General features: G+C 73.8%; 51 protein-coding genes and 2 pseudogenes (1 of these 53 cut by a window edge). 30 read left to right on the forward strand and 23 right to left on the reverse strand.

The window, feature by feature from the left end:
* From VT52_RS28445 to VT52_RS28455, 3 genes and pseudogenes are all read right to left on the reverse strand, one after another.
* A pseudogene (locus VT52_RS28445) lies at positions 1-205 on the reverse strand (crotonyl-CoA carboxylase/reductase); the annotation flags it as partial.
* A 433-nt stretch (positions 206-638) separates the two neighbouring features.
* Positions 639-1457 (reverse strand): TetR family transcriptional regulator, encoded by an 819-nt coding sequence (locus VT52_RS28450; protein ID WP_240509912.1) that lies wholly within the window; start codon positions 1455-1457, stop codon positions 639-641.
* Between the two features lie 157 nt (positions 1458-1614).
* Positions 1615-3417: a 3-hydroxyacyl-CoA dehydrogenase family protein gene (locus VT52_RS28455; protein WP_046418253.1), complete on the reverse strand. Its 1803-nt coding sequence runs from the start codon at positions 3415-3417 to the stop codon at positions 1615-1617.
* A gap of 401 nt (positions 3418-3818) precedes the next feature.
* Here VT52_RS28455 and VT52_RS28460 point away from each other — a divergent pair, with 401 nt between their 5' ends.
* A complete protein-coding gene (locus VT52_RS28460) occupies positions 3819-4403 on the forward strand; it encodes an adenylosuccinate lyase (RefSeq protein ID WP_046418250.1) in 585 nt (194 codons plus the stop codon).
* Positions 4404-4446: 43 nt separating this feature from the next.
* Here VT52_RS28460 and VT52_RS28465 read toward each other — a convergent pair whose 3' ends face one another.
* From VT52_RS28465 to VT52_RS28485, 5 genes are all read right to left on the reverse strand, one after another.
* Positions 4447-4923: a hypothetical protein gene (locus VT52_RS28465; protein ID WP_046418249.1), complete on the reverse strand. Its 477-nt coding sequence runs from the start codon at positions 4921-4923 to the stop codon at positions 4447-4449.
* Between the two features lie 161 nt (positions 4924-5084).
* The gene (locus VT52_RS28470) at positions 5085-6146 is read right to left on the reverse strand and encodes a YihY/virulence factor BrkB family protein (RefSeq protein WP_046418247.1); all 1062 of its coding nucleotides are present in this window, start codon (positions 6144-6146) and stop codon (positions 5085-5087) included.
* A gap of 93 nt (positions 6147-6239) precedes the next feature.
* Entirely contained in the window at positions 6240-6656 is a 417-nt protein-coding gene (locus VT52_RS28475) for a RidA family protein (protein WP_046418246.1), read from the reverse strand.
* Between the two features lie 89 nt (positions 6657-6745).
* Positions 6746-8299: an alpha/beta hydrolase gene (locus VT52_RS28480; RefSeq protein ID WP_046418243.1), complete on the reverse strand. Its 1554-nt coding sequence runs from the start codon at positions 8297-8299 to the stop codon at positions 6746-6748.
* A gap of 146 nt (positions 8300-8445) precedes the next feature.
* Complete coding sequence (locus VT52_RS28485; protein ID WP_046418241.1) at positions 8446-9492, reverse strand: Rv2578c family radical SAM protein; 1047 nt, start codon at positions 9490-9492, stop codon at positions 8446-8448.
* A 191-nt stretch (positions 9493-9683) separates the two neighbouring features.
* Between VT52_RS28485 and VT52_RS28490 the strand changes: the two genes are divergently transcribed.
* From VT52_RS28490 to VT52_RS28535, 10 genes are all read left to right on the forward strand, one after another.
* Positions 9684-10127 carry an SRPBCC family protein gene (locus VT52_RS28490; RefSeq protein ID WP_046418238.1) on the forward strand — a complete coding sequence of 148 codons (444 nt, stop codon included), beginning with the start codon at positions 9684-9686 and terminating at the stop codon, positions 10125-10127.
* A gap of 184 nt (positions 10128-10311) precedes the next feature.
* The gene (locus VT52_RS28495; protein ID WP_107481469.1) at positions 10312-12753 is read left to right on the forward strand and encodes an MFS transporter; all 2442 of its coding nucleotides are present in this window, start codon (positions 10312-10314) and stop codon (positions 12751-12753) included.
* A gap of 153 nt (positions 12754-12906) precedes the next feature.
* Positions 12907-15435 (forward strand): ATP-binding SpoIIE family protein phosphatase, encoded by a 2529-nt coding sequence (locus VT52_RS28500; RefSeq protein ID WP_046418236.1) that lies wholly within the window; start codon positions 12907-12909, stop codon positions 15433-15435.
* A 105-nt stretch (positions 15436-15540) separates the two neighbouring features.
* The gene (locus VT52_RS28505; protein ID WP_046418234.1) at positions 15541-16260 is read left to right on the forward strand and encodes a class I SAM-dependent methyltransferase; all 720 of its coding nucleotides are present in this window, start codon (positions 15541-15543) and stop codon (positions 16258-16260) included.
* Positions 16261-16435: 175 nt separating this feature from the next.
* On the forward strand, positions 16436-17269 hold the full coding sequence (locus VT52_RS28510; protein WP_046418232.1) for a M55 family metallopeptidase: 834 nt from the start codon (positions 16436-16438) through the stop codon (positions 17267-17269).
* The gene (locus tag VT52_RS28515; protein WP_046418229.1) at positions 17262-18566 is read left to right on the forward strand and encodes a M20/M25/M40 family metallo-hydrolase; all 1305 of its coding nucleotides are present in this window, start codon (positions 17262-17264) and stop codon (positions 18564-18566) included. Before VT52_RS28510 ends, VT52_RS28515 begins: the two co-directional genes overlap by 8 nt.
* Before the next feature lie 20 nt (positions 18567-18586).
* The gene (locus VT52_RS28520) at positions 18587-20539 is read left to right on the forward strand and encodes a prolyl oligopeptidase family serine peptidase (protein ID WP_046418226.1); all 1953 of its coding nucleotides are present in this window, start codon (positions 18587-18589) and stop codon (positions 20537-20539) included.
* Positions 20536-21459: a S66 peptidase family protein gene (locus VT52_RS28525; protein ID WP_046418224.1), complete on the forward strand. Its 924-nt coding sequence runs from the start codon at positions 20536-20538 to the stop codon at positions 21457-21459. The genes VT52_RS28520 and VT52_RS28525 overlap by 4 nt, the downstream gene beginning before the upstream one ends.
* Positions 21460-21501: 42 nt before the next feature.
* Positions 21502-22047, forward strand: a complete 546-nt coding sequence (locus tag VT52_RS28530) for a GNAT family N-acetyltransferase (RefSeq protein WP_046418222.1) — start codon at positions 21502-21504, stop codon at positions 22045-22047.
* Between the two features lie 86 nt (positions 22048-22133).
* A complete protein-coding gene (locus VT52_RS28535; protein WP_046418220.1) occupies positions 22134-24107 on the forward strand; it encodes a DUF5107 domain-containing protein in 1974 nt (657 codons plus the stop codon).
* A gap of 4 nt (positions 24108-24111) precedes the next feature.
* Here the strand turns inward: VT52_RS28535 and VT52_RS28540 are convergent, their stop codons facing one another.
* Entirely contained in the window at positions 24112-24459 is a 348-nt protein-coding gene (locus VT52_RS28540) for a VOC family protein (protein ID WP_046418218.1), read from the reverse strand.
* Between the two features lie 82 nt (positions 24460-24541).
* On the opposite strand from VT52_RS28540, the gene VT52_RS28545 reads away from it, so the two are divergent.
* The 4 genes from VT52_RS28545 (at position 24542) to VT52_RS28560 (ending at position 28294) form a co-directional block, all read left to right on the forward strand.
* Complete coding sequence (locus VT52_RS28545) at positions 24542-24982, forward strand: phage holin family protein (RefSeq protein ID WP_046418216.1); 441 nt, start codon at positions 24542-24544, stop codon at positions 24980-24982.
* 485 nt (positions 24983-25467) lie between these two features.
* Positions 25468-27315, forward strand: coding sequence for a transketolase (locus VT52_RS28550; RefSeq protein ID WP_046418214.1), 1848 nt, complete (start codon positions 25468-25470; stop codon positions 27313-27315).
* On the forward strand, positions 27312-27587 hold the full coding sequence (locus VT52_RS28555) for a hypothetical protein (RefSeq protein ID WP_079175336.1): 276 nt from the start codon (positions 27312-27314) through the stop codon (positions 27585-27587). The genes VT52_RS28550 and VT52_RS28555 overlap by 4 nt, the downstream gene beginning before the upstream one ends.
* Positions 27584-28294 (forward strand): GvpL/GvpF family gas vesicle protein, encoded by a 711-nt coding sequence (locus VT52_RS28560; protein ID WP_046418212.1) that lies wholly within the window; start codon positions 27584-27586, stop codon positions 28292-28294. The genes VT52_RS28555 and VT52_RS28560 overlap by 4 nt, the downstream gene beginning before the upstream one ends.
* A gap of 39 nt (positions 28295-28333) precedes the next feature.
* Here VT52_RS28560 and VT52_RS28565 read toward each other — a convergent pair whose 3' ends face one another.
* Together VT52_RS28565 and VT52_RS28570 are read right to left on the reverse strand one after the other, a co-directional pair.
* Positions 28334-29155: a class I SAM-dependent methyltransferase gene (locus tag VT52_RS28565; protein WP_046418210.1), complete on the reverse strand. Its 822-nt coding sequence runs from the start codon at positions 29153-29155 to the stop codon at positions 28334-28336.
* Between the two features lie 133 nt (positions 29156-29288).
* Positions 29289-30797 carry a bifunctional phosphatase PAP2/diacylglycerol kinase family protein gene (locus tag VT52_RS28570; protein WP_079175337.1) on the reverse strand — a complete coding sequence of 503 codons (1509 nt, stop codon included), beginning with the start codon at positions 30795-30797 and terminating at the stop codon, positions 29289-29291.
* Positions 30798-30878: 81 nt separating this feature from the next.
* Between VT52_RS28570 and VT52_RS28575 the strand changes: the two genes are divergently transcribed.
* From VT52_RS28575 to VT52_RS28585, 3 genes are all read left to right on the forward strand, one after another.
* Positions 30879-31535 (forward strand): histidine phosphatase family protein, encoded by a 657-nt coding sequence (locus VT52_RS28575; protein ID WP_046418206.1) that lies wholly within the window; start codon positions 30879-30881, stop codon positions 31533-31535.
* A gap of 84 nt (positions 31536-31619) precedes the next feature.
* Entirely contained in the window at positions 31620-33239 is a 1620-nt protein-coding gene (locus VT52_RS28580; RefSeq protein WP_046418204.1) for an ABC-F family ATP-binding cassette domain-containing protein, read from the forward strand.
* 86 nt (positions 33240-33325) lie between these two features.
* The gene (locus VT52_RS28585; RefSeq protein ID WP_046418276.1) at positions 33326-33613 is read left to right on the forward strand and encodes a DUF6158 family protein; all 288 of its coding nucleotides are present in this window, start codon (positions 33326-33328) and stop codon (positions 33611-33613) included.
* A gap of 144 nt (positions 33614-33757) precedes the next feature.
* Here the strand turns inward: VT52_RS28585 and VT52_RS28590 are convergent, their stop codons facing one another.
* Positions 33758-34300 (reverse strand): type 1 glutamine amidotransferase domain-containing protein, encoded by a 543-nt coding sequence (locus VT52_RS28590; RefSeq protein WP_046418202.1) that lies wholly within the window; start codon positions 34298-34300, stop codon positions 33758-33760.
* A gap of 110 nt (positions 34301-34410) precedes the next feature.
* Positions 34411-34788: a DUF2795 domain-containing protein gene (locus VT52_RS28595; protein ID WP_046418199.1), complete on the reverse strand. Its 378-nt coding sequence runs from the start codon at positions 34786-34788 to the stop codon at positions 34411-34413.
* Positions 34789-35162: 374 nt separating this feature from the next.
* On the opposite strand from VT52_RS28595, the gene VT52_RS38215 reads away from it, so the two are divergent.
* The 3 genes from VT52_RS38215 to VT52_RS28610 all read left to right on the forward strand — a co-directional run bounded on the left by VT52_RS38215 (position 35163) and on the right by VT52_RS28610 (position 38472).
* On the forward strand, positions 35163-35939 hold the full coding sequence (locus VT52_RS38215) for a hypothetical protein (protein WP_046418198.1): 777 nt from the start codon (positions 35163-35165) through the stop codon (positions 35937-35939).
* A gap of 201 nt (positions 35940-36140) precedes the next feature.
* Positions 36141-37379, forward strand: a complete 1239-nt coding sequence (locus VT52_RS28605; protein WP_046418273.1) for an aminotransferase class I/II-fold pyridoxal phosphate-dependent enzyme — start codon at positions 36141-36143, stop codon at positions 37377-37379.
* 13 nt (positions 37380-37392) lie between these two features.
* The gene (locus VT52_RS28610) at positions 37393-38472 is read left to right on the forward strand and encodes an MBL fold metallo-hydrolase (RefSeq protein ID WP_046418196.1); all 1080 of its coding nucleotides are present in this window, start codon (positions 37393-37395) and stop codon (positions 38470-38472) included.
* Between the two features lie 110 nt (positions 38473-38582).
* Here VT52_RS28610 and VT52_RS28615 read toward each other — a convergent pair whose 3' ends face one another.
* Both VT52_RS28615 and VT52_RS28620 read right to left on the reverse strand, forming a co-directional pair.
* Entirely contained in the window at positions 38583-39215 is a 633-nt protein-coding gene (locus VT52_RS28615) for a DedA family protein (RefSeq protein WP_240509913.1), read from the reverse strand.
* Positions 39212-39985 (reverse strand): MBL fold metallo-hydrolase, encoded by a 774-nt coding sequence (locus VT52_RS28620; RefSeq protein ID WP_046418270.1) that lies wholly within the window; start codon positions 39983-39985, stop codon positions 39212-39214. The genes VT52_RS28615 and VT52_RS28620 overlap by 4 nt, the downstream gene beginning before the upstream one ends.
* An 84-nt stretch (positions 39986-40069) precedes the next feature.
* Between VT52_RS28620 and VT52_RS28625 the strand changes: the two genes are divergently transcribed.
* From VT52_RS28625 to VT52_RS28635, 3 genes are all read left to right on the forward strand, one after another.
* Positions 40070-40501 carry a hypothetical protein gene (locus tag VT52_RS28625; protein ID WP_046418194.1) on the forward strand — a complete coding sequence of 144 codons (432 nt, stop codon included), beginning with the start codon at positions 40070-40072 and terminating at the stop codon, positions 40499-40501.
* Positions 40502-40654: 153 nt separating this feature from the next.
* Positions 40655-42736 (forward strand): alkaline phosphatase family protein, encoded by a 2082-nt coding sequence (locus VT52_RS28630; protein ID WP_046418192.1) that lies wholly within the window; start codon positions 40655-40657, stop codon positions 42734-42736.
* A 110-nt stretch (positions 42737-42846) separates the two neighbouring features.
* Positions 42847-43272 carry an OsmC family protein gene (locus VT52_RS28635; RefSeq protein WP_046418190.1) on the forward strand — a complete coding sequence of 142 codons (426 nt, stop codon included), beginning with the start codon at positions 42847-42849 and terminating at the stop codon, positions 43270-43272.
* 104 nt (positions 43273-43376) lie between these two features.
* Here VT52_RS28635 and VT52_RS28640 read toward each other — a convergent pair whose 3' ends face one another.
* Complete coding sequence (locus VT52_RS28640; protein ID WP_046418188.1) at positions 43377-44240, reverse strand: helix-turn-helix domain-containing protein; 864 nt, start codon at positions 44238-44240, stop codon at positions 43377-43379.
* Positions 44241-44359: 119 nt separating this feature from the next.
* Entirely contained in the window at positions 44360-45187 is an 828-nt protein-coding gene (locus VT52_RS28645; RefSeq protein WP_046418186.1) for a helix-turn-helix domain-containing protein, read from the reverse strand.
* Positions 45188-45380: 193 nt separating this feature from the next.
* Between VT52_RS28645 and VT52_RS28650 the strand changes: the two genes are divergently transcribed.
* Both VT52_RS28650 and VT52_RS28655 read left to right on the forward strand, forming a co-directional pair.
* Positions 45381-45686, forward strand: a complete 306-nt coding sequence (locus tag VT52_RS28650) for a 4a-hydroxytetrahydrobiopterin dehydratase (protein WP_046418183.1) — start codon at positions 45381-45383, stop codon at positions 45684-45686.
* 5 nt (positions 45687-45691) lie between these two features.
* A complete protein-coding gene (locus VT52_RS28655; RefSeq protein ID WP_046418181.1) occupies positions 45692-46432 on the forward strand; it encodes a class I SAM-dependent methyltransferase in 741 nt (246 codons plus the stop codon).
* Between the two features lie 32 nt (positions 46433-46464).
* Here the strand turns inward: VT52_RS28655 and VT52_RS28660 are convergent, their stop codons facing one another.
* Positions 46465-47250 (reverse strand): phytanoyl-CoA dioxygenase family protein, encoded by a 786-nt coding sequence (locus VT52_RS28660; protein ID WP_046418267.1) that lies wholly within the window; start codon positions 47248-47250, stop codon positions 46465-46467.
* Positions 47251-47395: 145 nt separating this feature from the next.
* Here VT52_RS28660 and VT52_RS28665 point away from each other — a divergent pair, with 145 nt between their 5' ends.
* From VT52_RS28665 to VT52_RS28675, 3 genes are all read left to right on the forward strand, one after another.
* Positions 47396-48328, forward strand: coding sequence for a class I SAM-dependent methyltransferase (locus VT52_RS28665; RefSeq protein WP_046418178.1), 933 nt, complete (start codon positions 47396-47398; stop codon positions 48326-48328).
* Between the two features lie 94 nt (positions 48329-48422).
* Positions 48423-49124, forward strand: a complete 702-nt coding sequence (locus tag VT52_RS28670) for an SDR family oxidoreductase (RefSeq protein ID WP_046418173.1) — start codon at positions 48423-48425, stop codon at positions 49122-49124.
* A 217-nt stretch (positions 49125-49341) separates the two neighbouring features.
* Complete coding sequence (locus VT52_RS28675; RefSeq protein WP_046418171.1) at positions 49342-49953, forward strand: antibiotic biosynthesis monooxygenase family protein; 612 nt, start codon at positions 49342-49344, stop codon at positions 49951-49953.
* 151 nt (positions 49954-50104) lie between these two features.
* Here VT52_RS28675 and VT52_RS28680 read toward each other — a convergent pair whose 3' ends face one another.
* From VT52_RS28680 to VT52_RS28690, 3 genes are all read right to left on the reverse strand, one after another.
* Complete coding sequence (locus VT52_RS28680; RefSeq protein ID WP_046418265.1) at positions 50105-50941, reverse strand: aldo/keto reductase; 837 nt, start codon at positions 50939-50941, stop codon at positions 50105-50107.
* 108 nt (positions 50942-51049) lie between these two features.
* Positions 51050-52876 carry an AMP-dependent synthetase/ligase gene (locus tag VT52_RS28685; RefSeq protein ID WP_046418170.1) on the reverse strand — a complete coding sequence of 609 codons (1827 nt, stop codon included), beginning with the start codon at positions 52874-52876 and terminating at the stop codon, positions 51050-51052.
* Between the two features lie 365 nt (positions 52877-53241).
* A complete protein-coding gene (locus VT52_RS28690; protein ID WP_046418167.1) occupies positions 53242-54111 on the reverse strand; it encodes a LysR substrate-binding domain-containing protein in 870 nt (289 codons plus the stop codon).
* Between the two features lie 143 nt (positions 54112-54254).
* On the opposite strand from VT52_RS28690, the gene VT52_RS28695 reads away from it, so the two are divergent.
* On the forward strand, positions 54255-55376 hold the full coding sequence (locus VT52_RS28695) for a bile acid:sodium symporter family protein (RefSeq protein ID WP_079175338.1): 1122 nt from the start codon (positions 54255-54257) through the stop codon (positions 55374-55376).
* Here VT52_RS28695 and VT52_RS36205 read toward each other — a convergent pair.
* Together VT52_RS36205 and VT52_RS28705 are read right to left on the reverse strand one after the other, a co-directional pair.
* Positions 55329-55841: pseudogene (locus VT52_RS36205) on the reverse strand (LamG-like jellyroll fold domain-containing protein); the annotation flags it as partial. The gene VT52_RS28695 and the pseudogene VT52_RS36205 sit on opposite strands and share 48 nt — an antisense overlap.
* Before the next feature lie 32 nt (positions 55842-55873).
* Positions 55874-56101, reverse strand: the final stretch of a protein-coding gene (locus VT52_RS28705) for a quinone oxidoreductase family protein (RefSeq protein WP_046418165.1). 690 nt of this gene lie beyond the right edge of the window; the window shows 228 of its 918 coding nt (coding positions 691-918); its start codon lies off the right edge, out of view; it ends in the stop codon at positions 55874-55876.

Raw genomic sequence — 56101 nt, forward strand, 5'->3', positions numbered from 1 at the left:
CCTCACCCGGCCCGAGCTCGGGCACGGGGACGTCGTCCAGGTGGATCGACTTGCGCGGGTCCTTGTCGCGGGTCTTCATGCCCGCGAACATCTCCGTCTCGTCCTTGTGCACGGTGATCGCCCGGTACGACTCGGGCAGCGGCAGGGCGGCGAAATCGGCGGACGTGGCGTCCTTCGACTGGATCGCGGCGAGGATGTCCTTCACGGTCACGGTAGTGCCTCCGGCGGTGAGCGTCCCCGGGGGAGGGGCGCTTGAGGGTTCGTCGGTGCTGTGCGGTGCGTGCTGCTGAGGGTTTTTTGAAAGTGCCGTCGGTTCGGCTCGGTGGTGCTTCGGCAGCGCTTTGTGGCGCGGGAGGTTGCCTGTGACGCAGGCGTCCGGGCGCGCAGGCCATGGGCTTGCGGGGACAGCCGGCGAACGAATGGTCGCTGCTCGCCGGCCGCCCGGACCTCTTCAACGTATGACACCGCGTGTCAGGTGACAAGGCACTGAGTGCCAGAAGTTCCTCTCAGATGAAATCTTTACGTAACAAATGAGCGATGATCGATCGAACGGTTCTCGAAATCCGCATGAAAAGGGCCCCTGACATGGCAAAACGGCCACCCCGAAGGGTGGCCGTCATCACAGCGGTGGGGCAGGTTCAGCGCTCCTTCAGCGCCTCCTCGATGGTGCGCATGACCTCTTCGAGGGGGGCGTCGGTGCGGGCGACGGTGACGAGCACCTCGCCGTGCGGGGACACCGTCGCCGGGGCGGTGGCCGCCGGCCGGGCGGTCGTGCTCCGTCCGGCGCCGATGCCCGTCCCGAAGGTCCTGCGGACGATCGCGAACGCGTGGTCGAGCTGCGCCTCCACATCGCCCTGGCCGTCCGCGCGAAGCCAGCGCCGGAGCACATGGTTGTGGGCGGTGACGACCGCGGAGGCGGCGACCTCGGCCAGCAACGGGTCGTCATTGGCGTCGTCCGCGTGCGCGCGCTCGTCGAAGTGGCCGAGCAGATAGCGGGTGAACAGGCGCTCGTAGCGGGCGACGGAGGCGATCTCGGCCTCCCGCAGGGTGGGCACCTCACGGGTGAGCCGGTAGCGGGCCACGGAGATGTCCGGGTGTGCCGCGTACATCCTCATGACCTCTTTGATGCCCCGGCACACCGTGTCGAGCGGGTGCTCGTGCGCCGGAGCGGCGTTGAGGACCGCCTCGGCGCGGACCAGGGTGTCGTCGTGGTCCGGGAAGATCGCCTCCTCCTTGGAGCGGAAGTGGCGGAAGAAGGTGCGGCGGGCGACGCCGGCGGCCGCCGCGATCTCGTCGACGGTGGTGGCCTCGTACCCCTTGGTCGCGAACAGCTCCATGGCTGCGGCCGCCAGTTCCCGGCGCATCTTGAGCCGCTGGGCGGCGGCTCGACTGCCTGCGGCACTTTCCGGCGCGTCGGGCGTAGCTGGTGTACGTGAGGACTTGGCGGGCTGGGACATGCCCCGAACGTACTGCATGTACGCCGTGCCGTGTGCGGGAGCCCGGTTTGCCCCGCCCGGCCCCGAAGGGCCTGGCGGGGGAGCCGTGGCGGGGTCGAGCAGCCCGCCCCAGTCCGCCTCCGCGTCCGTCTCCGCGGGGGACCAGTCGCCGACGCCGTCAGCGGCGGGCATACTCGCGGAAGCCGCGGCCGGTCTTGCGGCCGAGGCAGCCCGCGGCCACCAGGTGCTCCAGGAGCGGGGCCGGGGCGAGACCAGGGTCGCGGAACTCGCGGTGCAGCACCTTCTCGATGGCCAGCGAGACGTCCAGACCGACCACGTCCAGCAGCTCGAACGGGCCCATCGGGTAGCCGCCGCCGAGCCGCATCGCCGCGTCGATGTCGTCCAGCGTCGCGTAGTGCTCCTCGACCATCTTCACCGCGTTGTTCAGGTAAGGGAACAGCAGCGCGTTCACGATGAAGCCGGCCCGGTCGCCGCAGTCCACGGCGTGCTTGCGGACCTTCCGGCAGACCTCGTGGACGGTGGCGTGCACATCGTCGGCGGTCAGCACCGTGCGCACGACCTCGACCAGCTTCATGGCCGGGGCCGGGTTGAAGAAGTGCATGCCGATCACGTCCTGCGGGCGCGAGGTGGCGCGGGCGCAGGCGACGACGGGCAGGGAGGAGGTCGTGGTGGCGAGCACCGCGCCGGGCTTGCAGACCTTGTCCAGCGACTGGAAGAGCTGCCGCTTGACCTCCAGGTCCTCGGCGACCGCCTCGACGGCCAGGTCGACGTCCGCGAAGGCGTCGTAGGAACCGGCCGGGGTGATCCGCTCCAGGGTCTGGGCGGCCGCCTCGGCGGTCAGCCGGCCCTTGTCCACGGAGCGCGCCAGCGACTTGCCGATCCTGGCCTTGGCCGCCCCGGCCTTCTCCTCGCTGCGCGCGGCCAGGACGACGTCGTAACCCGCCTTGGCGAACACCTCGGCGATGCCGGAGGCCATGGTGCCGGAGCCGGCGACGCCCACCGAGCGGACCTCGCGGCCCGGGACGCCGGCGCCGTCCGCCGCCGGGGTCAGCGGGTCCGGCACCACGGTGGCGCTGCCCGGAGCCTCGTAGGTGTAGAAGCCGCGCCCGGACTTGCGGCCGGTCAGGCCCGCCTCGCTGAGCTGCTTGAGGATCGGGGCGGGGGCGTGCAGCCGGTCGCGGGACTCGGCGTACATGGCGTCGAGGACGGTGCGCGCCGTGTCGATGCCGATCAGGTCGAGCAGCGCGAGCGGGCCCATCGGCAGACCGCAGCCGAGCCGCATCGCCGCGTCGATGTCCTCACGGGAGGCGTAGCGGGACTCGTACATCGCGGCCGCCTGGTTGAGGTAGCCGAACAGCAGGCCGTCCGCGACGAAGCCGGGACGGTCGCCCACCGCGACGGGCTCCTTGCCCAGTGCGAGCGCGAGGTCCGTGACGGCGGCGACGACCTGCGGCGCGGTCAGCACCGAGGAGACGACCTCCACCAGCTTCATCGCCGGTGCCGGGTTGAAGAAGTGCAGCCCGAGCACGCGCTCGGGGCGGGCCGAGTCGGCGGCGAGGCGGGTCACCGACAGGGCGTTGGTGCCGGTGGCGAGGATGGCCTCCGGGCGGACGACGCCGTCCAGTTCGCGGAAGATCTGGTGCTTGGTCTCGTACGACTCCGGGACCACCTCGATCACGAGGTCGGCGTCGGCCGCCGCGGCCAGGTCGGTGGAGGTGCGCAGCCGGGCGAGGGCTTCCGTGCGCTCGGTCCCGGTCAGCCGGCCGCGCTCCACGGAGCGGGCGGTGGAGGACTCCAGGGCGGCCAGCGCGCGGGCGACCTGGGCCTCGCCGATGTCGATGCCGACGACCTCGCGGCCGGCCTGCACGAGGACCTCGGCGATGCCGGTGCCCATCGTGCCGAGGCCGACGACAGCGATCTTCATGAGGGACAGAGGGGTGTCGGACAGGGGAGTGGCCATCGCGGGACTCCAGGGATGAGGGTGACGACGAGGAAGCGCCGGGTGCGCCGAAGGCGCACCACGGAACGCGAAGGAGTGCGGGTGTTGCCGGGCTGACGAGCGCACACGCCCGGTGCCGGTGCCGAAGGGCGTGCACACGCCCGGCGGCGGCGATGTCTTCCGACCGGCTCTGTCCCGAAGCCGGGTCGTACTCGCGGTACTTGGCGCGCGAGGCGCACCCGATGTACCGAACCGATCCTTGCCCGCGACGGCCGCGTCACCAGACCGTCGCCAGCGGAGTGCGAGAGGGTTGCTCGCTCGTCTGAGCTTAACCGGTGGGTAACGAGCGCGCCAGCCCCCTGAAGGGTTCTTTGTGTGCCAGGTGTCTCCCGTTGCCCCGGCAACATGCTTAACCTGATGCCGTGGACGAAGAGTTGCGATCGGTCACGGAACGCTTACGGCAGGAGTCGGGAGGCTCGGCGGCGTTCGACGCCCTGCTGGCCACCGGGGACCTGGACGAACTGGCGGAGGTCCTCAGCGCGCCCGGACAGCCGCTGTGGGCGAGGGAGTTGGCCGCCTTCCGGCTCGGCCGCGCGGGCGACCGGCGTGCCTTCGAGTCCCTGGTGCTCCTGCTCAACCACCGCGACCCCCCGCGCTGCGCCGGTGCCGCGCACGCGCTGGCCCGGCTCGGCGACCCCCGCACCGCCCGCGCGGCCGCCGCCCTCGCCACCAACGAACTCCGTGTCGCCTACGCCCTGCACCCGGTGCGGCTCCTCGTCGTGCTGCGCGCCCCCGAGTCCGTGCCCGCGCTGATCACCACCCTGGAGCGCCGGCTGCGCCCGCACGACCCGTACCGGCGGGTCGCCCTCGCCTGCGTGGAGGGCCTCGGCGCCCTCGGCGACGACCGCGCCCGGCGCGTCCTCACGGAGGCTCTCGCCCATCCGGCGCTCGCGGAGGCGGCGGTGTACGCGCTGGCCCGGCTCCCCGAGGGGAAGCGGACCGGCTGACGGCGGGCCGGGCGGTTCGGCGCCCGGCCCGCGGCTCGTGCGATCAGGGCCAGTACGCGGTGCACACCCGGTGCCCCGCGTGCCACGCGCAGGCCCGCGCCGCCAGGTGCCAGCCCTTGCCGTGCAGGTACCCGACCGCGCGGGTGTGCCGCGTGCCGTCCGGGCGCACGGTTGCCGAGCAGGCACCGAGGTCCGCCCATGAGCCGTAGTCGACGTCCCACTCCAGCGTGACCGTGTCGCCCTCGGCCGCACCGGAGGCGGCCGCCCAGACCCGGTACGGCGCGCCCGGCCTCGCGTTGCCGTAGCGCACCTCGACCGTGGCGCCGCCGATCCGCAGGGCGGGACCGTCGTGCCGGCGGTGGCCCGGGATCCGTGTGCCGGGATCGACGCTCGTACCGCACGTGGTCCCGGCGCGGGCCGGCCGCGCCGACTGGGCGGCCGTCGCGGTCGCGGCCGACGCGGCGGCCAGCACCGCAACGCCGGCCATCGCGGCCACCACGCCCCTGGAGTTGATCACCATGCGGCTGCCCCCCTCGCCGGCTGTGCGACGTCACCGATCACTGACACGCCGTGCGCACAGTGGCCCGAGGCCGAGGTTGACAGCAGTGCGGGGGAGTGGACAAGGAGCGGCGGGGGCACGTCCCGCGCGCCGCCCCCGCGCACCCGGCGCGCGGACGGCGATCAGCTGTCTTTCATACGGCGGACATCGTCCCGGTCCCACGTCGCGGTGTCCCGGGGTTCGGTGTACGAAGTGTCGGACCCGGGCGGACGGCCGCCCGCGACGGCCCGCTGCCGGGCGGTCTCGGCGTCGAACTCCAGGCCCAGCAGGATCGCCAGATTGGTGATCCAGAGCCAGATCAGGAAGATGATGGCACCGGCCATGGCGCCGTAGGTCTTGTTGTACGACGAGAAGTTCGCCACGTAGATCGCGAAGCCGGCGGAGGCGGCCATCCAGATGAGCAGCGCCAGGAGACTGCCCGGAGTGATCCAGCGGAATCCCCTGACCTTCGCGTTCGGGCAGGCCCAGTACAGGATGGCGATCATCAGGACGACGAGGAGGACCAGCACCGGCCACTTGGCGATCGACCAGGCCGTCAGTGCCGCGTCCCCCATGCCGAGGGCCTGTCCGGTGTGCCGGGCCAGGCCACCGCTGAAGACCACGATCACGGCGCAGACCAGCGCGATCAGCACCAGCGCCACGGTGACCCCGAGGCGCACCGGCAGCACCTTCCACATCGGGCGGCCCTCCGGCACGTCGTAGACGGCGTTCGCGCCGCGGATGAAGGCGGCGACGTACCCGGACGCCGACCACAGGGCCAGCACGATGCCCACGACCGCCAGGACCGACCCTGTGCCGGCGCTGTTCTGCAACTGCTCCACGGTCCGCGTGAGGACGTCCCGCGCGGAGCCGGGGGCGAGCTGCCGGATGCTGTGCAGCAGCCGGTCGGTGGTCGATCGCCCGGTGACACCGAGCAGCGCCACCAGTACCAGCAGCGCGGGGAACACGGCCAGCACCGAGTAGTAGGTCAGCGCGGCGGCCCGGTCGGTCAGCTCGTCCTTCTTGAACTCCTTGAGACTCCCTTTGAGGACGGCCGCCCACGCGCCCTTCGGCAACCGCGCCGGCGACCGCGGAGCCCTCTCCTCCACCTCCCGCCCCGGCCCGGCCTCCTCGGGCGACGGCACCCGGGAATCCGGCTCGCCGTCGTCGCGGTCCCTGCGTCCTGGAAGGTGCGGCTTCTCCATGAGGCCCGGGTACCCCGAAGTTCCGGGAACCCGTGGCGGACCGGGGGCGCCGGCCCGGCCCGCGGGGCCGGGGCGGGGCGGGCGGCGCCGGGGTCAGACCGTGGCGGACCCGGCGTCCGGGACCACCGCCAGCGCCTCGATCTCCATCAGGAAGTCCGGGGAGACCAGGCCGGCCACCTGGACCGCGGAGGAGGCCGGGAGGCGGTCGTCGGGTATGCGGGTGACGCGGGCGGCGCGGACGGCCGGCATGTGGGCCATGTCGGTGACGAAGTACGTCAGCTTCACCACGTGCTCGAAGCCCGCGCCCGCCGCGGCCAGGCAGCGGCCCAGGTTCTCGAAGACCTGGCGGGCCTGGGCCGCGGGGTCGCCCACGCCGACGAGTTCGCCGTCCTCGTCCAGGGCCAACTGGCCGGAGACGGCGACGAGACGGCCCGTCGCCGCGACCACATGGCTGTACTGCGCCGCGGGCGCCACACCGGCGGGGGCGGTGATCCTGATCGGTTCGGTCATGCGCCCAATCATGGACCACGCCCCCGGCAACGCCTGCGCTCGGGAGACCACTTGGCGACGGCTCCCCGGCCGCCCCCCGTGCGCCGCCCTCAGCTCCGGAACCCCAGCAGGCCGTGCAGGATCGACCCGCGCGAGGCCGTGGACGCCGCCTTCGAGGCGAGCGGCACCGGGTCCGGGGACTTGGCGCAGACGGCGTCCGCCGGGCCGGAGGAGCGGGGTACCGCGCCGTCGGCGAGGTAGGCGGCGAGGTAGCCGTCCAGGCACGCGTTGCCGCTCAGGGTGATGCCGTGGTTGCCGCCGCCCTGTTCGACCACCAGGCTGGAGCCGGCCAGCAGACGGTGGGCCGCGACGCCGCCGGCGTACGGGGTGGCCGCGTCGTCCGTGGCCTGGAACAGCAGCGCCGGCGGCAGTTCGCCGTTGGCCACGTCCGGCTGCCGGGCGCGGTTCGCCGGCCAGAACAGGCACGGCGCGTTGTACCAGGCGTTGTTCCAGGCCATGAACGGCGACTTCTCGTGCACCGCCCACGCGTCCCGCCGCCAGCGCGCCCAGTCGCGCGGCCAGGCGGTGTCCCCGCACTGCACGGCCGTGTACACGCTGTAGCCGTTGTCGCCGGAGGAGTCCACGCCGGCGAACTCGTCGTACGCCCTCACCAGCGGCTCGGTCCTGCCGTCGTGGACGTAGGCGGCGAACGCCTCGGCGAGGTACGGCCAGTAGCCGTTGTAGTAGCCGCCCGGGATGAACGTGTCCTCCAGCTCGGCCGCGCCCACCTTCCCCCCGGCCGGTTTCTTCGCCAGGGCAGCCCGCATCGCGTACCACTCGGCCTCGACCTTCGCGGGGTCCTTGCCGAGCCCGTACGTCGCGTCGTACTTGGCGATCCAGGCCATCAGCGCGCGGTGCCGGTCGTCGAAGGCCCGCTCCTGGCCGATGTTGTCCGCGTACCAGACCCCGGTCGGATCGACGATCGAGTCCAGCACCAGCCTGCGGACCCGGTCGGGATGCAGCTTGGCGTAGACCGCGCCGAGGTAGGTGCCGTACGAGTAGCCGAAGTAGCTGATCCGCGACGCGCCGAGGGCCTCGCGGATGCTGTCCATGTCCTGCGCGCTGCTGACGGTGTCCATGTACGGCAGCACGTCGCCGTACCGCTTGCCGCACTCCGCGGCGAAGGACCGGGCGCGCTCCAGGTTCGCCTGTTCGAGCGCGGACGTGTCCGGCACGGTGTCCGGGCGCACCGGCGCGAAGTGGCCGGGCGCGCAGTCGAGGGCCGGGCTGCTGTGGCCGACCCCGCGCGGGTCGAAGCCGATGACGTCGTACCGCGCCGCCACGTCCTTCGGCAGCGCCGAGGCCACGAACCCGGCGAGCGTGCGCCCGCTGCCGCCGGGGCCGCCGGGGTTGACCAGCAGCGGGCCCTGGGAGGCCGCCGCGGTGTGCGGGACGCGGGACAGGGCGAGCGTGATGTGTTGGCCCGACGGTCTCGCGTGGTCCAGCGGCACATCGAGCGAGGCGCACTCGAGTGTCGGGTAGTCGTCGGTGGCGCACTTCTTCCAGGTGAGCGGCGCGGGCGCGGCGGCCCGCGCCGGCACCGTGGTGACCGAGCCCGCCAGGACGGCGGCGGCCGCGCACAGCACGGCTGCGCGTCTTCTCATGGGTCCTCCCGGGACGGAGAGGTCGAGCGGACCGCGCGATCGCGGTCCTCGCCGCATCGTCCCGATGCGGGGCCCCCGGAGAACGTGTTGTGCCGATAGTTGACCCTATTGCCCGCGCGAAGCCCTCGAACGCTCCCGAACGGGCGTCACATCAGGGTGAGCTGCGTCGGCTCGGCCGTCTCGGGGAGCGGCGCGGGCTGCGCCGTGCGGACCAGGCGGGCCGCGCCCGCCCGCGTGGGCCCGATGCCGTACTCCCGAGCCAGCTCGTGCACCTGACGGGTGATCCGGCGCTGGTACCAGGTCGGCGCGTAGGACCCCCCGGCGTACATCCGCTCGTAACGGCGCACCAGATCCGGGTGGTGCTCGGCCAGCCAGGCCATGAACCACTCCCGCGCGCCGGGCCGCAGATGCAGCACCAGCGGGGTCACCGAGGCCGCCCCGGCCGCCGCGACGGCCTCGACGGTCGCCCGCAGCTGCTCCGGACGGTCGCCGAGGAACGGGATCACCGGCGCCATCAGGACGCCGCAGCCGATGCCGTGCTCGCCGAGGGCGCGTACGACGTCCAGCCGGCGTTCGGGCGCGGGCGTGCCCGGTTCCACGGTGCGCCACAGGCCGGTGTCCAGGAAGCCGACGGAGACCGAGATGCCGACGTCCGTCACCTCCGCCGCGCGCACCAGCAGGCCCAGGTCGCGCAGGATGAGCGTGCCCTTGGTCAGGATCGAGAACGGGTTCGCGTGCTCGGTGAGGGCGGAGATGATGCCCGGCATCAGCCGGTAGCGGCCCTCGGCGCGCTGGTAGCAGTCGACGTTGGTGCCCATCGCCACGTGGTCGCCGCGCCAGCGGCCGGAGCCCAGCTGGCGGCGCAGCACCTCCGGTGCGTTCACCTTGACCACGATCTGGGTGTCGAAACCGATGCCGGTGTCCAGATCCAGATAGCCGTGCGTCTTGCGCGCGAAGCAGTAGACACACGCGTGCGAACAGCCCCGGTACGGGTTCACCGTCCATTCGAACGGCATCCGGGAGGCGCCCGGCACCCGGTTGAGCACCGAGCGTGCCCGGACCTCGTGGAAGGTGGTCCCGCGGAATTCGGGCGTGTCGAACGTACGGGTGGTCACGGCGTCCGCGCCGAACAGCGCGGCGTCGGGGACGCGGCCGTGTCCGGCGGGCTCGTCGGTGAGGTTGTCCCAGCGCATGACCCCTCCTCGGTGGCGCTCGTCCGACACAATAGAACATCTGTTCCCATGATCGTGCGTACCCCGTCGCGCCCCGTCGCGCCCCGCCGGTCACCCCGTCGCGCCCCCGACACGCACCCCGATTTGGGCGGCCGGGACCCGGGATGGTTGGCTTTTCCCAATCCCGAGCAATCAGGTCCTGGAGGAACGCAATGGCGCAGGTCGAGGCCACTACGGAGCGGGTCGTCGCGGCGGACGCGGAGAAGGTGCTCGACGCCCTCGCCGACTACCGCGGCACCCGGCGGAAGCTGCTGCCCGAGCAGTTCAGCGAGTACGAGGTGCGCGAGGGCGGCGACGGCGAGGGCACCCTCGTCCACTGGAAGCTCCAGGCCACCAGCAAGCGGGTGCGCGACTGCCTGCTGGAGGTGAGCGAGCCCACCGACGGCGAGCTGGTCGAGAAGGACCGCAACTCCTCCATGGTCACCACCTGGCGCGTCACCCCCGCCGGTGAGGGCAAGGCCCGCGTCGTCGTCACCAGCACCTGGAAGGGCGCCGGCGGCATCGGCGGCTTCTTCGAGCGGACCTTCGCGCCCAAGGGCCTCGGCCGCATCTACGACGCCGTGCTCGCCCGGCTCGCCACCGAGGTCGAGAAGTAGCCCCAACCCCCGCACGGTGAAGGGGCGTTGAGCCCTTCCAGGGGCGTCCCTTCACCGGTTCGAGTGGAAGTCCCGCCCACCGGGAACCGCCCCGTAACTCACCGCTGTTGTTCGTAGTTGTCGCCTCGCGCGAGAAATTGCACGGGTACGACAGCCGCGATGACGGCGACGAGGGGAGCGGTACGTGGGCGGGACGACTCTGGTGGATCACGACACGCTCGTGCTGCTGCCCGCGGCCCGCAGGGCACCCGCCGAGGGTGCCCCGCAGGAGCCCCCGACGGACGGCGCGGCGGGCGGCCCCGAAGCGCCGGTGCCCGGTCACTCGCTGAGCCCGCGCCGGGTGCGGCTGGTCTTCCTCGGGCTGATGCTGGCGATGCTGTCGGCCGCCCTCGACCAGATGATCGTCGCCACCGCCCTGCCCAAGGTGGTCGGCGAACTCCACGGCCTGGACCGGATGTCCTGGGCGATCACCGCCTATCTGCTGACCTCCACCATCGGCCTGCCGCTGTACGGCAAGCTCGGCGACCTCTTCGGCCGCAAGGGCGTCTTCCTGTTCGCCATCGCGGTCTTCGTCGCCGGCTCCGCGCTCGCCGGACACGCGGGCGGCATGAACCAGCTGATCGCCTACCGCGCCCTGCAGGGCGCCGGCGCGGGCGGGCTCATGATCGGGGTACAGGCGATCATCGCCGACATCGTGCCGCCCCGGCGGCGCGGCCGCTACATGGGCCTGATCGGGGCCGCCTTCGGAGTCGCCTCCGTCGCCGGCCCGCTGCTCGGCGGCTACTTCACCGATCATCTCTCCTGGCGCTGGTGCTTCTACGTCAACGTCCCCTTCGGGCTGGTCACGTTCGTCGTGGTCGCCGCCGTCCTCCGGCTGCCCAGGCCCGAAGCGCGCGGCCGCCTGGACGTGCTCGGCTTTTTGCTGCTCGCCGCCGCGTCGACGTGCCTGGTGCTGCTGACCAGTTGGGGCGGCACCGAGTACGCGTGGGGCTCCCGGCAGATTCTCGGCCTCGGCGCGGGCGCCCTCGCCGCCACCGCGCTCTTCCTGGTCGCCGAGCGCTTCGCGGCCGAACCCCTCATCCCGCTGCGGCTGTTCCGCGACCCCGTCTTCAACGTCACCGCTCTGGTCGGCCTCGTCATCGGTGTCGCCCTGTTCGGCGCCGCCGGCTACCTGCCGACCTTCCTCCAGATGGTCGACGGGGCCAGCGCCACCGGCTCCGGGCTGCTGATGCTGCCCATGACGGCCGGCATCGTCGTGGCCTCGCTGCTGTCCGGCCAGCTCATCAGCCACACCGGGCGCTACCGGATCTATCCCGTGCTCGGCGGCGCCGTCTCCGCCGTCGGCATGTGGCTGCTGTCCCGCCTCGACGCGGAAACCTCCCGGCTCCAGTACAGCGTCTGGATGGCCGTGCTCGGCGCGGGTATCGGCCTGGTGATGCCCGTGCTCGTCCTCGCCGTGCAGAACTCGGCGCGCCCCGCCGACCTCGGCACCGCCACCAGCGCCAGCAACTACTTCCGGCAGATCGGCGGCAGCGTGGGCGCCGCCGTCTTCGGCACCCTCTTCGCGAACCGGCTCGGACACGCCCTGCGCCGGGAGTTGCCCCCGCGCGCCGGGACCCGGCTGCCCGACCCCGAGTCCCTCACCCCGCAACTGGTCCACGCCCTGCCCCCGGCCCTGCGCGACGCCTACGTCCGCGCGTACGCCGACGCCATGCCCCGGATCTTCCTGTACCTGGTCCCGGTGCTCGTCCTCGGCCTCCTCGTCGCCTTCTTCCTCAAGGAGAAACCCCTGGTGTCCCACCACGCCACCGAATCCGACCCCGACAGCGCGCACACCTCCGTCCCCCATGCCCGTTCGCCCTACGCCGCCGGAATCCCGGTGTGCGGCACCGTGCAGCACCCCGACGGCACCGTGGTGCCCCGCGCCGCGCTCACTCTCGTCGACGTCACCGGCCGGCAGATCGGCCGGGGCGCGAGCGGCGAGGACGGGCGGTACGCGCTGAGCACGCCCGGCTCCGGGTCGTACGTCCTGATCGCCGCCGCCGGCGGGCATCAGCCGCAGGCCGTCTCCGTCACCGTCGGCGAGCGGCCGGTGGAACTCGACGTCGTCCTCGGCGGCGCGGGACGACTCGCGGGCGGCGTGCTCACCGCCGACGGCAGCCCCGTACGGGACGCCACCGTCACGCTGACCAATGTGCACGGCGAGGTCGTCGCCACCACCCGCAGCGGCCGCGAGGGCGGTTACGTCATCACCGAGCTGGTCGCGGGCGAGTACACCCTCGCCGCCAGCGCCCCCGCGTTCCGCCCGGCCGCCCTCCCGGTCAGCGTGCAGGCGTCCCGGGAGACCCGGCAGGACGTCGAACTCGCGGGCGGCGCCGTGCTGCGGGGTGTCGTACGGGCGAGTGGCGGACGGGTCGTGGAGGACGCGCGGGTCACCCTTCTGGATGCCGCGGGCAACGTCGTGGACACCCTCACCACCGGAGCGGACGGGGCCTTCCGGTTCGTGGACCTGTCCTCCGGCGAGTACACGGTCATCGCCGCGGGTTACCCGCCGGTCGCCACGGTGCTCCAGGTCGCGGGCGGGGGCCGGACGGAGCGGGATCTCCAGCTGGGGCACGAGGACTGAGCCGGCGCCCGCGCGGGTGCCGGGCCGCCGGCTGGTGCGATCATGTGAGAGCAATTCCCGGATTGCCACACATCGCCACCGGCCGTCGCCGTACCGTAGTGGCCAGCGGCACAGATCGTTTGCGAGCAGCCGTGGGGAGAAGGGGCCTGGGCCATGGATCGTGCCAGCGAGCGGGACACGGCTCCCGGGCGCGGCGCCGCCGGCACCGAAGCGGGCCGGCTTCCGCTTGCCGTGATCGTCGTGGACCGTGACGGCCGGGTGTCCCACTGGAGCAGCGGGGCGCGGCGGTTGTTCGGCGTGGCCCGCGAGGAGGCCGTCGGACGCCCTGCGGGCGATCTGCTGCCGGTCACCGGCGCCCTCCCCGACCGACTCCGGGGCGACCCCGTGCCGGACGCCCGCGAGGCGTACGACGCGGAGCCGGACCACGGCGCCGCGGGGTACGCCGACGACCTGGGGCCGGGCCCCGACCTGGAGGCGTCCCTCGGCGGACAGTCCTCCTTCGCCACGGCCGGCCGCGCCCGCCTCTTCGCACCCCGGCGACGGGAGACGGACGACGAGCCGGAGCCCGGCCCTGAGCGGCTCGACGTGCTGTGGTGGGCCTACCCGTTGGTCGGCCCCGGACCCGCCCGGCTGCTGGTGCTCGCCGCCGACGCCGTCCGGCTGCGCGCGGAGCGCGGCTACGACGACGAGGCCGCCGAACGCATCGCGCCCGGCTTCGCCCGCCACACCGAGCTGCCGGCCTTCGACGAACTGGAGCGCCGGCTGCCGGAGATCCTGCCCAACATGGGCCCTGGGCTCAGCGGCCGCATCGTCTCCCAGATCCTCGAACTGGGCTATCCCGTACTGGAGTTCAGCCAGTTCGAACGGGTCCCGGTGACCCCGTACTGGGGCGTGCCCCGCCGCCTGGGCCGCGCTCCAGCGGTAGCCGCCGAGAGCGTCGAAACGCGCCCGCGCCCGCCCGCGGTGACAGCCGTACCCCTCGGCGCCGAACGGGACCTGGAGTACGCCGCCGTCCGCGAGCGCCTCGAATTCCTCAACGAGGTCAGCTCCGGCATCGGCTCCTCGCTCGACCTCGGCGAGACCATCCGCGAGGTCACCAGCGCCGCCGTGCCCCGCTTCGCCGACTTCGCGGGCACCCATCTGCGCGCGGCCGTCCTCGCCGGCGAGGGCTTCCCGGACGGGCCGCCCGACGCCAGCACCGTCATGTTCCGGGTGTGGGTCGAGCACAACGACGAACCGGGCCGCTGGGACGACACGGTGCCGGTGGGCGAGGCCTTCGCCTTCCCCGAGCACACCCCGTTCCACCAGTGCATGGTCACCGGCGACCCGGTGCTCGTCCCGAAGGTCACCGACGAACTGTCCGAGCGCATCTCCGGCGAGTTCGAGAAGCGCGACCTCAGGCCGCTGATCGGCGGCCGCTCGCTGCTGATCGTGCCGCTCAAGGCGCGTGATGTCGTCCTCGGATTCATGGTGCTGATGCGCCGCCCCGACCGGCCCGAGTTCGACGACATGGACCGCACCACCGGCGCCGAACTCGCCGCCCGCGCGGGCCTCGTGCTCGACAACGCGCGCATGTACACGTACCAGGAGAACGTCGCCGACACCCTCCAGGACGACATGCTCCCGCAGGTCACCCCGCGGATGGCCGGCTGCGACGTCGCCACCCGCTACCTTCCGGGCACCCGGCTCGGACGGATCGGCGGCGACTGGTTCGACACCATCAAACTGCCCGGCTCCCGTACCGCCCTGGTCGTCGGCGACGTCATGGGCCACGGCCTCCACTCGGCCGCGATGATGGGCCAGTTGCGCACCGCCGTGCAGACCATGGCCGCGATGGAGACCCCGCCGGTCCAGCTCCTGCGCAACCTGGACGACCTGGCCCGCCGGCTGGGCGACAACTACCTCGCCACCTGCCTGTACGCGGTCTACGATCCGATCCGCGGCGAGGTCACCCTCGCCAACGCCGGACACATCCCGCCGGTGGTGGTGCGCGCCGAGGACGGCAGCAGTGAGCTGCTCGACCTGCCGACGGGTGCGCCCATAGGCGTCGGCGGCGTCCCGTTCGAGGCGGTCCGGATCAGGGTCGCGCCCGGGGACCGGCTGGTGCTGTGCACCGACGGCCTGGTCGAGGTGCGCGGCTCGGACATCGGCGAGGGCCTCGCCGCGCTCTGCGAGTCCGCCGCGCATCCCGCCGCCTCCATGGACGACGCCTGCGACACCATCATCCGCGCCCTCAACACCCACGGCGGCCGCAAGGACGACGTCGCCCTGCTGATGGCCCGGCTCAACGGCATCCCCGCCGAACACGTCGCCGAGTGGCGGCTCGACAACGAGCCCCGCGAGGTGGGCCGGGCCCGCCGCCTGGTTCGCGAGCAACTCCTCGCCTGGGGCCTGCCGGAGCCGGTGGAGACCGCCGAGCTGCTGGTGAGCGAGGTCGTCGGCAACGCCGTACGGCACGCCGAGGGAGACCGGATCGGGCTGCGGGTGGTACGCACCGACGCGTTGCTGTTCGAGGTCACCGACGAGGAGCCCACCCTGCCCGCGATGATCGCCGCCGGCCCCCGTGACGAGTACGGGCGCGGGCTGCGCGTGGTCAGCAGGCTCGCCCGCGAATGGGGCGCGAGCGCCACCGGCCACCGCAAGACGGTCTGGTTCGAACAGTCGGTCACGGGCAGCCGCTGAGCCGGCGAGAGGCATCGGTACGTCCCGTGAAGGCGGCCGCCCCGCCCTTGCCCGCGCCCCGGTCCCCGCGATATCCCGATCACGGCAACCGATCTGGGAGAGCGCATGAATGTTTCGGACAACTACCGTGGCAACTGGGAGAGTTACTGGAGCGAGACCTCCGAGGCTCCGGGTGAGGCGATCTGGGACTCGGACCCCTCGCTGACCGCGGAGCCGCACTCCGCGCTGCTCCTGCCGCACGCGGACCGGTCCCGCACCATAGTCGACCTCGGCTGCGGCAACGGCACCCAGACCCGCTATCTGGCCACCCGGTTCGCCCGCGCCGTCGGCGTGGACCTCTCGCACGCGGCCGTCGAACACGCCCGGCGCGCCGCCGGGGACGCGCCCGTGGAGTTCGAACAGCTGGACCTGACCGACAGCGACGCGGTGAAGGCCCTGCACGGCAGGCTCGGCGACTGCAACGTCTACATGCGGGCCGTCATCCACCAGAGCGAGCCCGCCGCGCGCTCCGCGGTCGCCGCCGCCGTCGCCATGCTCGTCGGCGAGGCGGGCCGCGCCTTCGTCGTGGAGCTCACCCCCGCCTCCCGCGAGGTCCTGGAGCGCGCCGCCTCCGAGCCGTCCGGCCCGCCGCCCAAGCTCATGCGGGTCTTCCGGCACCACCTCAAGCCCGCCGACGCCGACGAGGGCGAGGTCCCGCGCCTGCTCGGCGAGGCCGGCCTGACCGTCCTCGCCGAGGGCGACACCGTCCTCCCGCAGACCGAACACCTCACCGACGGAACCCGCATCGACCTGCCCGCACGCTGGTTCGTGCTCGCGGGACGCTAGGGGCTCCCCTCAAGGATCCCGCCGGGGTCGCGGGATCGCGGGGTCCGGGGAAAAGCCCTGGGCCGAGCCTCGCCCGCGTGGCCGAGCCGCCCCCTGACCGGCGGCAGGACGCCGCGGGGGCGAGGTTCGTGGCTTTTGTAGCCGGGGAACCCCGCAGCGCGTAACGTGACGCTCCATGAAGATCCTCATCAGTGCCGACATGGAGGGGGCCACCGGTGTCACCTGGCCGGCGGACGTACTGCCGGGGACGCCGCAGTGGGAGCGCTGCCGGGGGATGTTCACCTCGGACGTGAACGCCGCCGTGCGGGGTTTCTTCGACGGCGGCGCCGACGAGGTGCTCGTCAACGAGGCCCACTGGACGATGCGCAATCTGCTGCTCGAACAGATGGATGAGCGGACGGAGATGCTCACCGGGCGGCACAAGGCGCTGTCCATGGTCGAGGGCGTCCAGCACGGGGACGTCGACGGGGTCGCCTTCGTCGGCTACCACGCGGGCGCCGGGATGGAGGGCGTGCTCGCCCACACCTACCTCGCCAACCAGATCACCGGTGTCTGGCTGAACGACGTACGCGCCAGCGAGGGCTTGCTCAACGCGCATGTCGTCGCCGAGTACGGCGTCCCCGTCGTCCTCGTCACGGGCGACGACGTGGCCTGCGAGGACGCCCTCGGCTACGCGCCCGAGGCGCTGAAGGTCGCCGTCAAGGACCATGTGTCCCGATACGCGGCCGTCTGCCGCGCCCCGGCCCGCACCGCGGCCGACATCCGTGCCGCCGCCAAGGAGGCCGCCCGGCTCGCGGTGCGCCACGCGCCCGTGGAGGCGGGCCCGTTCACCGTGGCCGTGGAGTTCGACGCCGAGCACCTGGCGCTGGCCGCGACCGTGGTCCCGGGCGTGGCGCGCGTCGGCGAGCGGAAGGTGGCGTACACCAGCGCCACCATGTACGAGGGGATCCGGACGTTCAAGGCGGTCACCACGATCGTCTCCAGCGCCGTGGAGGAGCAGTATGGCTGACCCGCAGGCCCTCGACGAGGTGGTGGAGTTCACCTCGGGGCTGATCCGGATCGACACCACGAACCGGGGCGGCGGCGACTGCCGGGAGCGGCCTGCCGCCGAGTATGCGGCCGAGTGGCTGGCCGGCGCCGGCCTCGAACCGCTGATGCTGGAGCGCACCCCCGGCCGTACCAATGTGGTCGCCCGGATCCCGGGCACCGACCCGGCTGCCGACGCCCTGCTGGTCCACGGTCATCTCGACGTGGTGCCCGCCGAGGCCGCCGAGTGGAGCGTGCCCCCCTTCTCCGGGGAGGTCCGGGACGGGGTGGTGTGGGGGCGGGGCGCCGTCGACATGAAGAACATGGACGCGATGATCCTCGCCGTGGTCCGCTCCTGGGCCCGCACGGGGGTGCGGCCCCGCCGTGATCTGGTCATCGCGTTCACCGCCGACGAGGAGGCCAGCGCCGAGGACGGCTCCGGCTTTCTCGCCGACGAGCACGCCGGGTTGTTCGAGGGCTGCACCGAGGGCATCTCCGAGTCCGGCGCCTTCACCTTCCACGACGGCGCCGGGCGGCAGATCTACCCGATCGCGGCCGGCGAACGCGGCACCGGATGGCTCAAGCTGACCGCGCGCGGCCGCGCCGGGCACGGCTCCAAGGTGAACAGGGAGAACGCGGTGACCCGGCTCGCCGCCGCCGTCACCCGCGTCGGCGAGCACGAGTGGCCGCTGCGGCTCACCCCGACCGTGCGCGCCGCGCTCACCGAACTCGCCGCGCTGTACGGCATCGACGCCGACTTCGGCGATGTCGACCGGCTGCTGGAGAAGCTGGGCCCGGCCGCCAGGCTGGTCGAGGCGACCGTCCGCAACAGCGCCAACCCGACCATGCTGGAAGCCGGTTACAAGCTGAACGTGATCCCCGGCGAGGCCGTCGCCCATGTGGACGGACGTTATCTGCCCGGCGGCGAGGAGGAGTTCACCGCCACCCTCGACCGGCTCACCGGACCGGACGTCGACTGGGAGTTCGCGCACCGCGAGGTCGCCCTCGAAGCACCGGTGGACTCGGCTCTCTTCGACCGGATGCGCGCGGCCGTGCAGGAGTTCGCGCCCGAGGGACATGTCGTGCCGTACTGCATGTCCGGCGGCACCGACGCCAAGCAGTTCTCCCGCCTCGGCATCACCGGCTACGGCTTCGCACCGCTGAAACTGCCCGAAGGGCTCGACTACCAGGCGCTGTTCCACGGCGTGGACGAACGCGTGCCCGTCGAGGCGCTGCACTTCGGCGTCCGCGTCCTCGACCGCTTCCTGCGCACGGCCTAGACGAGACGGGGGAGGAGAACATGCACAGGACGCCGTACGGCACCTGGCCGTCACCCATCGACGCGGCACTCGCCGCCGCCCACGACGGCCGCCCGGACTGGGTGGGCTACGTCGGGGACGAGACCTGGTGGACCGAACCCCGCCCCGGCGAGGGCGGCCGCCGCGCCCTGATACGGCGCCGCGCGGACGGCACCGAGGAGTCGCTGCTGCCCGCGCCGTGGAACGTGCGCACCCGGGTCGTCGAGTACGGCGGCCGGCCCTGGACCGCCGAGGCCCGGGGCGGCACGCCCCTCGTGGTGTTCGCCAACTTCGCCGACCAGCGGCTCTACGGTTACGAGCCCGGCGGCGAACCCCGCCCGCTCACCCCGCTCTCCGCGGTCGGCGGCGGACTGCGCTGGGCGGAACCGCACCTCGACCTCGAACGGGGCGAGGTGTGGTGCGTGCTGGAGGAGTACACCGGCGACGACCCCGGCGACGTCCGGCGCGTCCTCGCCGCCGTACCGCTCGACGGCTCGGCCGCCGAGGACCGGGGCGCGGTACGCGAACTCGCCCCGGAACAGCACCGGTTCGTCACCGGGCCCCGGCTCTCCCCGGACGGCCGGCGCGCCGCCTGGCTGGCCTGGGACCACCCGCGGATGCCCTGGGAGGGCACCGAACTGCGCGTCGCCGAGGTCGGCGAGGACGGCGCCCTGCACGGCGCGCGCACCGTCGCCGGGGGAGCGGACGAGGCCGTCGCCCAGGTGGAGTGGGCCGCGGACGGCACTCTCCTGTACTCCAGCGACCGCGGCGGCTGGTGGAACCTCTACCGCGACGACGTCCCGCTGTGCACCCGCGAGGAGGAGTTCGGCGGCCCGCTGTGGCAGCTGGGCCTGCGCTGGTTCGCGCCGCTGGACAGCGGGCTGATCGCGGTCGTGCACGGCAAGGGCTCGACCGTGCTCGGCATCCTGGACCCGGAGTCCGGGGAGATCGTCGACGCGGCGGGCCCCTGGACCGAGTTCGCCGCGAGCCTCGCCGTGCACGGGAGCCGGGTCGCCGCCGTGGGGGCCAGCCCGCGCACCGCGTACGAGGTGGTCGAACTGGACACCACCACGGGCCGCGCCCGAGCCGTCGGCGCCCGCCACCGGGACCCGGTGGACCCCGCCTACTACCCAGAGCCGCAGATCCGCGTCTTCACCGGGCCCGACGGCCGCGAGGTGCACGCCCAGGTCTTCCCGCCGCACCACCCCGGGCACACCGCGCCCGACGGCGAACTGCCGCCCTACGTCATCTGGGCGCACGGCGGCCCCACCAGCAGGGTGCCGCTCGTCCTCGACCTGGAGATCGCCTACTTCACCTCCCGGGGCATCGGCGTCGCCGAGGTCAACTACGGCGGCTCCACCGGGTACGGCCGCGCCTACCGCGAGCGGCTGCGCGAGCAGTGGGGCGTGGTCGACGTCGAGGACTGCGCGGCCGTCGCCCGCGCGCTCGCCGAGGAGGGCACCGCGGACCCCGGGCGGCTCGCGATCCGGGGCGGCAGCGCGGGCGGCTGGACCACCGCGGCCTCCCTCACCACCACCAGCGTCTACGCGTGCGGCACCATCATCTACCCGGTCCTGGACCTGACCAGCTGGGCCTCCGGCGGCACCCACGACTTCGAGTCGCGCTACATGGAGTCCCTGATCGGTCCGTTCACCGAGGTGCCGACCCGCTACACCGAGCGCTCGCCCGCGAGTCACGCCGACCGCCTCACCGTGCCGTTCCTGATGCTCCAGGGTCTGGACGACGTCATCTGCCCGCCCGTGCAGTGCGAGGAGTTCCTCGCCCGCGTGCAGGGCAAGGGCGTCCCGCACGCCTACCTCACCTTCGAGGGGGAGGGGCACGGGTTCCGCAGGGCGGACACCGTGATCCGTGCTCTGGAGGCCGAACTCTCGCTGTACGCACAGGTCTTCGAGCTGGACGTGACCGGCGTTCCGCGACTGGAGCTGCGCCGGTGACCGCCCTCATCCGCCCGCCGAGGCTGGCCCCGGGCGCCCGGGTGGCCGTCGTCGCCCCCAGCGGACCCGTGCCCGAGGAGCGCCTCCAGGCGGGCCTCGACGTACTGCGCGGCTGGGACCTCGACCCCGTCGTCATGCCCCATGTCCTGGCCCGGCACGGCGAGTTGGGTTACCTGGCCGGCGGCGACGCGGACCGGGCCGCGGACCTCCAGAACGCCTGGTGCGACCCTTCGGTGGCCGCGGTGCTGTGCGCCCGCGGCGGTTACGGCGCCCAGCGCATGGCCGACCTGGTCGACTGGGACGCGCTGCGCGCGGCCGGGCCGAAGGTCTTCCTCGGGTTCAGTGATGTCACCCATCTGCACCAGGCGTTCGCCACCCGCCTCGGCCTGGTCACGCTGTACGGGCCGGTGGCCGCCGGGATCGACTTCGTCAAGAGCGCGCGGGCGCAGGAGCACCTGAGGGCCACGCTGTTCGCGCCCGAGACGGTACGGACCATCGCCACGCCCGGTACGGCGCTGGTGCCCGGCCGGGCCCGGGGGGTGACTCTCGGCGGCTACCTCGGCGGGCTCGCCGCCGACCTCGGCACCCCGCTCGCCCGGACCGGCGCGCGCGGCGGACTGCTGATGATCGAGGACGTGACCGAACTGCCGTACCGCATCGACCGGTTGCTCACCCAGTTGCTGCGCTCCGGCTGGCTCGACGGGGTCGCCGGGATCGGACTGGGCTCCTGGGAGCGGTGCGGCCCGTACGAGGAGGTCCGCGCCGTCCTCGCGGACCGGCTCGGCGGCCTCGGGGTGCCGGTCCTGGAGGAGATGGGGTTCGGGCACTGCGAGGACGCGCTGACGATCCCGTTCGGGGCCGAGGCGGAGCTGGACGCGGACGCGGGGACGCTGACGCTGGCGGCGCCCGCGCTGAGCTGAGCGCACCCCTCGCGGCGGAGACGGAGCGCGTAAGCTGGCCGGATGCCGCACGTCGCGTCCCGTCATCTCGCCGAAGGCCCCCGGGTGGGCATCCGTCACTTCACCCCCGAGGACGGCCCCGAGTTCACCTCGCGCGCCCGCGAGAGCAAGGACCTGCACCGGCCGTGGCTGTTCCCGCCGGACAGCGAGAACGCGTACGCCGAGTACGCGGGGCGGCTGATCGGCGACCCCACGAAGGCCGGCTTCCTGGTGTGCGAGCGTGACACCGGGGACATCGCCGGGTTCATCAACATCAACAACATCGTCCGGGGCGCCTTCCGGTGCGGCGCCCTCGGTTACGGCGCGTTCGCGCACGCCGCCGGGCGGGGGCTGATGCGCGAGGGCCTGGACCTGGTGATCGGCCATGCCTTCGGACCGCTCGGACTGCATCGCCTGGAGATCAACGTCCAGCCGGAGAACGCCGCCTCGATCGCGCTGGCCCGCGGCGCCGGGTTCCGCCTGGAGGGCTTCTCACCGAAGATGATCTACATCGACGGGGACTGGCGCGACCACGAACGCTGGGCGCTCACCGCGGAGATGCGCGCCTGACCTCGGGCGGTCCCGCTCCTCGCCCCCGCAATTTGCGCAATCCTGACCGGCAGCTCCTCTGGCCGAGTCACCGCCCGCCGGGTTCCATGGTCGTCGTGACAAGGATCCGACGTGAGGTACTGACCCTGCCCGCCGCCGAGTTGGGCCCGGACAACCCCCTGCCCCCGCTGCGCCCGCTCGACGAGGTCCACCGCATCGACGACCGCGACCGGGAGGACATCCCCGGGGACATGGCGCGCGGACTCGGGTACGCGCCGCTGCGCAGCCTGCTGCCGGTCCGCCTCCGCGACGGCTACGGAAGAACCCGTGAACCCCGCTCCCTCGACGCCCTGGTGATCGAGAACGACCGGCTGCGCGCCACCGTCCTGCCCGGCCTCGGCGGCCGTGTCGCCTCCCTGCTCCAGCTGCCGACCGGACGCGAACTCCTCTACCGCAACCCGGTGTTCCAGCCCGCCGACTTCGCCCTCAACGGCGCCTGGTACTCCGGCGGCATCGAGTGGAACATCGGCGCCACCGGCCACACCACTCTCTCCTGCGCCCCCGTGCACGCCGCGCGCGTCCCGGCCCCCGACGGCGGCGACATGCTGCGCCTGTGGGAGTGGGAGCGGCTGCGCGACCTGCCCTTCCAGGTCGACCTGTGGCTGCCGGACGGCTCCGACTTCCTCTACGTCGGTGTGCGTGTCCGCAACCCGCACGAACACCCGGTGCCCACGTACTGGTGGTCCAACACCGCCGTACCCGAGGAGGTCCGGGTCCTCGCCCCCGCCGAGGAGGCGTGGCAGTTCGGCTACGAGCAGCGGCTGCGCCGGGTGCCCGTCCCGTACTGCGACGGCGTCGACCGCACGTACCCCCTCAACAGCCCGTACGCCGCCGACTACTTCTACGACGTGCCCGACGGCCGGCGCCGCTGGATCGCCGCACTGGACGCGGACGGGCGCGGACTGGTGCAGACCTCCACCGACGTGCTGCGCGGACGCAAGCTGTTCGTCTGGGGCAGCGGCACCGGCGGCCGCCGCTGGCAGCGGTGGCTCACCGAGCCGGGCACCGGCGGATACTGCGAGATCCAGGCGGGCCTGGCCCGCACCCAGCTGGAGCACGTGCGACTGGACGCGGAGAGCGAGGTGTCCTGGCTGGAGGCGTACGGCCCGCTCGACACCTCGCCCGCCGGGGAGTGGCCCGGCGCCGTCCAGCAGGCCGAGGAGGAGCTGGAGTCGGTGCTGCCGCGCGCCCGCGTCGAGGAGGCGTACGCGCGCTGGCGGCCGCACGCCGACACCGAACCCGGCGAGACCCTCGCCACCGGCTCCGGCTGGGGCGCGCTCGAAGTGCTGCGCGCCGGATGGAAGCTGCCCGGCACCCCCTTCCCCGAGGCCACGCTCGGCCGGGCCCAGCAGCCCTGGCGGGAGTTGCTGCGCACCGGCGGCCTGCCCGCCCCGCGCGGTCCGGAGCCGGCCGGCGAGACGCTGGTGGCCCCGCCCTGGCGGGAACTGCTGGAGACCGCGCCCGCCACCTGGCACGCCGAGTACCACCTGGGTATCGCCCAGTGGCACGCGGGCGACCGCGCCCAGGCCGTCCGCAGCTGGGAGCGCGCCCTGCCGCTCGCACCCGCGCGCTGGCCGCTGCTGCGCGCCCTGGCCGTCGCCGACGCGGACGACGGCCACCACGAGCGGGCCGCCGACCGGTACGCCGACGCGTTCGCCGACCTGTGCGGCGAACGGCGGGCCGGGGACGCGGACCGGGAGGCGGACCGGCTCGCCGCGAGGGCCGCGCTCGGCCGCGAGACGCTCGAGGCGCTGCTGCGGGCCGGGCGGACGGCGGACGCCCGCGCCGTGTGGGAACGGCTGCCGCCGAGGGTCCGGCAGCGCGGCCGGTTCCGGCTGCTGGAGGCGGAGTTGCTGCTGGCGGAGGGCCGGCGGGCCGAGGCGCGGGCCGTGTTCGACGCGGGCTTCGAGATCGCCGACCTGAGGGAGGGCTCCCGGGCGCTCGACCGGGCGTGGGCCCGCCTCACCGACGAACCCCTGCCCGCCCGCTACGACTTCAGGATGCGTCCCGGCCCGGCCTGAACACTCAGCCGTGCTGGTCCACGTACTCGAAGATCGATCCGTCCGGGTGCATGGCGAGCATGTTGCTGCCCGCCGGAGTGGGCACCGGCTCCACCAGGATGCGGGCGCCGAGACCGGTGAGCAGCTGACGCGCCTCGCCCACGTCCTTGACGGCGATGGTCGCGGTGACCTTCCGCAGGATCTCCAGCTCGGCTTCCGGACCGCTCATCAACAGGAAGGAGCCGATCGCGGCGACCCGGACCCCGCCGCGTTCGAACCGCTGCGCCGTGCCACCGGCCAGCCGCTCGTAGAAGGGGATCGCGGTCTCGATGTCGGCAACGCAGATACGCAGCGAGGCGCCCATAATCTCCATGCGGACGAGCCTAGTTGGGACGAGGGCCGACGCGCAGGCAGCCCCGGAGTTACCCAGGGTGCGCACAGGGTACCCGCATGACATGAACCGTTCGCAGCCTTTGGATCATGTGGAACATCTCGACAAGGGGCTGGTCGAGGAGCTGGCGCAGGTGGCCCGTGTGACGGTGCGGGAGGAGCTGCGCGAGCAGACCCGCAAGCAGCGTCGTACCGCCGTGCTCTACGGTGCGTCGGGCGCCGCCGCCCTGTACGCGGGCGGCGCGGTCTCCGTCGCCGTCGGCCTGCTCCTGGCGACCGGGCTGCCCGGCTGGGCGGCCGCGCTGATCACCGGGGCACTGATGGCCGCGGTGGCGTACGCGCTGCGGGCCGCCGCCCATTCCTCGGGGCGCGGCCCGCACCCGCCGCACCGCGTGGTCGGCGGCACCCCGCCGGTCGCGCCGCCGGGCGGCTACGGCACGCTGTACCCGCCGATCCCCAAGAATCCGCCGCATACCCCGGCCGACCGGCGCGACCGGAGCCGATAGCCGAGCAGGCGCGGGGAGTCCCCCTCCGGCAGCTCTCCGCGGCCCGGCCGCCCCTCGGCCGGCCCGTACGGCCCCTTCGCGCGGCCGTACGGTCGTACGGCGGAAGCAGGGACACCGCCTTCGAGAGCGCGCCGATCACCGGAACGCCCGAAGGGCGCGTCGCCCTGCTTTCGTCACACGGACGGCGGTGGTCCGGTACCGGCAGTGTCCGCAACCCTGCCCGCCCGGCCGTCCACGCCCGTGCCGCGAGCCCGGCCGGCCCCCGGTGTGCTCCGCCCGGGTGAGCGCCCCCGCGTTTGGTTGGTCCGGCTCCGGATACGCGGAAAACCTCGCACGAGCCCACCGCCCGAGGCGTCACCGTGGGTCGACCGCGCGTCCTGTTCGTCGGCGCCGGTCCCGCCGGCCGCTCCCGCGCTCCGGTGATCCCGGGTGCCGCGCCGAGGACGCACAGCGGCCGACGACCACGATCTCGCGCAAGGAGAGCCATGGACACCGCCGAACTCGCCGAAGTCGGACAGCAGTTGCGTGTCGACAGCGTACGGGCCGCCGCGGCGGCGGGCTCCGGGCATCCCACGTCCTCGATGTCCGCCGCCGACCTGATGGCCGTACTCCTCGCCAACCATCTGCGCTACGACTTCGAGCGCCCCGAGCATCCCGCCAACGACCGCTTCGTGCTGTCCAAGGGCCATGCCTCGCCCCTGCTGTACTCCGCCTACAAGGCGGCGGGCGTCGTCGAGGACGGTGAGCTGGTCACCTTCCGCAAGCTCGGCAGCCGGCTCGAAGGACATCCGACACCCCGCAGGCTGCCCTGGGTGGAGACGGCCACCGGCTCCCTGGGCCAGGGCCTGCCCGTAGGGGTCGGCATCGCCCTCGCCGGGCTGCGCCTGGACCGCACCGGCTACCGGGTGTGGGTGCTGTGCGGGGACAGCGAGCTGGCGGAGGGCTCGGTGTGGGAGGCGGCCGAGCACGCCGGGTTCGAGAACCTGGACAACCTGAAGGTGATCGTGGACGTCAACCGGCTCGGGCAGCGCGGCCCCACCCGGCACGGCCACGACCTGGACGCCTACGCCCGCCGCTTCCGGGCGTTCGGCTGGCACGCCATCGAGGTCGACGGCCATGACGTGGACGCGATCGACCGGGCGTACGGGGAGGCGCTGTCCACCGCCGGGCAGCCCGTCGTGATCCTCGCCCGCACCCTCAAGGGCAAGGGCGTGGCCGCCGTGGAGGATCAGGAGGGCCACCACGGCAAACCGCTGCCCGACGCGGACGAGGCCATCGCCGAGCTCGGCGGCCCCCGTGAGCTGCGCATCCGGGTGGGTGAGCCGCCGGCCGCCGCCGCACTGCGCGACCGCACCACCGAGGTGATCCGCCTCCCGCGCTACGACCAGGGCGACGAGGCCGCCACCCGGGACGCCTTCGGCGCCGCCCTCGCCGCGCTCGGCGACGCGCGCGGCGACGTCGTCGCCCTGGACGGCGAGGTCGGCGACTCCACCCGCACCGAGGCGTTCGCCGAGGCGCACCCCGAGCGCTTCTTCGAGTGCTACATCGCCGAGCAGCAGCTCGTCGCCACCGCCGTGGGCATGGCGGTGCGCGGCTGGGTGCCGTACGCGGCGACGTTCGCCGCGTTCCTCACCCGCGCCCACGACTTCGTGCGCATGGCCTCCATCAGCGGCTCCGGGATCAATCTCGTCGGCTCGCACGCCGGTGTCGCCATCGGGCAGGACGGGCCTTCGCAGATGGGCCTGGAGGACCTCGCCATGTTCCGGGCGATCCACGGCTCCACTGTCCTCTACCCCTGCGACGCCAACCAGACCGCCCGGCTGGTCGCCGCCATGGCCGGGCTCGACGGCATCCGCTATCTGCGCACCTCCCGCGGCAAGACCCCGGTGCTCTACGACGCCGACGAGGAGTTCCCGGTCGGCGGCAGCAAGACGCTGCGCTCCTCGGAGGAGGACCGGCTGACCGTCGTCGCCGCCGGGGTCACCGTGCCCGAGGCGCTGGCGGCCGCCGACCGGCTCGCCGAGGACGGCGTCGCGGTCCGGGTGATCGACCTGTACTCGGTCAAGCCCGCCGACGCCGAGACGCTGCGCCGGGCCGCCGAGGACACCGGCTGTCTGCTCACCGTCGAGGACCACCACCCCGAGGGCGGTATCGGGGACGCGGTGGCGGAGTCCTTCGCCGACGGCCGGCCCGTGCCCCGGCTGGTCCGGCTCGGGGTCCGTACGATGCCGGGTTCGGCGGCCCCCGACGAGCAGCTGCACGCCGCGGGCATCGACGCCCTCGGCATCGTGGCCGCGGCGAAACTGCTGGTGGAGGAGGCGGTGGTGCGGTGACCGAGGACGTGGCCCGGCCGGCGGGGGCGGGCCCGCGCACCGGGCGTCCGGGTGGTGAGCGTTGTGCCTCACCGCTCGCCACCGGGCCGCGGCTCACGGCCGCCTCGGTGGACAAGGCGAAGGAGATGGGGATCGACTGGTGGGAGAGCGACCCGGCCCCGTCCTCCCGGGCCCGCCGGGACCGGCCGGCCCGGGAGGACACCGAGCCGGGAGGACGGCCGGCCCGGCCGCGCGAGCCGGAGCCGGGCCGCGCGCGGAAGGAGGCGTCATGACCGGACTGCGCTATGTGTACGCCGTCTGCCGTCCCCTCGGGGCGCCCCTCCAGGCCCAGCTGACGGGCATCGGAGGCGCGCCGCCGGCCCTGCTGTCCCACCGCGGGCTGATCGCGGTGGTCAGTACGGTCCCCGAGGCCGACTTCTGCGAGGAGGGGCTCAGAGCCCACCTGGAGGACCTCGACTGGCTGACCGCGACCGCCCGCGCCCACCAGGGCGTGATCGACGCGCTCACCACCGTCACCACCCCGCTGCCGCTGCGCCTGGCGACCGTCTTCCGGGACGACAGCGGGGTGCGCAGCATGATGGAGGCGCGCGAGACGGACTTCCTGCGCGCCCTGGACCGGCTGGAGGGCCGGGTGGAGTGGGGCGTCAGGGTGTTCACGGAGCCGCCCCCGGACCCCGCCGCGGCCGATCTCCGGGCCGCCGAGGCCTTCGCGGACGCCCTGCACCAGCGGCTGTCCGCGTACGCCGAGGCCAGCCGGCTGCATCCCCCGCAGAGCGCGTCGCTGTCCGGCGCCCTGGGCCGCAATGTGCTGAACGCGGCCTATCTGGTGCCCCGGGACCGCTCCGAGGAGTTCGTGGAGCTGGTGGACCGTACCAAGGACGAGGCCGGCGGGCTGCGGGTGGAGCTGACCGGGCCCTGGGCCGCGTACTCGTTCAGCGGGCTCGCCGAGGAGGACGCGCGGGTGACGGAGGGCCGGTGACCCCCGTGGACACCGCAGACCCTCCGAGGGCCCCGGCCCTCACGCCTCCTTGCGGCACAGGATCTCCCCGTGCAGCACCGCGAACCAGCCGTCCTCCCGCCGTCCCCACTCCCGCCAGGCGTCCGACACCGCCCGCAGCCGCTCAGGTGTGGCATGGCCGCCCGCCGTCGCCCGTTCGGCGTAGGCGGAGGCGAGGGTGCGGTCCGCCCACAGACCGCTCCACCAGGCGCGTTCCTCCTCGGTGGCGAAGGTCCAGGTGCCGCAGGTCGCGGTGATGTCCCGCAGCCCGGCGGCCAGCGCCCAGGACCGCAGCCGGCGCCCGGCGTCCGGCTCGCCGCCATTGGCGCGCGCCACCCGCTCGTACAGCTCCAGCCAGTCGTCCAGTCCGGGAAGTGCCGGGTACCAGGTCATCGCCGCGTAGTCCGCGTCCCGTACGGCGATGAACCCGCCCGGCTTCGTCACCCGGCGCATCTCGCGCAGCGCCTGCACCGGATCGCCCACGTGCTGGAGCACCTGGTGGGCGTGGACCACGCAGAAGGTGTCGTCCGGATAGTCCAGGGCGTGCACGTCCGCGACCGCGAAGTCCACGTTGGCCAGCCCGCGCGCGGCGGCCGTCTCCCGTGCCCGCTCCAGGACTCCCGGGGCGTGGTCGACGCCGGTCACCCGCCCGTCCGGCACCAGCTCGGCCAGATCGGCGGTGATGGTCCCGGGCCCGCAGCCGATGTCCAGGATCCTCATGTGCGGCTTGAGGGAACCTAGCAGGTAGCCCGCGGAGTTGGCGGCGGTGCGCCAGGTGTGCGAGCGCAGCACCGACTCGTGGTGCCCATGCGTGTAGACGGCCGTCTCCCGTGCTTTCGGCATGCCGGTTCCCCTGTTCGTCGCGTCCCCGACGCGTTTCTCGTCGCACCGGCCCCACCGGCCCGCGCCACGGTTCACGGTACGCGCGCAGGCCGAATAATGAGATCCGCGTTTTGCCATATGGACTGACGGCTCGTCAGGACGTGCTGGGCAGCGGGCGGTAGACCGTCAGCGCCTCCGGCAGCTTCTCCACCGTCACCTCGCCGGAGACGGTCGTGACCTCGCCGTCGTAGGCCAGCGGGGTGCAGGGCGCGAGGCCGGTCAGCCGCAGCCGGTTCACCTGGACGGCGGCGTGCGCGGGCGAGCGGGTCAGGGGTCCCGCGGCGGCCGCGGCGAGCAGCCGCAGCGCGGGCCGGCCGCTCCCGTGCACCACGCGCACGTCCAGCAGCCCGTCCGCCAGATCGGTGCGCCGCCCCGGCGCGAGTCCCATCCGGTGGTAGATCCCGTTGCCGGTGAACAGCATCCACATCGGCCGCCGTTCACCGCCCAACTCCACCTCCAGCGGATGCCGGCCCTCGCGCAGCACCCGCAGCGCGCCGAGCAGCCCGGCCGGCCAGCTGCCGATCCGGTGCGACCAGGAGTCCCGGGCGCGCACCAGCTCCGGGTACACCCCGAGGCTCAGCGTGTTCAGGAACAGGCCCTCGGTGTCCTCGGAGACGAACCGGCCCGCGTCCACCCGTACCGCCTCGCCCTTGCGCACCGCGCGGGCCAGGTCGCGCTCGTCCTCCACGCCCAGGTCGAGCGCGAAGTGGTTCAGGGTGCCGCCCGGCAGTACGGCCAGCGGCAGCCCGTGCCGCAGGGCGACGGCGGCGGCCGTGTTCACGGTGCCGTCGCCGCCGCACACCCCGAGCACCCGCGCCCGCGCCGCCGCCTTCGCGAGCGCGTCGCCCGTCTCGCCGGGCTCGCACTCCACGATCTCCGCGCGAGGCAGTGCCGCCTGCAGCCCGTGCACCCGCTCCGAGGTGCCCGAGCCCTTGTTGGCGACCACCACGAGCCCCTCGCCCTCCGGCAGCGCGGGCACCTCGGCGCGCGGCCGGGCGCTCGGCACCGTCGTCGCGCGGGCCGGCACGAGGCGCCGCACCAGGAAGGCGGCGCCCGCGCCCAGCGCCGCACCGGCCAGTACGTCGCTCGGGAAGTGCACCCCGGTGTAGACCCGGGAGGCGGCCACCGAGAACGCCAGCGGCGCGACGGCCGCGCCCCACGCCGGGGACTCCAGCGCCACCCCGACGGCGAAGGCGGCCGCCGAGGCCGCGTGGCCCGACGGGAACGACGTGGTGACCGGCTGGTGCCGCAGCCGCCGCCCGCGCGGTACCGATTCGAGCAGCGGCCGGGCCCGGCGCACGGAGTGCTTGCCGAGCGTGTTGACGGTCGCGGAGGCCACGGCGAGCGAGGCCAGGCCCCGTACGGCGGCCCGCCGCGCCCGGGGCGTACGGCTCGCCGCCACCCCCGCGGCCACGGCGGCCCACAGCACCCCGTGGTTGGCGCTGCGGCTCAGCCGGGGCAGCACACGCTCGGCCCCCGGCCAGGTCCAGTGGGCGGCCCGCTCGAAGAGGTGGGCGTCGGCCGCCAGCAGCCGTTCGAACAGGGGATGCGGGGCGGCGGTCGGGACGGTCAGGTCCACGTGCGGAGTCTCGGTCCGGTTCATAGGGGTGCGGTTACCCTGAAGTGCCCGTTTCCTGTCCCACCGCGTCCCGCGCCCTGCGGATGCCACGAGGAGACCGCCCGGATGCGCCTGCTCCTGATCCGCCACGGCCAGACCACGTCCAATGTGCGCCGGCTGCTGGACACCGCCGTACCCGGGCCGGGGCTCACCCCGCTCGGCGAGGCCCAGGCCGCCGCGCTGCCCCGGGCGCTGGCCGCCGAGGACATCGGCGCCCTCTACGCCTCCCCGCTGATCCGCACCCGGCTCACCGCCGCCCCGCTGGCCCTGGCGCGGGGGCTCGTGGTGACCGTCCGCGACGGCATCCGCGAGCTGTCCGCGGGCCACCTGGAGATGCTGCCCGGCGACGCCCCCGAGGCGGAGACCTACATGCGCACCGCCTTCGCCTGGTCGGCCGGGCACACCTCGCTGCGCGTCCCCGGCGGGGAGAGCGGCGAGGAGGCGCTCGCACGGTACGACGCCGTGATCGAGGAGGTGTGCCTCGGCGGCGCGGGCACGGTCGCCCTGGTCAGCCATGGCGCCGCCATCCGGATGTGGACCGCGGCCCGCGCCCGCAACATCGACGTCGCCTTCGCCGCCGCGCGCCCGCTGGCCAACACCGGTGTGATCACCCTGGAGGGCGACCTGGGGGCCGGCTGGCGAGTGCTGACCTGGGAGGACCACACCGTCGAGCCGCCGGGCACCCCCGGCCCGGCGGGCGAGCCGCTGGGCACCACCGGCTGAACCGGGGCGGGGCGCGGAGCCTCGGCGGCGGCGCCCGGATAACGGTTTGCCCCGGTCCGCCCCCGGACCGGAGAATGCGGCCCCATGGGACATCTGGAAGCCGCGCACCTCGAGTACCACCTCCCCGACGGGAGGACGCTGCTCGGCGATGTCTCCTTCCGGGTCGGCGAGGGCTCTGCCGTCGCCCTGGTCGGCCCGAACGGGGCGGGCAAGACCACCCTGCTGCGGCTGATCTCCGGCGAGCTGAAGCCGCACGGCGGCTCGGTCACCGTGAGCGGCGGCCTCGGAGTGATGCGCCAGTTCATCGGCTCCGTGCGCGACGGGACGACCGTGCGGGACCTGCTGGTCTCCGTCGCCACGCCCCGCGTCCGCGAGGCCGCGAAGGCGGTGGACGAGGCCGAGCACGCCCTCATGACGGTGGACGACGAGGCCGCGCAGCTGGCCTACGCGCAGGCCCTCGCCGACTGGGCCGAGGCCCGCGGCTACGAGGCCGAGACCCTGTGGGACATGTGCACCACCGCCGCGCTCGGGATGCCGTACGACAAGGCGCAGTGGCGCCAGGTGCGCACCCTGTCCGGCGGTGAGCAGAAGCGCCTGGTGCTGGAGGCGCTGCTGCGCGGCACCGACGAGGTCCTGCTGCTGGACGAACCGGACAACTACCTCGACGTGCCCGGCAAGCGGTGGCTGGAGCAGCAGCTCAAGGAGACCCGCAAGACGGTGCTGTTCGTCTCCCACGACCGCGAACTCCTCGCCCGCGCCGCCGAGAAGATCGTCTCCGTCGAACCGGGACCGGCCGGCGCGGACGCCTGGGTGCACGGCGGCGGCTTCGCCACCTACCACGAGGCCCGCCGTGAACGCTTCGCCCGCTTCGAGGAGTTGCGCCGCCGCTGGGACGAGAAGCACGCCCAGCTGAAGAAGCTCGTCCTGAACCTCCGTCAGGCCGCCTCCGTCAGCCATGAGATGGCCTCGCGCTACGCCGCCGCGCAGACCAGGCTGCGCAAGTTCGAGGAGGCCGGGCCGCCCCCGGAGCCGCCGCGCGAGCAGGACATCACCATGCGCCTGAAGGGCGGCCGTACCGGTGTGCGGGCGGTCACCTGTGCGGGACTCGAGCTGACCGGTCTGATGCAGCCGTTCGACCTGGAGGTGTTCTACGGCGAACGGGTCGCCGTCCTCGGCTCGAACGGCTCCGGCAAGTCGCACTTCCTGCGTCTGCTGGCCGGCGAGGACGTCGCGCACACGGGCGGGTGGAAGCTCGGCGCCCGCGTCGTACCGGGCCACTTCGCGCAGACCCACGCGCACCCCGAACTCCAGGGCCGCACCCTGCTGGACATCCTGTGGAAGGAGCACGCGCAGGACCGCGGCCCGGCCATGTCCCGGCTGCGCCGCTACGAGCTGACCCAGCAGGCCGAGCAGTGCTTCGAGCGGCTCTCCGGCGGCCAGCAGGCCCGGTTCCAGATCCTGCTGCTCGAACTCGCGGGCGTCACCGCCCTGCTGCTGGACGAGCCGACCGACAACCTGGACCTGGAGTCCGCCGAGGCCCTCCAGGAGGGTCTGGAGGCCTTCGACGGCACGGTCCTCGCGGTCACCCACGACCGCTGGTTCGCCCGTTCCTTCGACCGCTTCCTCGTCTTCGGCACCGACGGCCGGGTCCGCGAGACCCCGGAGCCGGTGTGGGACGAGCGCCGCGTGGAGCGGGCCCGGTAGCGGCCGGCGGTCGCCCGGCGGCATGCGGAGGCCGGGCGACCGGGATGTTCGTACAGTGGATTCAGGAACGCCAGTACCCGGACCCGATGAACGGACACGACGAGCGGGGCACCACCATGACCGGAGTCGACCCCAGCCGACTGGACGACCAGCAGCTCATGAAGGAGCTGGAGACGATCCACCGCACGCGCCACGACACCCTCCTGTACGGCTCCAACGACGCGCTGCGGGCCCACAACGAGCGCATGGCGCAGCTGGAGGGCGAGTATCTGCGCCGCAACCCGCGTCGCCTGGTCAGCGCGGGCCGCACCCGCGAGGGCGCCCGGGAGCGCCACTGCGGCGAGTCGGTGACCCCGGGGCAGCCCGGCGTCTGAGCCGGTCCGTCCGAGCGGTCCGGCGGCCGGGCGCGCCGGCGTCCGCGGGACGCCGTCCGCCTGACGCCGCCCGCACGGTCCGCTTGGCGAGGGGCCGGTCCGTCGCGGGCCGGCCCCTCGCCATGTCACCGGGGGAGCGGGACGTCAGCCGGCCTCCGCCTCGAACACGCGCAGGAAGGCCTCGCAGAACGCCTTCAGGTCGTCGGGCTTACGGCTGGTCACCAGCTGGTTGGGCCCCTGGTCGCAGATCTTGACCTGCTCGTCCACCCAGGCGCCGCCCGCGTTGCGGATGTCCGTCTTCAGACTCGGCCAGGACGTCAGCACCCGGTCCCGTACGACGTCCGCCTCCACCAGCGTCCACGGGGCGTGGCAGATCGCGGCGACCGGACGCCCCTGGTCGAAGAAGTCCTTCACGAACCCGACGGCCCTCTCGTCCATCCGCAGGAAGTCCGGGTTCGCCACCCCACCGGGCAGGACCAGCCCCCCGAATGAGCCGGCGTCCGCCTCGCCGACCACCTCGTCCGCCTCGAAGGTGTCCGCCTTGTCGAGATGGTTGAACCCCTGGACCTTCCCGGAACCGGTCGACACCAGCACCGGCTGGTGCCCCGCGTCCGCGGCGGCCTTCCACGGCTCGGTCAGTTCCACCTGCTCGACGCCCTCGGGCGCCACCAGAAACGCGATGCGCATGATCTTCGTCTTCCTTTCCCGGTACGCCGCACGGCCCGGACGGCCCGGACGTGCCGTTTCCTCGCCCCGGGCGGCGGCGTCCGATCACCGCGTCCGCCGCCCGGCCTCGCTCACCGGCCGCCCGAGAGCGCCTCGGCCAGTTGCTGGACATTGCGGAACCGCTCGCCGCGCGGCAGCTCCGCCACCGCGTCCACCAGCGGATCCGGCGCGTTGTCCCGGCGCAGGGCCGAGACCAGCTCACCCGGGCGGGCCGGGAAGGCGCCGCGGCTCAGGCTGCGGGCCAGTTCCAGCCGCACCCGTTCCAGGGACGCCGGGGAGCCGAGCCCGCCGACCGGGCCGCCGGTCACCTCCGGGTCGTCGTCGGCGGCGGGCTCCGGGTCGTGCCACTCCTCGACCCGGGTCGGGTGCCCGGACCTCAGCAAACCCTTGAGCTCGTGCTTCATCTCGTCGTCGCGGTGCACGTTCAGCCGGTCACTGCCTCGCTGCATATCTCCCTCCAGGGGTCGAACGTGGCACCCGCGTACCCGGTACGGCACCACCGACACCGCCGGCCACCGCCCGGTCCGGTCCGGCTGGAACTCCCGGCGCCCCGCCGCCGGCCTTCGCCCCAGCCGCTCCCGGCCGGCGCGTGGAGGCTTCGCCCCGCGCCGCGCCGTCACCCGGGTGGGTGCCCGCGTCCCGCGAATGGGGCCCGGCCGCGCGCGCCGGGGCGCGCGGCGGGCTGTGATGGCTGGGGAGGGAGAGGGGTACGGCCCCGGGCGCCGGAGGGCGTGCGCGCCGTACCGCCGCCCCCGCCGCCCGCACGACCGCGCCCGTACGACCGTCAGCCCGCCGCCCGCCGCAGCTCCCGAGGAGCCCTTCCATGCGCCGCACCGTCCGCGCCCTGCCCGTCGCCCTCGCCGCCGGCGCCGCGCTCGCCCTGACCGGCCCCGTGACCCTCGCCGCGGCGGCCACCCCCGGCGCGGGGTCCGCGAGCTGCGCCCCCACGACCGTCCCGGAGCCGCAGATGCCGGGCACCACCCGGTCGCCGGCACCCGCGCCGGACCCGGACACGGGGGGCACGGCGGGCCGGGTGCCCGGACCCACGTCCCGGGCGAGCGACGGCCCTGGCACCCGTGTGAGCGACAGCCCCGGCACCCGGGCGAGCGACGGCCCCGGCAAGCCGTGCGGCGGAACCCGGACCGGGACCGGGACCGACACCCAATGCCGGGCGGGGGAGACCTGCGCCGATGACGCACGGCAGTGCGCCGGCGGCAGGAGCGGGTCCTGCGCCGACGACGACCGGGCCTGCGCCGGAGCCCGCTCCGGCGCCTGCGAGGACACCGGCGGCGACTCCTGCCGCGAGCCCCGGTCCTCCTCCGGCTACTCCGAGGACTCCTACGACGACGGTGGCGGCGACGACCGCGACGGCGACACGAGCCGGAGCCCCGGGAACGGCGACGACGGGGGCGACGACTGCGCCGCGGGCGGGGGCGGCGATCAGCACGGCGTGGCGGCCGGCGCGGGTGGCACCTTCAACGACTCGGTACCCGCCCTGGCCGGGGGCGGAGCCCTGATCGCCGCCGCCTGCGCGGGCGCCGGCTACCGGATCCACGGCCGCTTCCGCACCGGCGGAGGTGACCGGCCGGCGGACGTGTGACCCGCACAACTCCCGCTCCGGCCATGGAGTTACGGCGAGCGGGTACACAGCATCCCGAGGACACCCACCCGACCCACCGGACCCGTCCCCCGAGCGCCGCGCCCGCGGCACCCTCCGGCGCGGGGCGGGACGGGTGCCGGGCGGTACACAGCACGGCACGGCCCCGTGCCGGGCGCCACCACGGACTGCGCGGAGGCGGACATGCGGCGGACGGACCCCGAGGGCCACGGCCCGGTCCGCTACGGCCCACCGCTGCCCGGCGACGGACTGCCGGTGCTCCCCGAACTGACCGCCGTGGTCGCCGCCGCCGCGGGCCGGGCCGACGCCCAGCCCGTCGGCGGCGCCCCCGCCCTGCTGGAGTCGGCCTGCGGCTACTGGACCCGCCGCGCCCTGCCCTGCGTCCCCGACCAGGTCGCCGCCGGACCCGGCGCCCCCGCGCTGCTCCTCGCCCTCACCGCCGCGCTCGCCGGGGACGGCGCGGACGTCCTGGTGCCCCGCCCCTGCGCCGCCTGGTGGGCCCCCTACGCCCGGGTCCTCGGCCGGCCCGTCTTCCACGTGCCCACGCCCGCCGAGAGCGGCGGTGTCCCCGATCCCTACGCGTTGCTGGAGACCGTGCGCCGGGTCCGCGCCGAGGGCGGCGACCCCAGGCTGCTGGTGCTGTCCGTGGCCGACGACCCCACCGCCACCGTCGCCCCGCCCGAACTGCTGCACGAGACCGTGGAGGCGGCCACCGCCGAGGGCCTGTACCTGGTCAGCGACGAGACCTGGCGCGACACCGTGCACGCGCCGCGCGACACCGTCCTGCTCAGCCCCGCCGAGATGCGGCCCGACCGGGTCACCGTGGTCACCGACCTGGCCGGCGCCCTGCTGCCGCCCGGCTGGCCCGCCGCCGTCGCCCGCTTCCCCGCCTCCGCCGCCGGACAGCGCCTGCACGGCCGGGTCCTGGACATCCTCACCGGGCTCGGCGCCCGCGTCGCCACCCCGGTCGCCGCGGCCGCGTGCTACGCCCTCGACGAGCCCCCGCCCGTCACCGAGCGCCGCGAGGCCGCCGTACGGCTGCACGCCCGGCTGGCCGACGCGGCGCACGCCGAGGTCACCGCGGCCGGCGCCCTCGCCCGCCCCCCGCAGGCCGGCCGTCATGTCTACGCCGACCTGAGCCCCTTCCGCGAGGCGCTCGCCGCCCGAGGTGTGAACGACGCTCAGGAGCTGGAGGACTTCCTGACCGCCCGGACCGGCAGGCCCGCCCCCGGCGGCCACCGCTTCGGAGACGACCTGGCGGCGCCGCGGGTACGCCTCGGCACCGGGCCGCTGCTGGGCGGCACGGACGAGGAGCGCGGGCAAGCCCTCGCCTCGCCCACACCATGGGAACTGCCCTTCGTGCAAAGCTCGTTGATCTCCTTGAGGTCGGTCCTCGACGATCTCCGCGACGACGCCCGGTGATGGGAGCCCCTCGATGACGCAGCAGACGCAGGAGTCCGGTTCGACCCCGCCGACCGACAACGCGTCGGCGGCTGCCACGACTTCGACGGCGACCGCTCCGCCCACCCCTGGCACGCCTCCCTTCCCGCCGCTGGCCGAACCCCGTCCGCTGGGCGAACGCCGGGTGTGGCCGCGCACGTTCCACGACCGGCTCACCGCGCCGCTGCCCGGCCTCAAGGCCCTCGCCCGCTTCGCCCGCGAGGGTGCCGTGCGCCCCGACGCACAGGGCCTCGCCGACGTCCCCCGGCTGCCGTACGCGCCCGCTCCGCTGCCTCGCGCCGGCACCGGAACCCTCGCCGTCACCTGGGCGGGGCACGCCAGTTGGATCGTCCAGCTGGGCGGTCTGACCGTGCTCACCGACCCGGTCTGGTCGCGCCGCATCCTCGGCACCCCGGCCCGCATCACCCCCGTCGGCGTGCCCTGGGACCGGCTGCCCCGCATCGACGCGGTCGTCATCAGCCACAACCACTACGACCACCTGGACGCCCCGACCCTGCGCCGGCTCCCGCGCGACACCCCGGTGTTCGCGCCGGCCGGGCTCGGCCGCTGGTTCCGGCGCCGCGAGTTCACCTGCGTCACCGAGCTGGACTGGTGGGAGGGCGCGGAACTGGCGGGCGTCCGCTTCGACTTCGTGCCCGCCCATCACTGGTCCAAGCGCACGCTGACCGACACCTGCCACAGCCTGTGGGGCGGCTGGGTGCTCACCGCCCCCGGCGGCCCGCGCCTGTACTTCGCCGGCGACACCGGCTACGGCCACTGGTTCTCCCGCATCGGCCGCCGCTACCCCGGTATCGACCTCGCCCTGATGCCCATCGGCGCCTACGACCCCCGGTGGTGGCTCAGCGACGTCCACTGCGACCCCGAGGAGGCCGTTCAGGCCACCCTCGACCTCGGCGCCCGCCGCATGGCCCCCATGCACTGGGCCACCTTCGTCCTCTCGGCCGAACCGGTCCTCGAACCACTGGCCCGCGTACAGGCCGCCTGGGTGAGGGCGGGCCTGTCCCGCGAGGACCTGTGGGATCTCCCGGTCGGCTCTTCGAGACAGCTGGACTGAGGCGACCCCGGCGGGGGCGCGGGACCGTGTCCGAGGTGCGGTCGTGCCGTGCGGGCGCGAACGACCGCGTACGACCCGCACCCGAGACCCGCGCCTACGCTCCCGCGCCGCTACCGCAACCGCCGCACCACACCGGGAACCGCGCTGATCGCGACGGTCACCGCCACCGCCACCACCACCCCCTCCCACGGCTCGGGGAACAGCGAACCCCCCACGATCCCGATCACCTGATACGTCGCCGCCCACGCCAGGCACGCCGCCGCGTTCCCCCGCGCGAACCGCCGGGGCGGCCACTCGGCCATCAGACAGGCGAGCATCACCGGAATCCGCCCGGCCGGCACCAGCCGGGACAGCACCAGCACCGCCACCCCGTGGTCGGCCAGCTTGCCCCGCGCCCGCTCCAGCCGCTCCTCCGGTGCCCGCGACCGTATCGCCCGGAGCCACCGGGACCCGCCCCGCGACCGCATCCCGCGCCATCCCAGCCAGTACAGCGCGGCGTCCCCGAGGAACGCCGCGAGCGACGCCGTGGCGAACACCAACGCCATTGAGAACGGCGCCGTCTGATGGAACGCCACCACCGCCGCCGAACTCACCAGCGCCCCGGTCGGCACCACCGGCACCAACGCGCCGATCAGCACCAGCAGGAACAACGACGGGTAGCCGAGCGCCTGTTGCGTCGACTCCGGCGGCACGGCGGACCCCGTCGCCGCGGCCAGCGCCGCCGCGGCCGCCGACCGGCTCACCGGGCGACCTCCGGCCGGACCCTCTCGCCGTGCGCCGGCTTGTGCACGGCCACCTTCGGAGCGGCCACGGCGGCGAGTCGCACGAACTCGTCGCCCGGCGCGTGGAATTCGTGCGGCCGCACCGCGTCCATGCCGATCGGCCAGTACGTCCCGTAGTGCACCGGTATCGCCGCCCGCGGTGCCAGCAGGTCCAGGGCCCGTGCCGCGCGGCCCGCGTCCAGGTGCCCCTCCCCGAGGAACGGCCCCCAGCCGCCCACCGGCAGCAGCGCCACCTCCACCTGCCCCACCCAGTCGGCCATCGTGTCGAACAGCCCGGTGTCCCCGGCGAAGTAGGTCCGGGCCTCCCCCTCGATCACGAACCCCAGCGCGGGCGAGCGGTGCGGGCCCACCGGCAGCCGCCGCCCGTCGTGCCGCGCGGGCACCACCCGCACCAGCAGATCGCCGACGCGTATCCCGTCCCCCGGCGCCACCTCGGTGACATGGAGGTGTCGCAGCCGGCGCGCACCCGGCACCACCCGGAGTGCGCCCCGGGGTATGAGCAGGCGCGTGCCCGGGTCGAGAGCCTCCAGCGACGGCAGATGCAGATGGTCGGCGTGCAGGTGGGAGACGAGTACCACGTCGGCGCGCCGGGCCTCGTCCGAGGGGAGCGCTCCCCGTCGGCGGCGCAGATGCGCGAGGCGGCTGGCGAACAGGGGATCGGTGAGCACTCGTGTGTTCGAGTCTTCGATCGTGCAGGTGGCATGGCCCCACCAGGTGATCTCCACCGGCACCTTCTTCGCCTCCTTCACGCGCCTGTCCGAAGCCTACGGGCAGGAGTAGGGTCGGCGGCGAAAACCGGAGGTGAGGGGGACGCCATGGGACAACCACGGGGCGCCTCCGGCGCGCGCACACCCGCACGGGTCATCGCCATCGCCAGCCTGACCCCCCTCGAGGAGCTCGACGCCGACCCCTTCCTCGTCGACAGCCGCACCCAGCACGCCATGTGCGCCCGCTGGGCCGACGAACACGGCTACGTCGTCGCCCGGGAACTGCTCGTCGGCGGGCTCCGCTTCGACCACCGCGCCCTGTGGGACGGCGTACGCCCCGGCGTGGACGTGTTCGTGGCGCCCAGCCTGCGGGTGCTGCGCCGGGCCCTGTCGTCCGTCGAGGAGTTCACCGCCGAGTGCGCGCGGCGCGGGGTGCGCGTGGTCACGGTGGGCCGGGCGGAGCCGTCGTACGACGCGCAGATGAAGGCCCGGGTGCACCGCCGGCTGTCCATGCCGACCGCCGGGTACGACGGACGGTGATCCCGGGGCACGGCGGACGGTGAGACCCCCGTCACTCCTTCGGGGGGCTCCCGGCCGGTATGACAAGGTGGAGGGCGGCCCGGTCGCCCCAGCGCACCGGGACGGTGACCTCGCCGCGGGGCGGGGGAGGGTCGAGGCGGAGGAAGCGCGGGCGTGCGGGGCGTAGGGTGGCGGCGGATCGCCAGTCAGATCGGGCGCAGCGTCGCCGTATGGGCCGTCTCCACGCTCACCATGCTGGCCCTCGCGCTGCTCCTGCCCGACTTCCGGCTCCAGTCCGCCGACGGCGACAGCGCCACCCGGATCGCGCTCACCGCCGCCCTCGGCGCGGGTGCCTTCGGCATCCTGTCCGCCGTGGTGTGGCCGCTGCTCGTCCGGCTGCTGCTGCTCGTCCCGGCCCTCGTCCTCGGCCTGCTGGTCTTCTTCCTCAACGGCTCGCTGCTGCTGGTCGCCCTGCGCCTGAACCCCACCGGCCGGGGCGCGGTCGCGCCGGAGACCGCCGTCATCGTGGCCGCGGTCATGTCGGCCGTCGCCTCGGCCACCGGCGGTGCCCTCGCCGTCCGCGACGACGAGGCGTACCGGCACCGGCTGCACCGCCTCGCCGCCCGCCGCCGAAGAACCGACCCGCCCTGCGCCACGACCCCCGGCCTCGTCGTCCTCCAGCTCGACGGCGTCGGCCACGACGTGCTGACCAGGGCAGTGGCCAAGGGGCTGATGCCCGCGATCGCCCGCCGGCTGGCGGCGGACGGGGGCACCCGGCCCGCGACCCACCGGCTCACCCCCTGGCACACCGACTGGTCCAGCCAGACCGGCGCCAGCCAGCTCGGCATCCTGCACGGCAGCACCTACGACGTCCCCGCCTTCCGCTGGTACGAGAAGGACCGAGGGGAGGTGATGGTCTGCAACCGGCCGACGAGCGCCGCCGAACTCCAGCGCCGCGCCGTCGCGCACACCGGTGACGGCGGACTGCTCACAGAGGACGGCGCCAGCCGCGGCAACCTCTTCAGCGGCGGCGCCGGGGAGCAGGCCCTCGTCCTGTCCATAGCGGGCCGCCGGAGCCGGGAGAACCGTTCGCGCGCCGGGTACTTCGCCTACTTCTCCGACCCCGCCAACGCCGTGCGCACCGCCCTGTCCTTCGTCGCCGAGGTGGCCCGCGAGATCGGCGAGTCACTCCGCGCCCGGATCCGCCGGCAGCGCCCCCGTGTCTCCCGCGGCGGCCTCTACCCGCTGGTCCGCGCCTTCGCCACCGTCGTGGAACGGGACGTCGTCGTCGCCGCGGTGATGGGCGACATGCTCGCGGGACGCACCGCCGTCTACGCCGACCTCGTCGCCTACGACGAGGTGGCCCACCACTCCGGACCGCACAGCCGCGACGCCGAGAAGGTGCTCACCCGCCTCGACCGCAGCCTCGCCCTGCTCGCCCGGGTCGCCGACCACGCCCCGCGCCCGTACCGCCTGGTGGTCCTCTCCGACCACGGGCAGAGTCCCGGCGAGACCTTCCGCGCCCGCTACGGCCTCACCCTCGGCGACCTCGTGCGGGCCGGCTGCGGACTGCACGTGCCGCGCCGCGCGGAACACACGCACAGCGGTACCGAGGCGCGGGCCGCCGTGCGCGCCGCCCTGCGCCGGCCCGTGGAGGAGGGCGAGCGGCACCGCCCCGCCCGCCGCCGCGAGCCCGTCGTACTGGCCTCCGGCAACCTGGGCCTCGTCTCCTTCCCGGACGTGCGCCACCGCATGACCAAGGAGGAGATCGACGCCCGCCACCCCGCCCTGCTCGCCACCCTCGCCGACCACCCGGGCGTCGGCTTCCTGCTGGTGGCGAGCGAGGCGCACGACGGCGTGGTGCTCGGCCCCGGCGGCACCGAGATCCCGCTGGCCGACCTCGACCGCGACCCCGGCCCGCTGGCGCGCTTCGGATCCGGCGCCGTCGAGGCGGTGCGCCGCACCCACTCCTTCCCGCACACCGCCGACATCATGGTGAACTCCGCGTACGAGCCCGCCGACGGCGAGGTGCTCGCCTTCGAGGAGCAGATCGGCTCCCACGGCGGGCTCGGCGGCGCCCAGTCCCGCCCGTTCCTGATGTCCCCGCTGGAGCTGTCCGAGCCCGCCGCGCCGGGGGAGCGGCTGACCGGGGCCGAGCAGGTGCACCACGTACTGCGCCGCTGGCTCGGTGAGCTGTCCGGACCCGAGGTCCCGCTCGGCGCGGCCGCCGTCGAGCAGGACGAGCGGGCGGCCTGACGACGCGTCCCCCGGACACCGCCGAACCCCCGCCCGTGCCGCACGGATGTGATCGGATAGGGATCCCGGACACCCGGTATCGGGACCGCCCCCTCGCGAAAGGAACCATCGTGGCCACCACGCGCACCGCGCACACCGAATGGGAAGGCAACCTTCTTGAGGGCCAGGGCGTCGTCAGCTTCGACTCCTCCGGCATCGGCGCGCAGCCGGTGTCCTGGCCGTCGCGCGCCGAGCAGGCGAACGGCAGGACCAGCCCCGAGGAGCTGATCGCGGCCGCCCACTCCAGCTGCTTCTCCATGGCCCTCGCCCACGGCCTGGCCGGCGCCGGCACCCCGCCCACCCGGCTGGAGACCAAGGCCGACGTCACCTTCCAGCCCGGTGAGGGCATCACCGGCATCCACCTCACCGTGCGCGGCGAGGTGCCCGGCCTGGACGAGCAGGGCTTCCGGTCGGCCGCCGAGGACGCCAAGAAGAACTGCCCGGTCAGCCAGGCGCTCACCGGTACGACGATCACCCTGACCGCCGAACTGGCCTGACCCGGGCCGCGCTTCCGGGCACCCGGGTGCCGCGCTCCCCTCGCGGGCGTGGCACCCCGGGCCCGCCGGACGGACACCCGGGCGCTCGGCGCGCCCTGTACGGCTCAGAACCGTGCCCGGTACTCCCGAAGGATCTCCCGGGTGCGCCGCGCCGAGGCGGCCCGCGCCGTCATGTGGTCCAGCACCTCCAGGTGCGCGGCGACCTCCCGCCGCGCGTCCAGGTACAGGGCGCCGGTCAGATACTCGGTGAACACCATGTCCGGCAACTCCGGCTCGGCGAACCGGAACAGCGTGAACGGCGCGTACGTCCCCGGGTGCGGGCCCGCCGCGAACTCCGCGACCTGGAGCGTGATCCGGTCCTGCCCGGCGCACTCCACCAGCCGGTCCAGCTGGTCGCGCATGACGTCGGCGGACGTGCTCACCGGCCGCCGCAGCACCGTCTCGTCCATGATCACCCACAGGTGCGGGGGATCGTCGCGCTCCAGCAGCCGCTGCCGTTCCATCCGCAGCGACACGTGCCGCTCCACCGCCTCGGGCTCGCTCTGCCCGATCGTCCCCGCCTCCATCACCGCCCGCGCGTACGCCTCGGTCTGGAGCAGTCCCGGCACGAAGTGCGGTTCGTAGGACCGGATGATCCGGGCGGCGCCCTCCAGGCTGACGTAGAGGCTGAACCAGTCGGGCAGCACATCGTGGAACCGCTGCCACCAGCCCGGCTGGTTGGCCTCCTCCGCCAGCCGCACGAACGTGGCCGCCTCCTCCCGCGCCACCCCGTAGGTGTCGAGGAGTACCTGCAAGTACGGTATTTTCAGGGAGACTTCGGCCGTCTCCATACGGCGGACCGTGGCCGCCGCGACCCGCAGTACACCGGCGGCCTCCTCACGGCTGAGCCCGGCCGCCTCGCGTAGTTCCTGCAACCGTCTGCCGAGCACCACCTGGCCCACGGTGGGTGCGGCCCGCCGCTCGCTCACGCCACGCCCTCCCCTGCCGTGCCGCCCTGGCGCGCAGCAGTCTGTCACGTGACGCCCTCTCGCACAGCGGATCGACCGCACCAAAGGATCACAGGTTCGTCAACCCGCGGCGGGATTGGTCAACCGGCCAGCGTCTGGAGGTACTTGGCGGTCGCCGGGTCGGCCGGCAGGAAGGTCTCGATGGCGAGTTCGGCGACGGTCACGTCCATCGGCGTGTTGAAGGTGGAGATGGAGGACACGAACGACAGGATCCGGCCCTCGTGCTCGACCCGCATCGGCAGCGCGAAGTACGGCACCGGCTCCTCCGGCTCCTCGCCCGGCGCGTTCTCGGGCACCGGATACGCCGTCACCTCCTCGTACAAGGCGCGCAGTTGGTCCGAGCGGTGCAGCGCGAGCTGGCGTTCCATCTGCGCCACCAGGTGTCCGCGCCACTCGCGGAGGTTGCGGATCCGCGGTGCGAGGCCCTCGGGGTGCAGGGTCAGCCGCATCGCGTTCGGCGGCTGCAGCAGCTTGTCCGGGATGCCGTCCAGCAGCATCGTGATGCCCCGGTTGGCGGCCACGACCGTGTACCCGGCGTCCACCACCAGCGCCGGATAGGGCTCGTACCCCTGGATGAGCCGCTCCATGCCGTCGCGCAGGGCGTCCAGGGCGGGGTCGTCCAGCGGGGTCTCCGGGTAGCGCGGGGCGTAACCGGCCGCCAGCAGCAGCGCGTTGCGCTCCCGCACCGGCACGTCCAGGTGCTCGGCGAGCCGCAGCACCATCTCCTCGCTCGGGCGGGATCTGCCGGTCTCCACGAAACTGATGTGCCGGGCGGAGGAGTCGGCCCGCAGGGCCAGCTCCAGTTGGGAGACGCGGCGCCGCTCCCGCCAGGCACGGAGCAGCGGTCCCACCCCCTTGCTGCCGGGGGTGGCGGTGGACACGGAAGCTTCGGTGGCGACCATGGTCATGCCCCGACCCTAAACGAGAAGCGCGCACCACAACGACCTCGCGCACGCGGACGCGCCAGGTCGGGCCGGAATCCGCGGTCCCCCCCCGCCGGTACCGGTCCGATCGGTCCCGCGGACGCGTCGCCCGGCCGTCCGGGCCCGGCACGTGGCAGGCTGGGAGGAGACCCGCCCCCGTCCCGAAGGGAGCCGCGCCATGGCCGTCGCACCGCTGTCGCAGAAGGAGATCGAGGACCGGCTCGCCGAACTCCCCGGCTGGTCCGCGGACGGCGACCGGCTCACCCGCACCTACCGGCTGCCCTCGCACTTCGCCGCGGCCGCCCTGGTCACGCACATCGCCCGTATCCAGGACGAGCTGGACCACCACTCCGACTGCACCCTCGGCTACCACTCCGTCGACCTCACCATCACCACCCACAGCGCCGGCGGCACGCTCACCGAGAAGGACTTCACCCTCGCGCGCAGAGTGGAGGACATCGCCCCGGGACACGGCGCACACTGAGGGTCGTGCTCGACTACGACAAGGAAGCCCGTGTCTACGACTCCTCACGTGGCGGCGAGGAACGCGCCGCGGCCGCCGCGGCCGCCGTCCTCGGCCTGATACCCGACCGCTCGGGTCGCCTCCTCGACCTCGCCTGCGGCACCGGCATCGTCACCCGCCGGCTCGCCGCGGCCCGCCCCGCGATCCGGGTGACCGGTGCCGACCTCGCCCCGGGCATGATCCGCCGGGCCGCCGTCCGGCTTCCCGGCGCGGTCGTCCGGGCCGACAGCCGCCGACTGCCCTTCCCCGCTGCCACCTTCGACGCCGTCACCAGCATCTGGCTGCTGCACCTGCTGACCGGTCCCGATGACCTCGGAGCCGTCCTCGCCGAGTGCGCCCGCGTCCTCAGGCCGGGCGGGGTGTACGTCACGACGGTCGACAAGGCCGCCGCGCACGACGTGGGCAGCGACATCGAGGCCGCCCTCGCCGACCGCCCGGTCCGCCCCGCCGCGGACGCCGCCGGCCTCGTCACCGCGCACGCCGCCCGGCACGGGCTCGCTCCCGCGGGGCGGTCCGCCTTCCCCGGCGTCGGCCAGGGCCGCAGCCCCCGCAGCACCATCGCCGACCTGCACCGGGGCTGGTTCAGCCTGCTGCCGCCCGGCGATCCCCGCCGGCGGACGTACGCCGCCCGCCTCGCAGCGCTCCCGGACCAGGACCGCCCGCGCGCGGACCCGACCTTCTCGCTGCGTGCCTTCCGCAGACACTGACCGGACGAGTCCCGGCCGGGGCCGGGACGGGGTCACGGGCGGCGGCTGGTGGTCCGCCGCCCGAGTCCCCGGCGGATCGCCGTCTCCACCGGTGAGTACGCCCCGTCCGGCCGTTCCAGTTCGCAGGGCGCCACCGGGTCCAGCCCCGGCTGCGCCATCAGCCGGGGCCGGGTGCCCCGGTGCGGCTGCGCCGCGTGCACCAGGAACGGGTGGCACAGATAGACATCGCCGGGGCGGCCGGTGGCCAGGGCCAGCGGCCGGTGCCCGCTCGCCGCGACCAGCTCCGGTGCGATCTCCAGCCCCGAGACACCCGCCTCGCCGTACGGTTCGAGCACCGGCGGCACGTCCAGGTGGGAGCCGACCCGGATCCGGGTCGGCGCGTCCTCCTCGGTCACCTCGCTGAACAGGAACAGCATCAGCAACGCCCGGTCCCGCGAACGCAGATTGGTGTGGTACCAGGTGGCACCCTCGGGCAGATAGCTGCCCTCGATGTGCCAGCCGGCGTCGCCCGGGTCCTCGGGGTGCGGGAAGCGCAGCGGGAACGTGCCGAGCGAGTAGCGCGGCAGCCAGCGTCGTTCACCCACCAGGAGGTCGAACGCCGCGTGCAGGGCGGGGGAGTTGGCGGCGGCCGCGAAAGGCCCCCGCGCCAGACCGCCGACGCGTACCACCGGCTCCTTCCAGGTACCGGGGTCCTCCGGGTCGTATCCCGTCTCCTGCCACAGCAGCCGCGCGCAGTCCTCGGCGACCCGGGGCGCGACCGCGCCCTCGATCTTCACGAACCCGTCGTCGAGGAAGCGCTCCACCATGTCTTCGCCCATGCGGGCCATGGTGGACGAGAGGAGGCGGCCGGGCATCCGGTTTTCCGGCAATCCCCTGGCCACGGATTTGCCGGGTCGGCAACGGAACTGGCCCTCGCCCGGTGCGCCGTCGCACCCTGACGGCATGGAAGAGAGGCTGACCACGATGGCGCACGACCAAACCGGCGACCACGCCCACGGCCAGGGGCACGGAACGGGCCGGGGCGAGGGGCACGGGCACGGCCACGGGCACGGCACCGACCTGGACTGGAACGAGATGGGCCCGCTGCTGGAGGCCCAGGCCGAACTGTTCGCCCCCCTGTACCGGCAGGTCCTGTCCTGGCTCGCGGACGAGGTCGCCGAGCCGGCGCTGATCGCGGACGCGGGCAGCGGTCCCGGGGTCCTGTCCTGCCTGTTCGCCGAGGCGTTCCCAGGCGCCCGGGTCGTCGCCGTGGACAGCGGCGCGCCGCTCCTCGACCGGGCCCGCGCCCGCGCCGACCGCCTCGGCCTCACCGACCGCTTCGACACCCTCGTCGGTGAGCTCCCGGACGTGCTGGACCAGTTGCCGAAGCCGGCCGACCTGCTGTGGGCCAGCCGCAGCCTGCACCACCTCGGCGACCAGCGGGCCGCGCTCGCCGCGTTCGGACGGCGGCTCGCCCCCGGCGGGACCCTGGCCCTCCTCGAAGGCGGCCTGCCCTCCCGCTTCCTGCCCCGTGACCTCGGCATCGGCCGCCCGGGACTGCAGGCACGGCTGGACGCGCTGGAGGAGGACCGGTTCACCCGGATGCGTACCGAGCTGCCCGGCTCCGTCGCCGAGACCGAGGACTGGCCGGCCCTCCTGACCGCCGCCGGCCTGCGGTACACCGGCAGCCGCAGCTTCCTGCTCGACCTGCCCGCGCCGGCCGACGAGCGGACCCGCGCCTACGTCGCCGCCACCCTCGGCCGTCTGCGCGAGGGCTTCGGCGACGCCCTCGCCACCGAGGACCAGGACACCCTCGACCGGCTCCTGGACCCGGCCGACCCCGCGAGCGTCCACCGGCGGCCGGACGTCTTCGTGCTGTCCGCCCACACGGTGCACACGGCGGTACGCCCGTCCTGACCGCGCGCGGCGTCTCGCGCCGCTTGACTTCGAGAGCGCTTCAAGTGGTGAACTCCCCTTCGTCCACCGGCATTCCGGAATCCAGGGGGAAACCATGAACGACTCTCCGGTCGCGCTCATCACCGGCGGCGGCAGCGGCATCGGGGCTGCCGTCGCCCGGCAGCTGCTGGCCGCGGGCCACCGGGTCACGGTCACCGGCCGTACGGAACGGCGGCTGCGGGACTTCGCCGCGGGGCTGGGCGACCCCGAGGCGCTGACGACGGTCGTCGGCGACGCGGCCTCGTACGACGACATCCGGCACGCGGTCGGCCGCACCGTCGACGCGTACGGCCGGCTGGACACCGTGGTCGCCAACGCCGGGATCGCCACCCACGACTCGGTGGCCGAGGGCGACCCGGCCGGCTGGTCCGAGATGGTCCTCACCAACGTCCTCGGCCCGGCCCTGCTGATCCGCGCCTCGGCCGACGCGCTCAAGGAGACGCGCGGCCGGATCGTGCTCGTCGGCAGCGTCGCCGGGTTCGTGAACACGCCCGGCAACCTCTACGGAGCGACCAAGTGGGCGGTCACCGGACTCGCCGAGAACACCCGGCGGCAGGTCACCGACTTCGGCGTCGGCGTGACGCTGATCGCACCCGGCCGGGTGGAGACCCCGTTCTGGGACGGCTTCGGCAGCCTGCCGCCGGGGCACCTGCTGACCGCCGACCAGATCGCCGACTCCGTGGTGTGGGCGATCCGGCAGCCGGCCGGGGTCGATGTCAACACCGTGGTCGTGCGTCCGCTGGGTCAGCCCAACTGATCCGGCGGCGCTGCGGCAAGAACGGCGCGGTGGGGGACGTCTCTGTTAGGAAACTTTCCTTACCGAGCTGCTCCGTAGTGGCATAAGCGTCATGTGCGTGCCAGCTCTCCGGTCGCGGCCGCGCGGAACCACCGGCGTATTGCGGTGGTTCATGCCCATGGCGAGACTGGAGACACCGGAGGGATCCGCGTCATCCGCGTCCGGGAGGCGAGGCGTCATGTTCGTACGCACGGTCTACGCGACCGGGGATCCGGCCCTGCTGGACTCGGCCCTGCGCGCCCTGAACAGCCAGGGCCACGATCTGCTGGAGGAGCGGCCCGGCTATCGCGGCGCGGGCGTCTTCGTCGACCGCGAACTGGGCAAACTGCTCACGGTCAGCTGGTGGGAGTCCGAGGAGGCGCAGGTCAACAGCGACGAGGTGATGCGGGAGCGGCGCCCCGCGCTGCTGGAGCCGTTCGCCGCCTCGGTGGCCGTCGAGCACTACCGCGTCGCGGTCTTCCACGCCCTGCCGCGGCCCGTCGTCGGCGGCGGACTGCGCGTCGCCCGGCTGGAGTTCGATCCCCGGGACGCGGACCTGCTGGCCGACACCTTCCACGCGACCGCGCTGCCGCGTCTGGAGACGGTCCCGGGACTCGCCCGCACGGCGCTGCTGCTGGACCACGAGCGCGGCCGGGGCATCGCGGGCACGGTCTTCACCGACCGCCACACCCTGGCGGCCTCCCGCGCCGCACTCTGCGCGATCCGCCGGTCCGGCACGGCGAAGGCACGGGCGACGGTGGTCGCGCTGGAGGAGTTCGAGGTGGTGCACGCGGACGCGCACACGATGTGACGGCGGGCGGGCCCTCGGCACCGTGGTGGTCCGCGGGTCCGCGGGTCCGCCGCCGGTCGGTCGGGTGGTTCCCCGGCGCCCCGTGCGCGTCCACGCGCCCGGTCGGCCGCGTGTCCGGGGCGCCCCTGGACACGCGGCCGGAAGCCTCTCGTCAGCCCATGTCGAACGTGGCCGGGTCGGGCCCGATCCTGCGGTCCTCGTTCAGCGCGCCGATCGCCGCCAGATCCTCCGCGTCCAGGCTGAAGTCGAACACCTCGATGTTCTCCTTGATCCGCGACGGCGTCACCGACTTCGGGATCACGATGGTGCCCTGCTGCACGTGCCACCGCAGCACCACCTGTGCCGGAGTGCGGTTGTGCTTCTGCGCGATCGCCACGATCGCCGGCACCTCCAGCAGTCCCTTGCCCTGTCCGAGCGGCGACCAGGCCTCCGTCCGGATGCCCTGCTCCGCGTGGTACTCCCGGGCCGCGTGCTGCTGAAGGTGCGGATGCAGCTCGATCTGGTTCACCGCGGGGACGACGGACGTCTCCTCGGCGAGCCGCCGCAGATGCTCCGGCAGGAAGTTGGACACACCGATGGCGCGGACCCGGCCGTCGGCGTACAGCTTCTCCAGCGCCTTGTACGTGTCGACGTACGTGTCCCGCGCCGGCAGCGGCCAGTGGATCAGGTACAGGTCGAGACGGTCGAGCCCCAGCTTGCCGAGCGACGTGTCGAAGGCACGCAGCGTCGCGTCGTACCCCTGGTCGCTGTTCCAGAGCTTGGTGGTGACGAAGATTTCCTCGCGGGGCAGACCGGAGGCCGCGATGGCCCGGCCGGTGCCCTCTTCGTTGCCGTACGCCGCGGCCGTGTCGATGCTGCGGTACCCGGCCTCCAGCGCCGTGCCGACGGCCTGCTCGGCCTCGTCGTCCGGCACCTGCCACACGCCGAAGCCCACCTGGGGCATCTCGACGCCGTTGTTGAGGATGATCGGGGGGACCTTGCTGCTCACGAGCTCGTTGATCCTTCGCTGGTCGACGACGTGGTTCTCCATCGTCAACGATCACACACTGCGATACATTCCTGACGCGCCCGGGACACCCGGATCCCTCCCGGCCCGTCAGGACCTGTACAGGGCCTCGACCTCGCGCTCGTACGCCTTCTCGATCGCCTTCCGTTTGAGCTTCAACGACGGTGTCAGCAGGCCGTGTTCCTCGGTGAACGGCTGTGCCAGTATCCGGAAGGTGCGGATCGACTCGGCCTGCGAGACCAGCGTGTTCGCGGCGACCACCGCGCGCCGCACCTCGGTCTCCAGATCCGCGTCCCGCACCAGCTGCGCGGGCGCCAGTGCCGGTTTGCCGCGCATCTGGAGCCAGTGCTCGACGGCCTCGTGGTCGAGGGTGACCAGGGCCGCGATGTAGGGGCGGTCGTTGCCGACCACGATGCACTGGCTGACCAGCGGGTGGTCGCGGACCCGCTCCTCCAGCACCCCGGGCGAGACGCTCTTGCCGCCGGAGGTCACCAGGATCTCCTTCTTGCGGCCGGTGATCGTCAGATAGCCGTCCTCGTCGAGGGAACCCAGGTCGCCGGTGGCCAGCCAGCCGTCGTGCAGCGAGCCGTCGGTCGCCTTGGGGTTGTTCAGATAGCCCTGGAAGATGTTGCCGCCGTACAGCCAGACCTCGCCGTCGTCGGCGATGTGCACGGTCGTCCCGGGGATCGCCTGGCCGACCGTGCCGTAGCGGGTGTGCTCGGGCGGGTTCGCGGTCGCCGCGGCCGTCGACTCGGTCAGCCCGTAGCCCTCGTAGATCTGCACGCCCGCGCCGGCGAAGAACAGCCCGAGCCTGCGGTCCATGCCGGAGCCGCCGGACATGGCGTTGCGGATCCGGCCGCCCATCGCGGCCCTGACCTTCGTGTACACCAGCTTGTCGAAGAACTGGTGCTGCATCCGCAGCCCCGCGGTCGGACCCGGCCCGACCCCCCAGGCCTTCGCCTCGATCGCCTCGGCGTACCGCACCGCCACCTCGACCGCCTTCTCGAACGGCCCCGCCTTGCCCTCCTTCTCCGCCTTGCGCCGGGAGGCGTTGAACACCTTCTCGAAGATGTACGGCACCGCCAGGATGAACGTCGGTCTGAACGTCTGGAGGTCGGGCAGCAGGGCCGCGGCGTTCAGCTGCGGCTGGTGGCCGAGGCGCACCCGGCCCCGGATCGCGGCCACCTCCACCATGCGCCCGAAGACATGGGCGAGCGGCAGGAACAGCAGGGTGGAGGCCTCGTCGCCGCGTTTGGAGTGGAACACCGGCTCCCAGCGGCCCACCACGCTGTCCGCCTCGATCATGAAGTTCCCGTGCGAGAGCACACAGCCCTTGGGGCGGCCCGTGGTGCCCGAGGTGTAGATGACCGTGGCCACCGATTCCGGGGTGACCGCCTCCCGGTGCCGGTGCACCACCTCGTCGTCCAGATACGCGCCGGCGTCGTACAGCTCCTGCACGCAGCCCGCGTCCAGCTGCCACAGCCGGCGCAGCCGCGGCAGCCGGCCGATCACCGTGGCGATGGTCATCGCGTGGTCCTCGTGCTCCACGATCGCCGCGGTGACCTCGGCGTCGTACAGCATCCAGAAGCACTGCTCGGCGGAGGAGGTGGGGTAGACCGGCACCACCTGGGCGCCGATGGCCCACAGGGCGAAGTCGAAGAGCGTCCACTCGTAGCGGGTACGGGACATGACCGCGACCCGGTCGCCGAACCGGATCCCGCTCGCCAGCAGACCCTTGGCCAGGGCGAGGACCTCGTCACGGAACTCGGCGGAGGTCACGTCGCGCCACTGCCCGGCGGCGTCCTTGCGGCCGAGGGCCACCCGTCCCGGATCCGTCCGGGCGTGCTCGAAGACGACGTCGGCCAGACCACCCACCGGCGGTGCCGACGTGAGAGGCGGGTTGGTGAACTCGCGCAATCCTCGCTCCCCGATCCTCGCTGCCTGAACGCGCCGGTGATGTGCGGCACAGCGCCGTGAAAGCTACCTCACACCCTGAGTGGAGGGGAGGGGGTGGGAAACCGAGCAAACCTCGCCTTCCGCCCGATGGTTGTCCGGAAAATGCCCGCACATGGGGAAGGGGCGGACACGGTACTGACGGGTCAGTAAGTTTCGGGGGCGTAATCTCCACCGAATCTGTACGCGCCGATTACCGCTCTGTACAGGGCGATTACGGCCATGGCCACGCCGTGCGCGGCGCGGCCCAGGCCCCGCCATACCCTTCCCGTGCGGCCGGCGGCATCCGGATCGCCCCCCGTGCCCGTGTGAAGAGCGCCACACCGCCGTCAGCCGCCGTGGCGCCGCAGCCGCTCCCCGCCCGCGAGGACCGCGGCCGCGAGGGCGTCCGCCGCCTCCCGCGCCCCGGTCCGGTGGCGGCCGTGCGCCAGGACGAAGTCGATCTTGCCGAGCTCCGGCAGCCCGCCGCGCTCCGGCAGCCGGAACAGGCCCGGCGGGATCAGCCGGCGCGAGTGCGCCATCACGCCGAGCCCCGCGCGGGCCGCCGCGATCAGTCCGTTGAGGCTGCCGCTGGTGCAGACGATCCGCCAGTCGCGGCCCTGCCGCTCCAGCGCCTCCAGGGCCCGCGCCCGGGTGATGCCGGGCGGCGGGTACACGATCAGCGGCACCGGCCGGCCGGCGTCCAGGCGCAGCCGCTCGGCGCCGATCCACACCAGGTCGTCCCGCCACACCAGCGCACCGCGCGGATCCTCCGGGCGCCGCTTGGCCAGCACCAGGTCGAGCTTCCCGGCGGCCAGCCGCTCGTGCAGGATCCCGGACAGCTCGACCGTCAGCTCCAGGTCGACCTCGGGGTGGTCGTAACGGAAGCCCTCCAGGATCTCCGGCAGCCGGGTCAGCACGAAGTCCTCCGACGCGCCGAACCGCAGCCGCCCGCGCACCCGGGTCCCGGTGAAGAACGCCGATGCCTGCTCGTGCACCTCCAGGATCCGGCGCGCGAAGCCCAGCATCGCCTCGCCGTCCTCGGTCAGTTCCACGGAGTGGGTGTCCCGGGCGAACAGCGGGCGCCCCGTCGCGTCCTCCAGCCTGCGCACATGCTGGCTCACCGTGGACTGGCGCACGCCGAGGCGGCCTGCCGCCCGGGTGAAACTCAGCGTCTGGGCGACCGCGAGGAAGGTCCGCAGCTGCGTGGGGTCGTACACGGACCCCAGCGTACGTCGCCATCGCGAATCATGATGACAGTGAGAGTGGTGTACGGGATTCCCGATCGGGGCCGGACGGCGGATCATGAGGAGAGGCCCCGTGGGGCCTGCCCGGAATCCCGTCGCACACCCATCGGAGCACCGTGACACGCCTGCGCTGGCCGAGCTGGATGCCGATCGACCCGTACATCGTGCTGCTCCTGGGCACGGTGGGCCTCGCCGCCCTGTTCCCGGCCCACGGCACCGGCGCCACCGTGGCCTCGGGCGCCTCGACCGCCGCGATCGCCTTCCTCTTCTTCCTCTACGGAGCCCGCCTCTCCACCCGCGAGGCCCTGGACGGACTGCGTCACTGGCGGCTCCATGCCACCGTGCTGGCCTGCACCTTCCTCGTCTTCCCCGCACTCGGCCTGGCCGCCCGCGCCACCGTGCCGGTGCTCCTCACCCAGCCCCTCTACCAGGGCCTGCTCTTCCTGACCCTGGTGCCGTCCACGATCCAGTCCTCCATCGCCTTCACCTCCATCGCACGTGGAAACGTGCCCGCGGCCATCTGCGCCGGCTCCTTCTCCTCCCTGGTCGGCATCGTCATCACCCCGCTGCTGGCCGCCGTACTGCTCGGCAACAGCGGCGGCGGGTTCTCCGCCGACTCACTCGTCAAGATCGTGCTGCAACTGCTGGTGCCGTTCCTCGCCGGGCAGCTGCTGCGGCGCTGGATCGGCCCCTTCATCACCCGGCACAAGAAGGTCCTCGGGCTGGTCGACCGCGGCTCCATCCTGCTCGTCGTCTACACCGCGTTCAGCGAGGGCATGATCCAGGGCATCTGGCACCAGGTCAGCCCCGCCCGGCTCGGCGCGCTCCTGCTGGTGGAGGCGGCGGTGCTCGCCGTGATGCTGGTGGCGACCTGGTACGGCGGCCGGGTGCTGGGCTTCGGCCGGGAGGACCGGATCGCCATCCAGTTCGCCGGCTCCAAGAAGTCCCTCGCCTCCGGTCTGCCCATGGCGAGCGTCCTGTTCGGCGCCCATGCCTCCCTGGCCGTGCTCCCGCTGATGCTCTTCCACCAGATGCAGCTCATGGTGTGCGCGGTCATCGCCAAGCGCCGCGCCCATGACCCCGGGGTCGAGGACGGGGACGCCGACCGGGTTGCCGGTGCCGGGGACGGTGCCGGGGACGGTGGCGCCGCCGGGGCCGGGGCCGAGGCGGGTGACGGGGCCGACGGGTCGGCCGCCGACCCGGTCCAGGGGCAGCCACAGAACCGTGTCCTTCGGTGACCGCAGCGCCTTCGGGTCCGCCGGCTCCCGGTCGGCCAGGGCCCGGTCCCACACACGCACCTCGTCGATCGCGCCGGTGAAGAAGGCCCGGCTGTCCCTCCGCTGGCCTATGCGCACACCGAAGGGCGAGTCACGGCTCACCGAGCCCGGCACGTCGGCCGCCGAAGCCTGCGCACCGTCGACGGACAGCGACAGCTTCCCGCTCCCGCGGCGCAGCACCGCGTGGTGCCACCGGCCGTCATGACGGCGGCCGCGGCGAGTGCGGGTCTGATTCGGGCGCGAAGACTGTGACGGCACGTGCGGCCTGCCTCCCGTCGGCCGGACATCCGGACATCCGGACATCCGGACATCCGGACATCCCATGTCCAAGGTGCGCCTCATCGAAGGTGATTGGGCCTTTGGAGTCATGCAAGAAGTGTGCCGGGGCCGGCCCCGCGACACGATGGGGCCCGCCACCGGAAGCATCCGGGGGTCTGCCGGAGCGGAGGCGCGGGGGCTCACGGGCGCAGCACGACCTTGCCCAGGTTGGACCGCGTCTCGATCGCCGCGTGCGCCCGCGCCGCCTCCTCCAGGGCGAACTCCGCGTGCACGACGGGTCGTACGCTCCCCTCCCCGAACAGCCGCCACAGCTCCCGGCGCCACCGCTCGTACAGCTCGGGCCGGCCGCGGGCGATCAGTGCCATCTGGAAGCCGATGACCGACTTGGCGCCCACGAGAAGGTCGTA

This window comes from Streptomyces malaysiense (assembly GCF_000980885.2).
Classification (GTDB): Bacteria; Actinomycetota; Actinomycetes; order Streptomycetales; family Streptomycetaceae; genus Streptomyces; species Streptomyces malaysiense.

What these genes read in the sequence shown, in the direction of transcription:
- VT52_RS28665 (WP_046418178.1), top strand. Translation starts at nt 47,396, where the DNA reads ATGGCGCACGACCAAACCGGCGACCACGCCCACGGCCAGGGGCACGGA.
- VT52_RS28510 (WP_046418232.1), top strand. Translation starts at nt 16,436, where the DNA reads ATGAAGATCCTCATCAGTGCCGACATGGAGGGGGCCACCGGTGTCACC.
- VT52_RS28545 (WP_046418216.1), top strand. Translation starts at nt 24,542, where the DNA reads ATGAACCGTTCGCAGCCTTTGGATCATGTGGAACATCTCGACAAGGGG.
- VT52_RS28450 (WP_240509912.1), bottom strand. Translation starts at nt 1,457, where the DNA reads ATGTCCCAGCCCGCCAAGTCCTCACGTACACCAGCTACGCCCGACGCG.
- VT52_RS28480 (WP_046418243.1), bottom strand. Translation starts at nt 8,299, where the DNA reads ATGAGAAGACGCGCAGCCGTGCTGTGCGCGGCCGCCGCCGTCCTGGCG.
- VT52_RS28485 (WP_046418241.1), bottom strand. Translation starts at nt 9,492, where the DNA reads ATGCGCTGGGACAACCTCACCGACGAGCCCGCCGGACACGGCCGCGTC.
- VT52_RS28575 (WP_046418206.1), top strand. Translation starts at nt 30,879, where the DNA reads ATGCGCCTGCTCCTGATCCGCCACGGCCAGACCACGTCCAATGTGCGC.
- VT52_RS28475 (WP_046418246.1), bottom strand. Translation starts at nt 6,656, where the DNA reads ATGACCGAACCGATCAGGATCACCGCCCCCGCCGGTGTGGCGCCCGCG.
- VT52_RS28560 (WP_046418212.1), top strand. Translation starts at nt 27,584, where the DNA reads ATGACCGGACTGCGCTATGTGTACGCCGTCTGCCGTCCCCTCGGGGCG.
- VT52_RS28645 (WP_046418186.1), bottom strand. Translation starts at nt 45,187, where the DNA reads ATGACCATGGTCGCCACCGAAGCTTCCGTGTCCACCGCCACCCCCGGC.
- VT52_RS28500 (WP_046418236.1), top strand. Translation starts at nt 12,907, where the DNA reads ATGGATCGTGCCAGCGAGCGGGACACGGCTCCCGGGCGCGGCGCCGCC.
- VT52_RS28505 (WP_046418234.1), top strand. Translation starts at nt 15,541, where the DNA reads ATGAATGTTTCGGACAACTACCGTGGCAACTGGGAGAGTTACTGGAGC.
- VT52_RS28605 (WP_046418273.1), top strand. Translation starts at nt 36,141, where the DNA reads ATGCGGCGGACGGACCCCGAGGGCCACGGCCCGGTCCGCTACGGCCCA.
- VT52_RS28455 (WP_046418253.1), bottom strand. Translation starts at nt 3,417, where the DNA reads ATGGCCACTCCCCTGTCCGACACCCCTCTGTCCCTCATGAAGATCGCT.
- VT52_RS28585 (WP_046418276.1), top strand. Translation starts at nt 33,326, where the DNA reads ATGAACGGACACGACGAGCGGGGCACCACCATGACCGGAGTCGACCCC.
- VT52_RS28465 (WP_046418249.1), bottom strand. Translation starts at nt 4,923, where the DNA reads ATGGTGATCAACTCCAGGGGCGTGGTGGCCGCGATGGCCGGCGTTGCG.
- VT52_RS28675 (WP_046418171.1), top strand. Translation starts at nt 49,342, where the DNA reads ATGTTCGTACGCACGGTCTACGCGACCGGGGATCCGGCCCTGCTGGAC.
- VT52_RS28550 (WP_046418214.1), top strand. Translation starts at nt 25,468, where the DNA reads ATGGACACCGCCGAACTCGCCGAAGTCGGACAGCAGTTGCGTGTCGAC.
- VT52_RS28580 (WP_046418204.1), top strand. Translation starts at nt 31,620, where the DNA reads ATGGGACATCTGGAAGCCGCGCACCTCGAGTACCACCTCCCCGACGGG.
- VT52_RS28470 (WP_046418247.1), bottom strand. Translation starts at nt 6,146, where the DNA reads ATGGAGAAGCCGCACCTTCCAGGACGCAGGGACCGCGACGACGGCGAG.
- VT52_RS28660 (WP_046418267.1), bottom strand. Translation starts at nt 47,250, where the DNA reads ATGGGCGAAGACATGGTGGAGCGCTTCCTCGACGACGGGTTCGTGAAG.
- VT52_RS28490 (WP_046418238.1), top strand. Translation starts at nt 9,684, where the DNA reads ATGGCGCAGGTCGAGGCCACTACGGAGCGGGTCGTCGCGGCGGACGCG.
- VT52_RS28595 (WP_046418199.1), bottom strand. Translation starts at nt 34,788, where the DNA reads ATGCAGCGAGGCAGTGACCGGCTGAACGTGCACCGCGACGACGAGATG.
- VT52_RS28515 (WP_046418229.1), top strand. Translation starts at nt 17,262, where the DNA reads ATGGCTGACCCGCAGGCCCTCGACGAGGTGGTGGAGTTCACCTCGGGG.
- VT52_RS28520 (WP_046418226.1), top strand. Translation starts at nt 18,587, where the DNA reads ATGCACAGGACGCCGTACGGCACCTGGCCGTCACCCATCGACGCGGCA.
- VT52_RS28540 (WP_046418218.1), bottom strand. Translation starts at nt 24,459, where the DNA reads ATGGAGATTATGGGCGCCTCGCTGCGTATCTGCGTTGCCGACATCGAG.
- VT52_RS28610 (WP_046418196.1), top strand. Translation starts at nt 37,393, where the DNA reads ATGACGCAGCAGACGCAGGAGTCCGGTTCGACCCCGCCGACCGACAAC.
- VT52_RS28570 (WP_079175337.1), bottom strand. Translation starts at nt 30,797, where the DNA reads ATGAACCGGACCGAGACTCCGCACGTGGACCTGACCGTCCCGACCGCC.
- VT52_RS28650 (WP_046418183.1), top strand. Translation starts at nt 45,381, where the DNA reads ATGGCCGTCGCACCGCTGTCGCAGAAGGAGATCGAGGACCGGCTCGCC.
- VT52_RS28565 (WP_046418210.1), bottom strand. Translation starts at nt 29,155, where the DNA reads ATGCCGAAAGCACGGGAGACGGCCGTCTACACGCATGGGCACCACGAG.
- VT52_RS28625 (WP_046418194.1), top strand. Translation starts at nt 40,070, where the DNA reads ATGGGACAACCACGGGGCGCCTCCGGCGCGCGCACACCCGCACGGGTC.
- VT52_RS28535 (WP_046418220.1), top strand. Translation starts at nt 22,134, where the DNA reads ATGGTCGTCGTGACAAGGATCCGACGTGAGGTACTGACCCTGCCCGCC.
- VT52_RS28530 (WP_046418222.1), top strand. Translation starts at nt 21,502, where the DNA reads ATGCCGCACGTCGCGTCCCGTCATCTCGCCGAAGGCCCCCGGGTGGGC.
- VT52_RS28670 (WP_046418173.1), top strand. Translation starts at nt 48,423, where the DNA reads ATGAACGACTCTCCGGTCGCGCTCATCACCGGCGGCGGCAGCGGCATC.
- VT52_RS28590 (WP_046418202.1), bottom strand. Translation starts at nt 34,300, where the DNA reads ATGCGCATCGCGTTTCTGGTGGCGCCCGAGGGCGTCGAGCAGGTGGAA.
- VT52_RS38215 (WP_046418198.1), top strand. Translation starts at nt 35,163, where the DNA reads ATGCGCCGCACCGTCCGCGCCCTGCCCGTCGCCCTCGCCGCCGGCGCC.